A 56902-nucleotide genomic window follows, 5' to 3' on the forward strand; every position below is an offset into this window, starting at 1 on the left:
CTGAGCCTTGCGGGGCGGCGGCTGGCCGCCTCGATCCCGACCCTGTTCCTGATCCTGATCGGCGTGTTCCTGCTGTTGCAGCTCGCGCCGGGCGACACCGTCGATGCGCTGATGGCGCAGATGGGCGGCGGCGATGCCGCGACCGCGCAACAGCTGCGCAAGTTCTATGGGCTCGACCTCTCGGTTCCGGCGCAGCTCGGCAACTATCTGTGGCACCTGGTGCGGCTCGACCTCGGCTTCTCCTCGATCTACGGCAAGCCGGTGGCGACCGTGATCCTGGAACGGCTGCCGCCGACCATCCTGCTGATGACCGCGTCGTTGTCGTTCGCGTTCTTCTTTGGCCTCGTGTTCGGCGTGATCGCCGCGCGCGGCGTCAACCGCTGGCCGGACACGTTGATCTCGACGCTCGGCCTGATCTTCTACGCGACCCCTTCGTTCTGGTTCGGGCTGATGGCGATCGTGGTGTTCTCGGTCTATCTGCAATGGCTGCCATCCGGCGGTTTCCAGGACATCGGAACGGTGCAGACCGGCATCCGGGGCGTGCTCGACATCGCGGCCCACCTCGTGCTGCCGACGCTGACGCTCGGGCTGATCTTCCTTGCGATCTATCTGCGCATCATGCGCGCGTCGATGCTGGAGGTCCTGAACCTCGATTTCGTCCGCACCGCCCGCGCCAAGGGGCTGGACGAGACCCATGTCATCACCCGCCACGTGCTGCGCAACGCGCTGCTGCCGATGGTGACGCTGATCGGCTTGCAGGCCGGCACCATGCTCGGCGGCTCGGTCGTGGTCGAGAGCGTGTTCTCCCTGCCCGGCCTCGGCCGCCTCGCCTATGAATCGGTGGTGCAGCGCGACCTCAACACCCTGCTCGGCATCGTGTTCGTGTCCGCGCTGCTAGTCATTGTCGTGAACTTCGTGGTCGACCTGCTCTATGCGCGGCTCGATCCTCGCATCGCGGCGGAGGGCTGACCGATGGACGCGGTGAAACGCTATTTCCGCAGCCCGGCCGCGGTAATCGGCCTGATCCTGCTGCTGCTGGTGATCGCGATGGCGATCAGCGCGGGCTTCCTCTATCCGCGCGATCCGCTGGCGCTGGCGGGCCGGCCGCTGGTCTGGCCGTTCTCCAATCCGCGCTTCCTGCTCGGCACCGACAATTCCGGCCGCGACATCGCCGCCCAGATCTTCTACGGCGCGCGGATCTCGCTCCTGATCGGCGGCGTCGCGACCGTGATCGCGATCCTGATCGGCATCCTGGTCGGCGCCTTCGCCGGCTATTACGGCGGCTGGGTCGACAATGTGCTGATGCGGATCACCGAGGCATTTCAGACCCTGCCGAACTTCGTGCTGCTGCTGGTCTTGGTCGCAGTGTTCGGCTCGACGCTGACGACGGTGACCATTGCGGTCGGCGTGGTGTCGTGGCCGGCGCCGGCGCGGCTGACCCGCGCCGAATTCCTGTCGCTGCGCAACCGCGAATTCGTGCAGGCGGGCAAGACGCTCGGCATGAAGGACCTCCAGCTGATCCTCGGCGAGATCCTGCCGAACGCGCTGCCGCCCGTGATCGTCTATGCCAGCGTGGTGATGGCGGTCGCGATCCTCTTGGAAAGCGCGCTCGCGTTCCTCAGGCTGTCCGACCCCAACGTCGCCTCCTGGGGCAATCTGATCGGGCTCGGCCGCGATGTGCTCCGGGTGCAGTGGTACGTCTCGGCGATCCCCGGCATCGCGATCCTCGTCACCGTGCTGGCGGTGTCGCTGGTCGGCCAGGGCCTCAACGATGCCCTCAATCCGAGGCTGAAGAGCCGATGAGCGACACTGTCCTTTCGCTCGACGGGCTGACCGTGCGCCTGCCCAAAGGCGCCGACCGGCCGCATGCGCTGTCCGACGTTTCACTGTCGGTCGCCTCCAACGAGATCCTCTGCGTGGTCGGCGAGTCCGGCTCCGGCAAGTCGATGATGGCGAACGCCATCATGCGGCTGCTGCCGAACGAGGTGACGATCGAACAGGGCCGGATGATGTTCAACGGCCGCGACCTCTGCGCAGCCGATGCCGCCGAAATGCGCGAGGTGCGCGGCGCTGGGATTGCGATGATCTTCCAGGAGCCGATGACGGCGCTCAATCCGCTGCGCACCATCGGCGACCAGATCGGCGAGATGTTTGCGATCCACACCGGCCTGTCGAAGGCCGAGATCAATGCACGCGTCCTTGCGTTGCTCGAGGACGTCCGCATCCCCGATCCCAGGGCGGCGGCAAAGGCCTATCCGCACGAGCTCTCCGGCGGCCAGCGCCAGCGCGCCATGATCGCGATGGCGCTCGCGCTCGACCCGAAGCTCTTGATCGCCGACGAGCCGACCACCGCGCTCGACGTCACGACACAGGCGCAGATCCTGAAGCTGATCCGCGATCTGCAGCAGCGCAAGAAGACGGCGGTGCTGTTCATCACCCATGATTTCGGCGTGGTCGCCGAGATCGCCGACCGCGTCGTGGTGATGCAGCACGGCGCGATCGTCGAGCAAGGCACGGCCGACAAGGTGCTGAACGACCCGCAGCATGCCTACACCAAGCAACTGATCGCGGCGGTCCCGCCACTGAAGGCGCCGCCGCCGCGCATCCTCTCCGGCAAGGACATCCTGACCATCGACACCGTCTCCAAGACCTACCGCACCGGCGGCTTCCTCGGCCGCGGCGCGCGAGTGACGGAGGCGGTCAAGAACGTCTCGCTGCACCTGCCACGCGGTGCGACGCTCGGCATCGTCGGCGAGTCCGGCTCGGGCAAATCGACGCTCGCGCGCTGCATCGTCCGGCTGATCGACCCCGACGCCGGTTCGATCGTGCTCAACGGCAAGGACTGGGCGAAGCTTGGCCGCGAGGAGATCAGGCGCGAGACCCGCCACATCCAGATGGTGTTCCAGGATCCGTTCGCCTCGCTCAATCCGCGCCGCAAGGCGGCTGAGCTGGTGGCGCAGGGACCGATCGTGCACGGCACCGACCGCGCGACCGCGATCGCGGAAGCGCGAAAACTGTTCGAACTGGTCGGGCTCGATCCGTCCGCCGGCGATCGCTTCCCGCATGAATTCTCCGGCGGTCAGCGCCAGCGCATCGGCCTCGCGCGGGCGCTGGCGCTCAAGCCCGATGTGCTGGTCGCGGACGAACCGGTCTCGGCGCTCGACGTCTCGGTGCAGGCGCAGGTGCTGAAGTTGCTCGCCGGGCTGCGCCAGCAGCTCGGCCTCTCCATCATCTTCATCACCCACGATCTGCGGGTCGCCGCACAGATCTGCGATCTCGTCGCCGTGATGAAGGATGGCGCCGTGGTCGAGCAAGGACTGACCGCCGAGGTGTTCGGCAGGCCGCAGCATCCCTATACGCAGGCGCTGCTGTCGGCGATCCCCGGCGGCGCATTCGCGCGCGAGCACGACATCGCAACCGTGTAGCCGGGCACGCGCGGCCCTACTCCGCCGCTTGTGGCTTGGATTCCTCGCGCAGCTGGAAGCGCTTCAGCAATCCGGATACCGTGTCGCGGAAGCCGCCATATTCCAGCTCGGAATAGGGTAGCATCGCAGCGCCGGACCAACCCTGGCTGCGCATCTCGATTGCCTTGCGCTGGGCGCGCTGGCGGACCTCGTCCCACGCAAGGTTGTCAAAGAAATCGGTATAGGACTCCGAAAACTTCCCGTCCCGGTCGATCGAGAAGCCAACGCAGGAAACGATCGGCAGGCAATACATCCCCGTCACCGGGGTGTTGAGCGGCACCGGCATGAGCGGCATCACATGCGAGCCGCGCGCATCGCCGCCCACGAAGTGCGCCTTGGCGAAGGGCGAGATGATTTCTTCGGGCGCTGCGAAAATGCCCTGGTTCCTGACGATCGCAACCGGATCATCCTTGCCGGTGTACTTGCCTGCGATGGAGTGAAGGCGCTGCGCCGAAACGGCGACGGCGACCTCGCCATAGGTTTTCGAGACGATGCGATCAATGCCGAAGCGCTCGTTGTCGCGAAGCAGCGCCGCAATGTGGTAGCCGTCCGCGGGCGCATCGAGTTCGATCACGCTGTCGCCGGCCGTGTTGTCCATATCGATGATATGGAAACGGAAGCCCTTGATCATCGGGGGCAGCATCAGCCCGGCGCAATACATGGGATCGGCAAAGGCCAGATAGAGCGGCAGATTGTAGGCGCCGGGACCGCATTTGTCGGCGGCGAACACCATGAAGGACTCCGCGGGTCTCGCGCCCGAGAGGCTGTGGTCGAAGCTGAGTTCGGCGACGGCCGGACCCGCGCCGCGAACGTTTCCGGAAGGGGCGTCGACGAGAAGATCCTGGCCGGCGCCGTAGAGCCCGGAGGTCTTCGCAACCGCGGTGGCCGCCAGAAACGTCTTCCAGGCGAATTGGTGGACCTCGGAGCTCCCTTCGCCCCGCGTGTGCGTCATGATGATCGCAATATCGTCGCCCGTATGGCGGACGAAACCGTCGATCAGGAGACCGTTGTCGATCGCTTTCGCGACCTCCCCTTCGACAGCCGCCATCATGCGCGCAGATGGTTTCGTATGGCCCCCAACGGAACCAATGTCAGCCTTGATGACCGAAATGGTGAGTTTCATGAGCATCCTCCGACCGCAGCTCAACGCCGTCGCCTCGGCGCTCGCTGCACCGGGGCCACGGCGCTGCTCAAAAGGAACGTTGTGGTTGCGGCAGGTTCCCTGCGCAAGTTCCTCACGGAATTATGGCCCCTCCGTCACCGCGTGTCGATACGGGCTATCGACACATCCGGCATAGCCCGTCATGCTCGATGGGGTTACCACCTGCCCTATGAAGCGCGGTTGAGAAAGATCGGCAAGCCCCGCTTGTTGGAATAGAGAGGACGGTAGCGCTCGGTGTTGTACGCGCTTGCGACGTCCAATTTGCGCGGCCCGAGCTTGGCGTCGGGGATCGGCACGAGGTCGTAGCGGCCCTCGACCAGCGCCGACATCAGACCGGTTTTGCCTTCCAGGATTGCATCGTAGGCCAAGTTGCCGAACGTCAACGCCACAAGCTTGTCGATGAAGTCCGGATCGCCTGACCGCAGGTCGTAGGTGAGGTCAGAGACGATGGTCTCCTCGCTGGTGCGCCGCTTGATCTCGTCCGCGAACGCTTCGGCCACGCTCGCCTTCCTGCGGTGACCGTAGGCATCAGGCTCGCCGAATTCCTGCACCGTGTAGCCCTCCCACTCGGCGCCCTCGCTGAGCACAATCAGCGCGTAGTTGCTTGGGTTGCCGTGCTTATCATCAAGGAGAAGCTGGATCAGTTTGTCGAGATTGACCTTGTACTCCGGTATAGCGCATCGGATCGAGGTTGCGTATGCGGTATAGAGTGCCGTAAAGCCGGCATCGCGACCAAAGACGCGGAAAATGCCAATTCGCTCATGCGAGCCGACGGTGGTGCGCTGGCGCTGGATGGCATCGCTGGCGCGGGTGATCGCGGTCGAGAAACCGATGCAGTATTCGGTGTTGCGAACGTCGTTGTCCATCGTCTTCGGGATGGCAATGATCTTGACGCCTCGCCGGTTGAGCTCGTCCGCGTAGCTGAGAGTATCGTCGCCGCCGATGGCGATCAGATGTTCGATACCGAGCCCCGCGAGGTTCGCCAGCACCTCGCTGGTGAGGTCCCACGTCGTGGTTGCGATGCCACCCTTGGTGCTCTGGGAAACCGGAAAGTCGTGGCCCGCGAGATGATCGGGCAACTTCTTCATTTTGGAGGGATTGGTGCGGCTCGAGTGCAGCACGGTGCCGCCGCGCCGGTCGATGACGCGCGTGTTTTCGCGGTTCAGCGGGATGATGTAGTGGGACTTGCTGGCCGGGTCGTCGAGGTTCAGGTGAGTGAGGGCCTCCCAGCCGCGGCGGAGACCGACAACCTCGATGTCGTCCTCGCTGCCGCGATAAGTCACGCTCTTGATCACCGCATTAAGGCCGGGGACGTCACCGCCGCCCGTGAGAACACCAATGCGCTTCCTCGCCATGCCTATCTCCCAGGAATCGGTATGTGGCAATAACGCCTGCGTCGCGTCAGGGTTTCCACAACGCTATCCGCCAACGGCGGAATCCGCGTGATCGCGGCGTTCCACCGGTCCAGTTTGGGCTCCCATTCTTCGGAGCACAATGTTGCCTGACCAGTCCTCACCTCGGGCGGCTGGCACCTCCGTGCTCTATATCTCGCGCGCGTGGCGCGGCGCCGCTCCACGTTCACCGCGACCGGCGCGAGGCGAGGAAATACTCTGCCCAGCGCAGCAACTCGAAGCGATCGCCCCTGACCAGCTCCTGTGCATCGCGGCGCCGGTAGAGCACCAGCATCCAGGGCGCGAGCTTGCGCAGCAAGCCGTGCGCCATGTACTGCACCGGCTCGGTGAACGGCAGCGCCAGCTCGCTCTCCGGCACGCCCTGCACTGCCTTTGCCAATTCGCGGCCGAGCGGGATCGTCAGTGCGACGGCGCGGCCGTTGCAGCCGGTCCAGCCATAGGCGTTCGGTCCGAGGCGATGCATGCGCGGCAGGAAATCCGCGGTCATCCCGACATAGCCGTTCCAGACATAGTCGAAGGAGACGTCGCCGATCTGCGGCCACAAGCGCTGCAGTCGCTCGGTGACCCGCGCCTTCAGCCGCCCGGTCTTGTCACCCGGGCCGAGCACGGCGCCGCCGGTGACCAGGCGATTGCGGGCGTCGTAACGCGCGAAATACAGCTCGCCATGGGTGTCCGACATCGCCTGCCTGCCCGGGATGATGGTCTTGCGGACATTGTCCGACAGCGGCTGCGTCGCCATCTGCCAGGACAGCACTGGCATCACCTCAGTCGCGATCTCAGGCACCAGCGCTTTCGCGAATTCGCCGCTATAGGCATTGGTCGCGACCACCAGCGCACGGCCGGAGATTTCGCCCCTCTCGGTCTTCACCACCCAGCGATCGCCGCGGCGCTCGAAGCTCAGCGCAGGCGAGCGGGCGTAGATCCGCGCGCCGAGGCCGAGCACGGTGCGCGCCAGGCCCCGCGCCAGCGCCAGCGGATTGACGTAGCCGCCGGTCCTGTTCCAGAAGCCGCCATACCAGGCATCCGAGCCGAGCATGTCCCTCGTCTGGTCGCGCGACAGCAATTCGACCGGCGCGCCGAATTTCGACCATTGCTGCACCCGCCGCTCCGCGATCTTGATCCGGCCCGGCGAATGCACCGGCTGCACCCAGCCGGCCTGCTCCTGCTCGGCCTCGATATTGTAGCGCTTGACGACGTCGAACAGCATTGCAGCGCTGTCGCGCAGCATCGCGACGAAGCGCTCGCCGGCCGCGCCATGCCTCTTGATGATGTCCTCGGGATCGGGGCGCGACAGCGTCGGGATCACCTGGCCGTTGTTGCGGCCCGAGGCGCCCCAGCCCGGCTCGGCGGCCTCGACGATCGCGACGTCGACATTGGCCTCGCGCAGATGCAGTGCGGTCGACAGACCGGTGAAGCCGCCGCCGATGATGACGACATCGGCCTGCTGCGCGCCGGTCAATTCGGGACAATCGGGACCGGTTGGCGTCACTGCTGCCCAGAGCGAATTGGGCCAACGCACGGCATTGCTGCTCATCATGATCCTTTCTTGCGGGGGCCTGCGCGTTCTGGTTAGCTTTACTCTACTCTCTCATTCCAGCCGGGAAGACAAGAAGTGGCACTCAAGAACGTCATCGGAATCGATCACGCCGTGGTCATGGTGAAGGACCTCGACAAGGCCGCCGAGAATTACAAGCGGCTCGGCTTCACCGTGTCGCCGCGCGGCACCCACAGCGCGCATATGGGATCGGGCAATTACACCATCATGTTCGACCCCGACTACATGGAATTGCTCGGCGTGCTGACGCCGACCGAACACAATGCTCCGGCTCGCGCCTTCCTCGAGAAGCGCGGCGAAGGTATCGAACGCATCGCATTCACCGCGGTGGATTCGGCCGCCGGCGCCGAGGAGATCCGCGCCCGCGGCTATGCGCCGATCGGGCCGACCGATTTCGAACGCCCCGTGACCTTGCCTGATGGCATGGTCTCGGCCGCGAAATTCCGCACCTTTCAGTGGCCGACCGCTGAAGCGCCCGGCGGCGTCCGGATCTTCGCCTGCCAGCACAAGACCCGCGAGACGGTGTGGATCCCCGAATTGATGACGCACGCCAATGGGGCAAAACGCCTCAAGCAGGTGCTGATCGTCTCGCCCGACCCCGCAACCGATGCCGCGCATCTCTCCAGGATGATCGATATCGCGGTCAGAAACGATCCCGACGGTGCGGTTGCGGTGCCGTCCGGCGGCGACCGTGCCGACTTCGTGTTCCTGACCAGGGATCAGCTCGGCAAGCGCTATCCCGGCGTTTCGCTGGATGGCCTGTCCGATCGCGGCGGCGCCGGCCTCGTGATTGCAGCCGACCTCGCCGCAACCGAGAAGGCGCTGGGCGCGACCGGCGTGAACAGCGGTGGCGGCATCACCGTGCCGCCGGCCGCTGCGAACGGCACCCTGCTCGCCTTCGTCAAGGCATAACTGCCATACCATGCGCGGCGCAGCGTTATGCAGCGGCGCCGCACATGTGGGGGCTAGGCACGGAAAGTTGAGACGCTAGTATCTCTCCCAAACAAGAACCCTCCAGGGAGAGAAACATGTCGCATCACCTGATCTCACGCCGCCAGATGCTGGCCGGCACCGCCGCCGCAGGCGCCGTTGGATTGACCGGATTTCCGGCCCGCGCCGAGGTCAACTGGAAGAAATATTCCGGCACCACGCTCGAAGTCAGCCTCGCCAAGGGGCCGCGCGGCGACAACCTGCAAAAATACATCAAGGAATTCACCGAGCTCACCGGCATCAAGGTCGAATCGGAGCAGGTCCCCGAGCAGCAGCAGCGCCAGAAATGCGTGATCGAGCTGTCCTCGGGCAAGCCGAGCTTCGACGTCGTTCACCTGAGCTATCACGTGCAGAAGCGGCAATTCGAGAAGGCCGGCTGGCTCGCCGACATGTCGGGCTATCTCAAGGATCCGAGCATGACGCTGCCGGACCTCGTCGAGAGCGATTTCTCGGCCGCCGGCCTGCAATATGCGCGCAACGACAAGGGCCAGATGCTGTCGCTGCCGTGGTCGGTCGACTATTTCATCCTCTACTACAACAAGGAGCTGTTCCAGAAGAAGGGCGTCGAGGTCCCGAAGACGCTGGACGAGATGGCGGTCGCCGCCGAGAAGCTCACCGATCCCAAGGAGGGCGTCTACGGCTTCGTCGGCCGCGGCCTGCGCAATGCCAACATGGCGATGTGGAGCAACTTCTATCTGAATTATGGCGGCGAATTCCTCGACGCGAAGGGCAACATCCTGACCGACGGCCCGGAGGCGATCGAGGCCACCAAGCTCTATCAGCGGCTGCTGACGAAATGCGCGCCTCCCGGCGTCGCCGGCTTCAACTGGATGGAGTCGATGGCCTCGTTCACGCAAGGCCGCTCGGCGATGTGGATCGACGCCGACGGCTGGGCACCGCCGCTGGAGGACCCCAACGCCTCGCGCGTGGTCGGCAAGGTCGGCTACACGCTGGTGCCCGCCGGACCCAAGGGCAAATTCTCGTCGACCTATGGCGACGGCATCGGCATCGCCGCAGCGAGCAAGAACAAGGAAGCCGCCTACCTGCTCTGCCAATGGGTGGTCTCGCGCGGACAAGGCGCCCGGCTGCTGCAGGCCGGCGGCGGCGTGCCGTTCCGCAACTCCATCGTCGACGATGCCGAGGTCGCCAAGGGCGTGAAGACCAAGGAATGGCTGCAGTCGGTGGTCGATTCCGCCAAGATCTCGAAGCTCGGCCTGCCCGTCATCATCCCGGTCGCCGAATTCCGCGACATCGTCGGTGCGGCGCTGACCGCGACGCTGTCGGGCGCCGATCCCGCCACCGAGCTGAAGAAGGCGCACGAGCAATTCCGCCCCATCCTGGAGCGCAGTGAAAAAGCGTGAGCGTGGTGACCCAGGCTGAGCCGGCGGCGACTGGCAAAGCGCTTTCAAGCGAAGTGGGTACCGGTTCGCGTGAAGAAAACGCGTCAAAACAAGACTCCAGAGCCGGAGGCTCTGGGGACGTTGCGCCGACGCGTGAATGGCGTCCGCCGTCCTACTGGCCGTTCGTGATCCCGGCGCTCGTCGTCGTGCTGGCGGTGATCATCTTTCCATGGGTGTTCACGATCTGGATGAGCCTGCAGGAATGGAAGGTCGGCTCGCCGACCGTCTTCGTCGGGCTCGCCAACTATCTGCGGCTGCCGACCGATCCGCGCTTCGTCGAGGCGGTCGGGCACACGCTGTCCTACACCGCGCTGTCGGTGGTGCTGCCGCTGGTGTTCGGCACGCTGGCGGCGGTGGTGTTTCACCAGAAATTCGCCGCGCGCGGCTTCCTGCGCGGCATCTTCATCATGCCGATGATGGCAACGCCCGTGGCGATCGCGCTGGTGTGGACCATGATGTTCCACCCGCAGCTTGGCGTCTTGAACTATCTGCTGTCGCTGGTCGGCCTGCCGCCGCAGCTCTGGGTATTCAACCCGACGACGGTGATCCCGTCGCTGGTGCTGGTCGAGACCTGGCAATGGACGCCGCTGGTGATGCTGATCGTGCTCGGCGGCCTCGCCGCGATCCCGACCGAACCCTATGAGAGCGCGCAGATCGACGGCGCCAATTTCTGGCAGGTGTTCCGCTTCATCACGCTGCCTTTGATCATGCCGTTCCTGTTCATCGCTGGGATGATCCGCATGATCGACGCGGTGAAGAGTTTTGACATCATCTTCGCGATCACGCAGGGCGGGCCGGGCTCGGCGTCGGAAACCATCAACGTCTATCTCTACAGCGTCGCCTTCGTCTATTACGACCTCGGCTACGGCTCGGCGATCGCGGTGGTGTTCTTCCTCCTGATCGTGGCGCTGGCCGCGCTGCTGCTTTACTTGCGCAAGCGCCTGCTGTGGACGTCTCAGCTTGGGAGCGAGGCATGAGCCCGCGTCAGATTCTGGGCCGGATCGGGTTGTGGCTGTCGGTGTTCGTCATCGTCTCGCCGGCGATCCTGTTCTTCCTCTGGATGGCCTCGCTGTCGCTGAAATTCGAGATCGACAACGCCTCCTATCCGCCGGTGTTCATCCCGGAGCATTTCGCCTGGAAGAACTATGCCGACGTGTTCGCCTCCAACCGCTTCCTGACCTATTTCAGCAACAGCCTCGTTGTCACCGGCTGTGCCACGGGGCTTGCGATGCTGGTCGGCGTGCCCGCCGGCTATGGCATTGCGCGGATGGCCGCGCATAAATCGGCGATCGTGATCCTGATCGCGCGCATCACGCCGGGCCTGTCGTACCTGATCCCGCTGTTCCTGCTGTTTCAATGGCTCGGCCTGCAAGGCACGCTGGTGCCGCAGATCATCATCCATCTCGTGGTCACGGTGCCGATCGTGATCTGGATCATGATCGGCTATTTCGAGACCACCCCGCTGGAGCTGGAGGAAGCCGCGCTGATCGACGGCGCCACGCGCTGGCAGGTGTTCCGCCATGTCGCGCTGCCGATCGCCAGGCCCGGGCTCGCGGTCGCCTTCATCCTCGCGGTGATCTTCTCCTGGAACAACTTCGTGTTCGGCATCGTGCTGGCCGGGCGCGAGACCCGCACATTGCCGGTCGCGGTCTACAACATGATCTCGTTCGACCAGTTGAGCTGGGGCCCGCTCGCCGCCGCCGCATTGATCGTGACGGCGCCGGTGCTGCTGCTCACCGTGCTGGCGCAGCGGCAGATCGTCGCCGGGCTCACTGCGGGCGCGGTGAAAGGAGGCTAGAGAAAGATGAAGTCATGGGGCCGTCGCAGGGGGAGCTGCCAAAATATCGAAATTAACCCCTGCAAAGTAGCGGGCGGCGGCCGAAGGTCCGGGTCAGGCCAATAGGCGACATTGCCCCTTTACCAAGTTTCAACTAGATCAGCGAATGCAAGGCCCTGACCGCAGCCTCACGGCTCTCCGTCGGAACAAAGAAACTTACCGAATGCGATGACAAGACATACTTGTCGGCGATGATCCCGTGACGTTGCAGAATCTGAACCGCCTTGTATGGCAGGTCCGAAGAAATACCGCCGAAGCAAGTGAGGCTCACCGAACTGAGAGTCTCGCGCTGTTTGCGCAGGTCTTTGCTCCTCTCCAGCGTGCACAGCAACGCGTCGAGCGTCTCCGAATCGGAAGTCATCATGATGCGGGTTTTTTCGGCGGCGAAAGCCGAGGCGAGGAGTTGCGGCCAAGGCAAGGCGTTTTGCGTGAGATGCTGCGCGAACTTCTCAAAGCCTTGATTGAGGTCCGCGGAATCGATCTCCACATGCTCAATGCGAGCCATCGAGTTGACCGCCAGAACTCTTCCGTTCTCCATGTCCGCGACCTCCTTCATCACTTGCGTGCTGTGTCGAGCGCCGCCCCACTTTCTCAAGACCAAGGGCACGTTTCGGCTGCGGGCCAACTCCACGCTGCGAAAATGCAGCACCTTGGCGCCCCAGAAGCACATTTCGGATAGGCATGCGAAATCCAGCTGGCGCAAGGTTTTTGCATTTGCGACGATGCGCGGATCAGCCGAGCAAACTCCGTCGACCTCCTTGATAATCTCGCAGCACTCCGCCTGGAGTGCCGCAGCCATGGCGACCGCGGTGGTATCGCTGCCACCCCGGCCAAGCGTCGTGATTTCCTTGGTCAGCGGGTTCACGCCCTGAAAGCCCGCCAGAACCACGATGCGTCCGCGATCGAGTTCTTCGCGCACGCGAATCGGCCGCACATCCAGAATGCGCGCGGAGGAATGGGATCCATCGGTCATCACGCCGGCCTGGCTGCCGGTAAAGCTGATCGCCGGCACGCCGAGATCAGACAGCGCCATGCTCATCAAGGACATGCTGATGCGCTCGCCGGTGGTCAATAACATATCGAGTTCGCGGCGATTGGGATGCGGGCTGACCTGATAGGCCATCTTGACGAGTTCATCGGTGGTCTTGCCCATCGCTGAAACGATCGCCACGACACGATGGCCACGGCCGTGCAAGTCGGCGACGCTGCTCGCGACTGCGCGGATTTTTGCCGGTGTTTCGAGACAGACGCCACCGTATTTTTGCACGATGGTGGTATTGCTAGGCATTCTTGCCCGCGTCGTCTTGAAAGGCGCAGCTGAACCGGATCAGATCGTCCTCCCCTTCGACGCTTTTGCGGTTTTTGATCGTTTCGCCACGACCTGCAGAGCGCCCCGGTTGCGCTTCTTGATATCCGCTTCCGCGCGCTGAGCTTTCGTCCCGCCGCGGTGAGAGGCGTATTCCTTACCGTCTATCGGCGCGACATGCGGCGGATCTCGATCGAGATACGGTCGCCCGATTCCAAAATCCGGTCCGCGCGCATCGATCCATTTCCAAAGGGCCTCGGTGGAAACCCAACGCTCCGCCCGCGTCGCGCCTTTGACGCTCACGACATCAGCGGCAAGCCCGTGGCCATAGCCGCCGCGGAAGCTCCCTCCGTGGTATGACTTGTCGGACGCCGCCTTCAGGCCGCTCGCGATCGATTGACGGTAGTCATCGCGGAACGCGCTGGTTATCCCGGGCGACAACCCGGCCTGCTCTGCCGCGTAAAGCGCGTGAAAGAGCTTGAGCTTGAAGCTCCGATCAACCCCTCCAATCACGTAGTCGATCAACGGCATGGACATTCTTTCTGCCGCCTTCGGATCCTTCCACGTGAAATCGTTATCGACGCGCCTGGTGAACGTCCTGGTGACGGTCACCGTCTTGCGCTTCCTTTTGACCGTCACTTTCCGCTGCTCTTGGACGCTGATGGTGTCTTCCTTGGGCGTCCGCTCGTAGAGGGCCCACAGGTACCGGTCGATGCACACATCAACGACGAGGCACTCTTCGAAAATATCCAGGGGTCTCGCGGCCTCCTTGGTGTCGCTCGACACCGGAGGCGTGCTCGCTATCGCCGTTTGCTCCGGCGATGTTTCGACCGGCAGCATCTGCGACGAATCCGGCAACGCAGCCACGACGATTGATTTCGGTTCGCTCAAGGTCGCTGTCGCATCAGGGGCCGGCGGCGCCGGCATCGATTCAACCGCCATCGCCGCATCGGCGTTAGCGACGGCGCTGCCTATGACGCCTGCCTGCGGCGTGGCCGTCGCGTCGGAGGCCGGCCACGTCACGGGTTCTGCGGCCATCGCCACGTCAGCGCTCACGTCGGCGACTGCAGTTGCCTGTCGCGTATCAGCCAGTTCGGCATTGGCGGCGAGAGATGGTGCGAGTCCCTCGACGGGCACTGCTTCGGTGTTCCCGATGCCGGCAGAGCCGGCAAGCCAGGCAAAGAGCCAACCTGCGAGAACGATCGTCCCGCACAACTCCGGCGTCACCGTCGCAATTCGCCGCGGGTTCATCATCCCGAAGCCTCCAAAGGCTCGATCCGAGCCCTGTTGCACAGCCAAGCACCTCACGGCGTCGATCATTCGGATCAAATGGGAATGCGCAATGGGCGAAAGCCGTTGGGCCGACGCTTTTCCAGGAAGTGTTGCCCGACCGCAACGCGCGGTCGCAGGCAATCTGGCGCGGCTGCGTGCTGCCGCGTTCGCTGATTTCACCCGCGATAGAGCTCTGATTTCCGCTCCGGGTCACGAACGACAAAACTCACTCTGAGCATAATAGGTCTGCTTTCGGGCGCATAGCGACCTCGCCTTCGTGCAGCTTGCTTCGATCCGGCCAGGCTACGCGTTAATGAGTCCGCAGCCTGATCTCATCATGCTTTACGCAGCGAGCGCCTCCAGCACCGCGGCTGAATCGGTGACCCAACCGAAGATGCCGCCCTGGGCCTTGATCATCTTCAGGCCCATCTCATGGAATTCCGGGAAGTAGGACGCGCAGCCATCAGAGATCACGACGCAGCGGTAGCCGCGGTCGTTGGCTTCGCGCACCGTGGTGTTGACGCAGACCTCGGTGGTGACGCCGCAGACCAGCAGATTCTCGATGGCGTATTTCTGCAGGATGTCGCCGAATTCGGTGGCGTAGAACGCGCCCTTGCCTGGCTTGTCGATCACGATCTCGCTGCCCTGCGGATAGAGCTCGGGGATGATGTCGTGCCCCGCCTCGCCGCGGATCAGGATCCGCCCCATCGGTCCGGGATCGCCGATCCGCAAGGACGGCGCGCCGCGCTCGACTTTCGCAGGCGGCGCGTCCGAGAGATCGGGCAGATGGCCCTCGCGGGTATGGACCACGAGCAGTCCGGCATCACGCACTGCCGCGAGCACCGCGGCGATCGGCTGCACCGCGCGGGCGAGCTGGCTGACGTCGTTGCCGAGCGTCTCGCCGAAGCCCCCTCGCTCCATGAAATCGCGCTGCATGTCGATGATGACGAGCGCGGTTTTGCTCCAGTCGAGCGTGATCGGCGCCGGCTCCGCCGCGATTGTCCCGCTTGAATTCGCCATGACGCACGCCTCGAATGCGAGAAGACCCGCATTTGATTAAGCAAACCGCATGCCATCGTGCAACAATCATGCTGGCATGATCGTTGCTAGCCGAGAGCCGGATCGAACGACGTTGGTCGTTCGCCCAAGCGTCTCAAACAGGCGGGAGGACAGGCATGAGTGGACTTGGCGGTCTCAACAAGTCACCCAACGGCGTGGTGATCGGACTGGTGCAGCTGCAGCTGCCCGTGGTGGCGACCAAGGCCGATCTGGCACGGCAGACCGAGCGCATCGTCTGGATGGTCGGCAAGGCGCGGCGCAATCTCGCCACCATGGATCTTGTCGTCTTCCCCGAATATTCGCTGCACGGTCTGTCGATGGATACCAATCCGGAGATCATGTGCTGGCTCGACGGGCCTGAAGTCGCGGCCTTCAGGCAGGCCTGCACCGACAACAAGATCTGGGGCTGCTTCTCCATCATGGAGTTCAACCCGCACGGCAATCCCTACAATTCCGGGCTGATCATCGACGATCACGGCGAGATCAAGCTCTATTACCGCAAATTCCATCCCTGGATTCCGGTCGAGCCGTGGGAGCCGGGCGATGTCGGCATTCCCGTGATCGACGGACCGAAAGGCGCGAAGATCGCGCTGATCATCTGCCATGACGGCATGTTCCCGGAAATGGCGCGCGAATGTGCGTACAAGGGCGCGGAGATCATGATCCGCACCGCGGGCTACACCGCGCCGATCCGCGACAGCTGGCGCTTCACCAACCAGGCCAACGCGTTCCAGAACCTGATGGTGACGGCCAATGTCTGCATGTGCGGCTCGGATGGGTCGTTCGACTCGATGGGCGAAGGCATGATCGTCAATTTCGACGGCAGCATCATCGCGCACGGGACCACGGGGCGGGCCGACGAGATCATCACCGCCGAGGTGCGGCCCGACCTCGTGCGCGAGGCGCGGATCAACTGGGGCGTCGAGAACAACATCTATCAGCTTTGGCACCGCGGCTATGTCGCGGTGAAGGGCGGTGCGATGGATTGCCCCTACACCTTCATGCAGGACATGGTATCCGGCCGCTTCCGCCTGCCCTGGGAAGATCAGGTCAAGATCACCGACGGCACGTCCTGCGGCTTTCCCGCACCGACACGGTTGTTCGGCAAGACCGCAAAGGCCGCCGAGTAGCCACGCCCCCCTCGCGGCTACTTGAAGAAGTGCACGAGGCCGATGCTCAAGGCCAAGAGCAGCATCAGCGACAGCGTGACCGCTGCCGTCACCCGGCCGCCGACAGTCGAGAGCACGCGCACATCGACGCCGAGCCCAAGCGCGGCCATCGACACCACGGTAAGGATCGCTGCCGTCCTGGTCACCGGCGCGATCGCGATGTCGGGCACGAGCTGGAACGAGCGCAGCGCGGCCAGCACCAGGAAGCCGATGATGAACCAGGGCACCAGCTTGAACGGGCTGATCGAGGCGGCCTTTGCAGCACCTTCCTTGGCCGTACCGGCGGCCTTGCGCCGCCGCGCGACGAACAGCGAGAGGCCGACCACGATCGGGCCCAGCATCAGGACGCGCACCAGCTTCACCAGCGTGCCGATCTGGGTCGAGACGATGCCGGCCGGCACGGTCGCCGCCAGCACCTGCGGCACGGCGTACACCGTAAGCCCGGCGAGGATGCCGTATTGCGTCGCCGTCAACTTCAGCAGCGGAATCAGCAGCGGCAGGCCGAGCACCATCAGCACGCCGAGAATGGCGGTGAACGAGATCGACGAGGCGATGTCGTCGCCATCGGCCTCGATCACGGGTGCCACCGCGGCAATCGCGGAGTTGCCGCAGATCGAATTGCCGCAGGCGATCAGGACCGCGAGTTTGGCCTGGAGTCCGAGCAGGCGGGCGAGGCCATAGCTCACCGCCAGCATGATCACGACGGTCACGGCGATGGCGCCGATCAGGAGATAGCCCGAGGCCACGATCGCGGCGAAGCTGATGGACGCGCCGAGCAGCATCACGGCGACCTCGAGCAGCTGCTTGGCGCTGAAAGCAATGCCCGAGCGCCAGCGCTCCGCGGGTTCCCAGGCGGTGCGGACCGCCATGCCGAGCAGAATCGCGACGACCAGGGCCTCGATATAGGGGTGGTCGAAAACCCGCTCCTCGGCGGCCTGGACGCCGAGCGAGATGACGGTGACCACCCCGCAGAGCAAAATGCCCGGAATCAGCAGGAAAATGCGCTTCAGCGCCCCCTGCTTCTGCCCCTGATCCAGCGATGATTGCGGCACGAGACCCTCTCTTTGGAGAAGATTTTATGCGCGAAGGGCGGCCGCTTGGCTAATATATTTTCGGACTGCCCCGATAGAGAGAAGTTATGTCCCTCAACCTGCATCTGCTCCGCCTGTTTGCGGCCGTGGCGAGAACCGGAAGTTTCTCCCGCGCCGCCGACCTCCTGCACATCAGCCAGCCCGCGATCTCCAAGGGCGTGCGGGATTTCGAGCTGCAGGTCGGGTGCCGGCTGCTCGACCGTACGCCGAAGGGGGTGCGGCCGACCCGGGAGGGCGCGGCGCTCGCGCGGCATGCCGAGACGCTGTTCGCGGCCGAACGCGCCGCCGAGGACGAGTTGCAGGCGCTGCGCAACCTCGACAGCGGCTCGCTGCGCATCGGCGCCAGCACGACGATCGCGACCTACATGATCCCGGAATATCTCGGTGTGTTCCACCGCGCTTTTCCCGGCATCGAACTGCATGTGGTGAGCGCCAACACCAGCGACGTCGCGGCGCTGATGCTGGGGCATGAGATCGAAATCGCCCTGGTCGAGGGGCCGGTCGAGGACGAGAACCTGATCAGTGAAGCCTGGCGCACCGACGTGATGGCCCTGATCGCAGGTCCGGATCACCGCTTCGCAGCCGCCGCAAGCGCGATCGACGTTCGCCTGCTCAACGACGAGATCCTGATCGTGCGCGAGCCTGGATCCGGCACGCGCGAAGTGGTCGCACAGGCGCTGGCCACCCACCGGGTCGAGCCGCAGCGCACGCTCGAGATCGGCAGCACCGAGGCGATCAAGCAGGCGGTCGCCGCCGGCGTCGGGGTCGCCATCGTATCGGTCGCGACGATCGACGATCAGGTGAAGCTCAGGAAACTCAAGGTGATCCCGATCAAGGGCGTCCATATCGAGCGCACGCTCTGGCAACTGAAATCGCCCGGCCGGCTCGAGGTGCCGGCAGCGGTCGCGTTCGAGGGGATCATTCGGGAGACGCGGTCCGCGAAGACGGCGCCGCGCACGCCGGCAGCTAAAGCGCGGCGAACAGACCCTGCGCCCACGCAACGGCATGCTCGAAGCTGAACACGCCGGGCTCGAAATAGACGGCGCGCGCCAGCACGATGCCGACAACCAGCACCCAGAACACGCTGGTGCCTGCGGTCTTCAGCCATTTCGACACGCCTTCATTTGCGATCGAAGGATCGACCGCGGGAACCGGCTCGCCGAAGGGATCGAATGCGGATTGGCTCATCATCGTAACCATCAGGAATACCGGTACAATGTCGCGACGGCGGGGGCGGAAGCAAGGGTAGTGGAATGCCTTTTGCGGCTCCAAGCTGGAAGGACCTTTCGTTCGAGTGGGGGCGAGTAGAGTTTTCTTCTCCGGCGGCTAGAAATAGCCTCGCGGCCACCTTGCCGAGATCGCACGCCACAAACTCCGTGTCGTCCCTGCGAAAGCAGGGACCCATACTCCGCGGCGGATGTTGTGAGCGGAATTCGTCGTTCCGGCGTCAGCTACAACCGGCATTCGTGGTTGGGTCCCTGCTTTCGCAGGGACGACAATCTTTGCAATCAACCATCGGTTCCGCGCTGCGGCGCCACCCGCGGCAGTTCGATCCGCACGGTCGTCCCCATGCCCGGGGCACTGTCCAGATGGAGCTCTCCGCCGAGCCGGTTCGTGACGATGTTGTGAACGATGTGGAGGCCGAGCCCGATACGGCCGATGTCGCGCCGCGTGGTGAAGAATGGATCGAAGGCCTGCCGCAGCACATCGCGGCTCATCCCGCAGCCATCGTCGGCGAACAGGATTTCCACCCGATCCGCGCCCAACGCGCGCAGCCGGATCGTGATGGCGCCGCCCTTGCCGTCCGGAAAGGCATGCGCGACCGAATTGACGAACAGATTGGTCAACGCCTGGCCGTAGGGACCGGGATAGCTGTTCATCGCAAGACCGGACGGACAATCGACCTCGAGCGTCAGATTGTTCTTCGGCAACGCCGGACGCAGGTTCGAGAGAACCTGCTCGGTCACCTCGCCGAGATCGAACTGGCTGCGGTCGAAATAGCTGCGATCGACGGCGACCTGCTTGAACGATTGCACCAGATCCGCGGCGCGCTTGAGGTTGCCGACCAGCAGCGACGACGCGCTCTCGACGACCTCGATGAAATCGCTCAGGCTGGAGCGCTTCAGCTTGCCGCGCGCGGCCTCGGCGGCGAAGTCGGCGCATTTCTGCTCCAGCACCGAGGCGACGGTGAGGCTGGTGCCGACCGGACTGTTGATCTCATGTGCGACGCCGGCCACCAGCCGGCCCAGCGCCGCAAGCTTTTCCGCCTCGATCAGCGACGCCTGGGTCTCCTGCAAATGGTGCAAGGCCTTCTCGGCCGCGTCGCGCGCGGCACGGATCTCGCGTTCGCTGCGCTTGCGATCGGTGATCTCTTCGGCCGCAACGTTGACGCCGACGATGCTGCCGTTCGGCTCGCGCTGCGGGTGCCAATGCGTGATCCAGCATCGCTCGTCATTGTGGCCCGGACGCTGGCCGTAAACCTCCACGTCGGTCACGGGTTGCCCGGTCTCCATGATCGAGCGGACGATGCCTTCGACCGCCGTGGCGAGTCCGGGCACGCAATCATGCACCGTGCGTCCGAGATGACCTTCGACCGAGATGCCGCAGATTTCGGTGAGCCGCTGGTTGATCTGAAGGTAACGGCAATCGGGAGAGAGGTAGGCAAGACCGATCGGTGCAGTGTCATAGATCAGCTGCAGCGCCGGTTGTTTTGGGAACTGAACGTCCTGGACGACGGACGACCTCATGTCCTTCCCCCCGATGGGTAAGTCTAACGCTTCACGGGTGGCGTGCAATAGCCTCAACTGGGAGCGGTCTGGTGGCAATTCTGTCCAAATTCGGCACGGCGGAAAACGGACCGTCGGCCGCCCCGAAGCGCGGCAGCTTCAGATATGCACTGCAACGTGCGGACGAAAATTCTCGACGAAGCGCAGCAGCACCCGCGCGCCGGCGTCGGCGTCGGCGAGCTCGACATGCTCGGCCGGATTGTGGCTGATCCCGCCGCGGCAGCGCACGAAGATCATGCCGATATCGGCGACGTCGACCATCGCCATCCCGTCATGCCCTGCCCCGCTCGGCAGCTCGAACACGGCATAGCCCTCGCCGGCGACCGCCTCGGCGATCTGCGCTTTCAGCCATGGCGCACAGGGCACGCTGCGGTTCTCGTGGGTGACGTCGATCTGCAACGCGAGCTCGCGGCGCTTTGCGATCGCCTCGATCTGCCGCACGATGTCGGCGACGGCGCGCTTGCGATGCATGTCGCTCTGCGAGCGGATGTCCATCGTGAACGACACCTTGCCTGGGATTACGTTGGTGGCGCCGGGCATAGCGCTGATGTAGCCGACGGTGCCGACCAGGCCGGCTTCATCGCTCCTGCAGAATTGCTCGATCGCAACGATGCATTCGGCAGCGCCCGTCAGCGCATCGCGCCGCAGCTTCATCGGCACGGTGCCGGCATGGCCGGCGACGCCGGTGAGACTGGCTGCCAACCGGGTCGCGCCTGAGATCGCGGTAACGACGCCGACCGGCAGCGCCTTCTCTTCCAGCACGGGCCCCTGCTCGATGTGCAGCTCGACATAGCCGAGCAGTTCGCGGCGGGCGCGCGCCGCCTTGCCGATATGATCGGGATCGAGCCCGAAGGCGACCAGCGCATCGCGCATCGAGGTGCCGGCGCGATCGCGCGTGTTGAGCACGCTCTCGTCGAACGTGCCGGCAACCGCGCGACTGCCGAGCAGGGTCGACGCAAAGCGCACGCCCTCCTCGTCGGCGAAGCCCACGATCTCGATCGCGAACGGCATCCGCCTGCCGCGCCGGTTCAGATCGGCAACGCAGGCGATCGCGGTGATGACGCCGAGCGGGCCGTCCCATCTGCCGGCGTCGCGCACGGTGTCGTAATGCGACCCGAGCATCAGGGCCGGCAGGCCCGGCCGATCGCCCTCGTAGCGGCCGCAGACATTGCCGATCGCGTCGAGATGCGCGTTCATGCCGGCCTCGCGCATCCAGGACAGGATGAGATCGGCCGCCTTGCGATGCTCATCGGTGAGGAAGACGCGCGCCAGATGCTCCGGCGTCTCCGAGATCGCCGCGAGCTGATCGATCCGCGCCACGATCTCGTCGCCAAGGGAAGGCGGATTCGCGGACGGTTTCTTCTCGCTCATGCTGTTTCCCATCGGTCCAAACCGGCACCCGAGCCCGCTTCACTCGTAGCAGGCCAGATCCGATTGACCAGCCGGCAAATCACGCCTTGGTCGCCGCCCCCGACCGGCTCGCGGCGACCATCCGGCGGTTAGCGACTGCTTAACGGCATTGCATACAACAGAGATTGATAGCTCATAAAATAGGCAATCAAGCCAAAGGCGGCTTCCGATCCATGCTACTCCGACAATTGTTCGCATTCATATTCAAATACTTATGGAGCGATGATCGTTGAATGTGCTCTGGCACGAAGCTTGCGACGGTCCCTCAAGCGCCGCCGTTACGGCGGCCGGGACAAGGACAGGCGGGCCGGACCCGCCGGAGGGAGCAGGCGATGGATTTTGGCAGGATTTCAAGAAGGCATTTATTGCAGGGAAGCGCGGCATTGGCGCTCGGCAGCACGCTTGGCGTTCGCGGCGCGGCGGCAGCGGAAACCACGGTCGGCTTCATCTATGTCGGGTCGCGCGACGACTACGGCTACAATCAGGCCCACGCCCAGGGCGCGGCGGCGGTGAAGAAGCTTCCCGGCATCAAGGTGGTCGAGGAAGAGAAGGTGCCGGAGACCGACGCGGTCGAGAAGACCATCGAGTCCATGATCAATCTCGACGGCGCCACGCTGCTGTTTCCGACCTCGTTCGGCTACTACAACCCGCACGTCGTCAAGATGGCGGGCAAGTTTCCAAAGCTGCACTTCGAGCATTGCGGCGGCCTGTGGACCGACAAGGACCCGAAGAACGCCGGCAGCTATTTCGGCTACATCGACGAGGCGCAATACATCTCCGGCATCGTCGCCGGCTATTCGACCAAGAGCGGCAAGCTCGGCTTCGTCGCGGCCAAGCCGATCCCGCAGGTGCTGCGCAACATTAATGCCTTCACGCTCGGCGCCCGGCTCGCCAATCCCAAGGCGACCACGCAGGTGATCTTCACCGGCGACTGGTCGATGCCGGTCAAGGAAGCCGAGGCGACCAACAGCCTGATCGACCAGGGCGTCGACGTGCTGACCTGCCATGTCGACGGACCGAAGACGATGGTCGAGAACGCCGCGCGCCGCGGCGCGATGGTGTGCGGCTATCACGTCAACCAGTCGCCGCTGGCGCCGAAGGCCTATCTCACCGGCGCCGAGTGGAACTGGGAAGCGCTCTATCCGAAATTCGTCAAGATGATCACCGCGGGTGAAGCGATCCCGAACTTCTATCGCGGCGGCCTCAGGGAACAGATCGTCAAGGTCTCGCCCTATGGCGAGATGGTCTCGGCGGAAGCGCGCAAGCATGCCGACGACGTCAAGGCCAAGTTCATGTCCGGCGAGTACGCCATCTTCAAGGGCCCGCTGGTCGACAACAAGGGCAAGACCGTGATCGCTTCCGGCACCGACCGCGGCCAGCAGGATCCCGAACTCGAGAAGATGGACTATCTCGTCGAGGGCGTGATCGGAGCCACCGCGTGACGACCGAGGCGGCGGAATCGGTGGAGGCGGCCGGCGGCGTTGCTCCGGCCGCCGATCCCGGATTCCTCCAGCGCTACGGCGCGAGCATCGAATACATCCTGATCCCGGGCGCGGCGCTGGCGGGCGCGCTCGCGGTGTTCGGCGGCTTCATCGCACTTTACGGCAAGAACCCGCTCGACCTCTATTTCTATATGTATTACGGCGCGTTCGGCACCTGGTTCTCCTGGCAGAACACGCTGACCCGCGCCGCGCCGCTGATCCTGACCGCGCTGTGCACGGCGCTGCCGGCGCAGCTCGGCATGGTGATCATCGGCGGCGAAGGCGCGCTGTTGATCGGCGCGCTGTCGGCGACGTCAGCGGCGCTGGCGCTGCAGGGCGCGGCCCCGATCGTCGTGCAGATCGCGATGGTGATCGCGGGCATGATCGGCGGCGGCCTCTGGATCATGCTGTCCGGCGGCCTGCGGCAGTATCGCGGGGTCAACGAGACGATCTCGAGCCTGCTGCTGGTCTATATCGCGCTTGCGATCCTCAACCATCTGGTCGAGGGACCGATGCGCGATCCGGCCAGCCTCAACAAGCCGTCGACGCGCGAGATCGGCGCCGCCAACATGATCGGCAGCATTCCCGGCACCGACGTGCATTGGGGCCTGGTGTTCGGCCTCGTCGCGGCTGTTGCCGCCTACATCCTGATCTATCATACCACCTTCGGCTTCGCCGCGCGCGTCGCCGGCGGCAACATCCGCGCCGCCAAGATCGTGGGGCTCAGTGTCGGCAAGCTGATCCTGACCGTCTGCTTCCTTGCCGGCGGCAGCGCGGGCCTGGCCGGCATGATCGAGGTCGCGGCCGTGCAAGGCCGCACCAATGCCAACCTCGCCGCGGGCTACGGCTTCACCGGCATCCTCGTTGCGTTCCTGGCGCGGCAGAATCCGCTGGCGATCATTCCGGTCGCGATCCTGCTCGGCGGCATCTCCGCCTCCGGCGGCCTGTTGCAGCGGCGGCTCGGCCTGCCCGATGCGTCGGTGCTGGTCTTGCAAGGCATCATCTTCGTGTTCGTGCTGGCGAGCGACGCGCTCTACGGGCGGATCGGCTTCCTGAAGGGAAAGTCCTGACATGGCAGATAGCTCGCTCGGGCTCTGGACTGTCCCGCTCGCCGTGTTCGGCGGCGCCATTCGCGTCTCGACGCCGTTCCTGTTCGTCAGCCTCGGCGAATGCATCACCGAGCGATCTGGCCGCATCAATCTCGGCCTCGAGGGCACGCTGGTGATGGGCGCGATGAGCGCCTACGGCATCTCCTATCTCTCCGGCTCGCCGTGGCTTGGTGTGCTCGCGGCCGGGGTCACCGGCGCCGTGTTCGGCGCGCTGCATGCCGGCATCTGCTCGCTGCCGCGGGTCAACGACATCGCGGTCGGCATCGCGCTGATGCTGCTCGGCACCGGGCTCGCCTTTTTCCTCGGCAAGCCGCTGATCGAGCCGACGGCGGCACGGCTGCCGGCGATCGATTTCGGCTGGTGGAGCGACGTGCCGCAGGTGCGCGCGGCGCTGCGCATCAACGTGCTGTTCCTGATCGGCGTCGCCATCGCGCCGCTGCTCTACTGGGCGTTCAGGACCACGCGCTGGGGCTTGTTGATCCGCACCGCCGGCGAAAGCGCGGACGCGGCGCGCGCGATGGGCCACTCCGTGCTGCTGATCCGGCTCCGCGCCACCATGGTCGGCGGCTTCCTTGCCGGCATCGGCGGCTCGTTCCTGTCGCTGTTCTATCCCGGCAGCTGGAATGAAGGGCTCTCCTCGGGACAGGGCATCACCGCGGTGGCGCTGGTGATCTTCGCGCGCTGGGACCCGATGCTGTGCCTGTGGGCCTCGCTCGCCTTCGGCGGCGCCGCCGCGCTCGGGCCCGCACTGCAATCGGTCGGGATCACCTCCGGCTACCACCTGTTCAACGCCGCGCCCTACATCCTGACGCTCGCGATCATGATCATCACCTGCTCGCCGAAGCGCACACTGACCGGCGCGCCCGCCGAATTGTCCATCACCCGATAGACCGCGAGATCATTCCATGTCCGAGCGCTTCATCAAGTCCGAGCCCTACGCCTGGCCTTACAATGGCGACCTGCGGCCAGAGAATACCGCGCTCATCATCATCGACATGCAGACCGATTTCTGCGGTGTCGGCGGCTATGTCGACAAGATGGGCTACGACCTCTCGCTGACCCGGGCGCCGATCGAGCCGATCAGAAAGCTGCTCGCGGTGATGCGCGCGCAGGGCTTTCACATCATCCACACCCGTGAGGGCCACCGGCCTGATCTGGCCGACCTGCCCGCCAACAAGCGCTGGCGCTCGCGCCAGATCGGCGCCGGCATCGGCGATCCCGGTCCCTGCGGCCGCATCCTGGTGCGCGGCGAGCCGGGCTGGGAGATCATCCCCGACCTCGCGCCGCTGCCGGGCGAGCCCATCATCGACAAGCCCGGCAAAGGCTCGTTCTGCGCCACCGATCTCGAGCTGATGCTGCGGCTGCGCGGCATCGAGAACATTGTGCTGACCGGGATCACCACCGACGTCTGTGTCCACACCACGATGCGCGAGGCCAACGACCGCGGCTTCGAATGCGTGCTGGTCGAGGACTGCTGCGGCGCGACCGACAAAAGCAACCACGACCACGCGCTGAAGATGATCAAGATGCAGGGCGGCGTGTTCGGCGCAGTGACCAAATCCGCCGACCTGATCGGAGCGCTGTCGTGATCATCGGCGAGCCGCCCGCACCCTCAGGCGCGTTCGGCGTCGACGCCATCGCCATGACGATGCGGTTCGGCGATTTCCTTGCGCTCGACAATGTCGAGCTCAAGGTGCGTCCCGGCTCGTTTCATGCGCTGCTCGGCGAGAATGGCGCGGGCAAGAGCACGCTCGTGAAATGCATCATGGGCTATTACCACGCCACCGAGGGCGACATCCTCGTCGGCGGTCGCCAGCAGACCATCGCCAATCCCAAGGACGCGCATGCGCTCGGGCTCGGCATGGTCTACCAGCACTTTACCCTCGTGCCGGCGATGACGGTCGCCGAGAACCTGGTATTGGCGCGCGACGATGTGCCTTCCGTGGTCGACTGGCGCAAGGAGAAGAAGGAGCTCGAGGCTTTCCTCGCGCGGATGCCGTTCAAGGTGCCGCTCGACGCAAAGGTCTCCGACATCTCCGCCGGCGAGCGGCAGAAATGCGAGATCCTCAAGCAGCTCTATCTGAAGCGCCGCTTCCTGATCCTGGACGAGCCGACCTCGGTGCTGACGCCGGGCGAGGCTGACGAGGTGCTCGGCATGCTGCGCGCCATGGTGGTTGCGGGCGAGCTCACCATCCTGATGATCACCCACAAGTTCCGCGAGGTGATGGCGTTTGCCGATGACGTCACGATCCTGCGCCGCGGCAAGCTCGCCGGCACCGGCCGGGTCGCCGATCTCACGCCCGACGAGATGGCCCGCACCATGATCGGCGCCGAGCAGCTGACCGTGCAGCCGCCACGGACCGGCGAGACCGGCGCGCCCCGGCTCGAGCTCGACAAGCTCACCGCACTCGACGATGCCGGCGCCATCGCCGTGCAAGGCGTGTCGCTGACGGTGAAGAGCGGCGAGATCGTCGGCATCGCCGGCGTCTCCGGCAACGGCCAGCGCCAGCTGGTCGAGGTGCTGGCCGGCCAGCGCGACGCCGAGGGCGGCATGATCCGCGTCCAGGGTGAGACCTATGCGGCCAGCCGCGAGGAGATGCGGCGCCACAAGATGTCGCTGTTGCCGGAGGAGCCGCTGAAGAACGCCTGCGTCGGCGGCATGAGCGTCGCCGACAACATCGCGTTCCGCGAGTTCGACCGCGCGCCGTTCGCGCGCGGCGGCTGGTGGCTAAATCGGTCGGCCTTCCGCGCGGACGCCGAGCGCAAGATCAACCGCTACAAGATAAAAACCCGCACGCCGGAGACGCCGATCGCGGCGCTGTCGGGCGGCAACGTGCAGCGCGCGGTGCTGGCGCGCGAGCTCTCGGGCGACGTCGAGGTGCTGATCGCCGCCAACCCATGCTTCGGACTAGACTTCGCCGCGGTGGCGCAGATCCACGCCGAGATCATGGCCGCGCGCAACCGCGGCGCGGCGGTGCTGCTGGTCAGCGAAGACCTCGATGAGCTGTTGGAGCTGTCGGACCGGCTGGTCGTGATGTTCCACGGCGCGTTCGTTCACGAGGCCCGTGCCAGCGAGGCCGACCTCACCGAGATCGGCCGCCATATGGCCGGGCATTGACCATCCGCGTCATTGCCAACGGGGCGCTGCAATCAGCTCTGGCCACGCAAAGATGTCGTCCCTGCGAAAGCAGGGACCCATACCCCGCGGCGGATGTTGTGAACGGGATTCGTGGTTCCAGCGTTGCGCAACAATCAGCGTTCGTGGTTATGGGTCCCTGCTTTCGCAGGGACGACACGGAGTTTATGGCCGCGCAATCCCGGCAAGATCCCGACATTTGCAATGACGGAGCGGCTTATCAGCACTCCGTGTCATATCAACGCACGCTAGGTGGTGTGGACTCTAAGGATTCCCTTTTAGGAGCAAATCAGATTCAAGGCTGCTTTTGGGAGGCCGCCTTGGGAGTGATGGACCGTTTGGTATTGAGCGACGCGGCGTGGGAGCGGATGGCGCCGCTGATCATAGGGCGCCCCGATCAGAAGGGCTCCACCGGGCGCGACAACCGGATGTTCGTGGAAGGTGTGCTGTGGATCGTGCGTACGGGGTCTCCCTGGCGCGATCTCCCGGAGGTCTTTGGCGATTGGAACAGCGTGTTCCGGCGCTTCAGCCGATGGAGCATCAAGGGTGTTTGGTGGCGGATCTTCGAGGCGATGTCCGATGATCCGGACTTCGAATATCTGATCGTCGATTCCACCATTGTTCGGGCGCATCAGCACGCCGCCGGCGCCAAAAAGGGGGGTCTGAAGATCAAGCGATCGGTCGCTCGCGCGGGGGCCTGAGCACCAAGATACATATGGCCGTTCGAGGCTTGGGATGTCCGGTGCGGTTCACGCTTACCGCAGGTCAGAAGGGCGATGCACCGCAAGCCGCCGCATTGATCGAAGGCTTATCCGCCGAGGTCGTCATGGCCGACACCGCCTATGACGCCGATCATCTGCGCCAAGCCATTGTTGCCAAAGGCGCGATCGCCGTCATTCCCAACAACCCGTCACGCGCGCTCAAATATCCGCTCGACAAGCACCTCTACGCCCAGCGTCATCTCGTCGAATGCTGCTTCTCAAAGCTCAAGCAGTTCCGACGCGTCGCAACCCGCTTCGAAAAGACCGCCCGAAATTATCGCGCCGTCATCACCCTCGCAGCCATTGTTCTATGGATGCGCTAGTGTCCACACCACCTAGCCGATCTCGAACGCGTCCGCGGCGAGATGCTTCAGATTGGCGTGCCAATGCTCGGCGATCGCGAGCCGGGTCGGCACCCAGACGCGTTCGTGCTTCTGGATGTAATCGAGGAAGCGCATCAGCGCGGCGGCACGACCGGGACGGCCGACGACACGGCAATGCAGGCCGACCGACATCATCTTGGGTGACGTCGCGCCCTCGGCATAGAGCACGTCAAAGCTGTCCTTCAGGTAGGTGTAGAACTCGTCGCCGCCGCCAAAGCCCTGCGCGTTGATGAAGCGCATGTCGTTGGCATCGAGCGTGTAGGGGATCACGAGATTCGGCTCGGTACCCGCTGCCCTGATCCAGTACGGCAGATCGTCGGCATAGGAATCGCAGAGATAGCGCAGGCCGCCCGCCTCCATCAGAAGCCGCAGCGTGTTGATCGAGGAGCGGCCCGTGTACCAGCCGAGCGGCCGCGCGCCGGTCGCCTCGGTATGCACGGCGATGGCGCGGGCGATCTCCGCGCGCTCCTCGTCCTCCGACATGTCCTTGTGCTCGACCCAGCGCAGGCTGTGGCTCGCGATGTCCCAGCCTGCCTCCTGCATCGCAGCGACGACATCCGGATTGCGCTTCAGCGCCATCGCGACGCCGAAAACCGTGGCCGGCAGCTTCCGCTCGGTGAACATCCGCCACAGCCGCCAGAAGCCGCCACGCGAGCCGTATTCAAACATGGTCTCGATATTGGCGTGACGCTGGCCGACCCAGGGCTGCGCGCCCAGCACGTCGGACAGGAACGCCTCCGAGGCGCGATCGCCGTGCAGGATGTTGTTCTCGCCGCCCTCCTCGAAATTGACCACGAACTGCACGGCGACACGCGCAGCGTCGGGCCATTTCGGATCCGGCGGATTGCGGCCGTAGCCACGGAGATCGCGCGGATAGCGGGCCTCGGTCACATCAGATTTCCTCGAAGCGGATCTGCTGCGCGCCCTTCCACAACACGGTCTTGCCGAAGGCGGTGAGGTTTTCCAGCCCCGAGGTCAGCGTGATGAAATGATTGCCGGCGAGCTGGCCCATCTTGCTGGCGAAATGCACGCCGCCATACGCAAGCAGGATCTCGGTCTCGCTGATGCCGCCCGGGTAGAGGATGATCTGGCCCGGCGCCGGATAGCTGGTGTGGTTCTCGTAGGAGACGCCGAAATCGAGATCGCCGAGCGGCATCCAGACGCCCTCGCCGCTCCAGCGCACATGGATCGCCTGGCTCTCGAACGGCATCGCCTTGCGGAAGGCGGCGACCGTCTTCGGTGCGAGCTGCTCCTCGAAGCGGGCGTCAAACGTGAACTCGCCGGCGCGGACAATCAGTTTGCTCATCGAACTCTCGTGGGTGGGCTGGACGGAACGATGCCCCAACCATTGCCGCCGGCCCGCGCCGGACGCAAGGCCGATTCCTGCCTTAGATGCCGGTTTTTTTGCCGCAATGGCGGCGGCGGCAACGCAGATTTGAGCAGGGTTGCGTTGCGCCCCGGCTCCCGCTTTGCGAACCTCTCCGCACGCACAAGGAGGACGGCCGATGACAACAAGCAGTCTGCACGGACATGTAGCGCTGGTGACCGGCGGCTCGCGCGGCATTGGTGCCGCTATCGTCAAGATGCTGGCGGACGCCGGCGCTGCCGTCGCCATCAATTACCGCGAGCGGTCGGCTGAAGCGGAAGCGCTGGCGAAGAGCATCACTGCCGCCGGCGGCCGGGCCGTTGCTGTCGCAGCCGACGTCTCGGAAGCGGCCGCCGTCGCCGGATTGGTCGAGCGCGCCAAGTCCGAGCTCGGCCCGATCGACATCCTCGTCAACAATGCGGGGATCGCGATCGTCAGGGGCATCGACGACCTCACCGAAGAGGATTTCGACCGCACCATCACCGTCAATCTCAAATCGGCGTTTCTCTGCACGCAAGCGGTGCTGCCGATGATGCGCACCCGGAAATGGGGCCGCATCGTCAACATCTCCTCCGGCGCTGCACGCGGCGCCGGCGCGATCGGACCGCACTACAACGCGTCAAAGGCGGCGATGGAGGGCTTGACCCGTGGCTATGCCGCGCGCCTCGTCAAGGAGGGCATCACCGTCAACGCCGTCGCGCCGTCGCTGATCGAAACCGACATGATGAAGGGACAGAGCGGCCTCGTCAGCCGGATCCCGATCGGCCGCTTCGGCACCGCCGAGGAGGTCGCGCAGGCCGTGATGCTGCTGGTCAACAATCCCTACATGACCGGACAGACCATCGCGATGAGCGGCGGCATGGCGTTCAACTAGGCATGCTGGCTTGACTGCATCGCAGGTTTGCCCTACCGCTTGCGGCATGAACCGATCGAACCTCATCGCTAATTTCTGGTGGCTCGCCGACTGACAGGCGGGCCGAACGCGTTCATGCATCTTCGGGGCCGCCGCATTGGGCGGCCTTTTTTGTTCGGCTTCATCCAGCCCGCATGCGGTGTCCCCATTCAGCCGAATGGAGATACCAGTGACCAAACCGATCATCCTCACCGGAGACCGCACCACCGGACCGCTGCATCTCGGCCATTACGCCGGCTCGCTCCGAAGCCGCCTGAAATTTCAGGACAGCCATGAGCAGTTCCTGCTGCTCGCCGACATGCAGGCGCTGACCGACAATGCGCACGATATCGGCAAGGTGCGCAGCAACGTGATCGAGGTCGCGCTGGACTATCTTGCCGTCGGGATCGATCCCGAGCGCACCTCGATCTGCTTGCAATCGCAGCTCCCGGCGTTGGCGGAACTGTCGATGCTCTATCTCAACCTCGTCACCGTCGCGCGGCTGGAACGCAATCCCACCATCAAGGACGAGATCCGCGCACGCGGTTTCGGACGCGACATCCCGGCCGGCTTCCTGTGCTACCCGGTGGCGCAGGCCGCCGATATCACCGCGTTTCGCGCCACAATCGTGCCGGTCGGCGAGGATCAGGCGCCCCTGATCGAGCAGACCAACGAGATTATCCGGCGGGTCAACACGCTCGCGGGCCGCACGGTGCTGCAGGAAGCCGAAGCTGTCATCTCGCGCGCGGGGCGGCTGCCCGGCGTCGATGGACGCGCGAAGATGAGCAAGTCCGCGGGCAATGCCATTCCGCTTTCGGCTTCACCAGATGACATTTCGGCGGCCGTGCGCGCGATGTTCACCGATCCAGATCATCTGCGTGTCGCCGACCCCGGCAAGGTCGAGGGCAATGTCGTCTTCACCTATCTCGACGCGTTCGACGACGATCACGACGTCGTCGAGGAACTGAGGGTGCGCTATCGGCGCGGCGGGCTCGGCGATACGACCGTCAAGCGGCGGCTGGAGGATATCCTGCAAGCCCTGATCGCACCGATCCGGACACGGCGCGCCGAGCTCGCCAACAATCGCGACCACATCGCTGACGCGATCAGGCGCGGAACCCTGAAAGCGCGGGAGATCACCGAGCGCACTAGGCGCGACGTCATGGAGGGGCTTGGCTTGTTCCAGCTGTGAACGCGCCGTCATCAAAGCGTGGCAGGAACTGTGCTGGGCTATGACCGTTGTCCGCTTGGCGAAACCGGATTTGGAGCCTGTCGTGATCGATCCGAAAACGCTTCTCGAACGTGCCGCACAGCTGGCTGATCAAGCGAAGGGCGAGGAAGATGCCGGCATCCGCGCGCGGCTGCTGCGCATGGCCGAGCATTATCGCGACCTCGCCGCGCACGAGGCCTGGGCGCATGAAAATCCGCCATCGGTGGGCGCGATCACCAGCGCGCTCAGCTCCCGCGCGCAGTGATCTTCGATCAGCCCACGCGAATGCGATAGCCCAGCGACTGACGTGCGCCCGGCGCGATGTGCATCAAGCCAGGCTTGTCGGCGAACTCGCCGTCGAACTCCGCGGGGCTGGCAAACCCGTGCCATGGCTCGATGCAGAGGAACGGCGCACCACCGACCTTCGACCAGATGCCGAGTTCGCGGAAGCCGCGCCAGGACATTTCGATCGCCGGGCCTTGCGTGGCTGCTGCCGGGCCTAGTGTCGCCGTGAAGAGGACCGATGCACTCGCGACCTGATCGAAGACCATCGCGTCGTCATCGAACAGCTCCTCCGACAGCGCAAGCGTTCTGCCCTTGACCGGATTGGGTTCAGGCTGCGGCCGCATCAATCCATCCTTCAGCCGCCGGATCGGCGCAGGTTCAGTCTTGCCGAAGGTCAGCGTGTAAGCCTCCTTCGGCAGCCCCGGCACCAGCGGCCAGTTGAAGGCGGGATGACCACCGAGCGAGGCCGGCAGCATCTCGTCGCCGGTGTTGATGACATCGAAGGCGACATCGAGACCGGCGCCATCAACGGTGTACGTGACCTCGAGCCTGAACGCGAAGGGATAGCGCGCACGGGTTTCCGCATCGTCGGTGAGCGCGAGCTTGCATGATCGCGGTCCCTGCTCGACCCAGGCAAAGCGGCGATCCCGCGCAAAGCCGTGCTGCGTCATCGGATAGGTCTTGCCGTTGTGGCGCAGCGTGTCGTTCTTCAACCGGCCGACGATCGGGAACAGGATCGGCGCGTGGCGCGGCCATTGCGGGCCGGCCTGCCACAGCAATTCTGTCCCTTCGGCATTCCTGAGCGACGACAATTCGGCACCCTGGGCCTGAATTGTCGCGGCGATTCCATCGCCGCGCAGCGTGTGACTGTCGCTCATGCCTCGCCTCACCGGTTGCGCCATGCCCTGACACGAGATGTTCGATGCCGGCGACGCCGTCAACCCCAAAGCGATGAGGACGCCCGCGTATGGCGGCCCCCAAACCCCAAGCCTAACCCGTGATCTTGGAGAAATCGGGCTGGCGGCGTTCGGCAAAGGCGGCAAAGGCCTCGCGCGCTTCCGCGCTCATCAGCCGCTGCTGGAAGATTTCGCCCTCGCGCGCCATTTGCGCACTGATCCTGGCGGGATCGCGCATCAACGCCTTGGTGTGCTGGAGCGAGCCGAACGGCCGCTTCGCCAGTTCATCCGCCGCCGCGCGCGCCTTGGCGCGGAGATCCGCAAGCGGCACCACGGCATTGGCGAGGCCGATGGAGACCGCGGTCTCCGCCTCGACCGGCTCGCCGAGCGCGAACATCGCATAGGCCCGCGCATAGCCGATGCGCTGCGGCAGCAGGTAGGTCGACGCCGCCTCGGGCACCAGCGCAAGATTGACGAACGGCGTGATCAGCCGCGCGGTCGGCGCCAAGTACACGAGATCGCAATGCAGCAGCATGGTGGTGCCGATCCCGACCGCATTGCCCTGCACGGCGGCAACCAGCGGCCGCGTCGCCTTGGCGAGACCGGCGAGGAAGCGCGACACGTGGCGCTCGCCCTGCACGCCGCGCGACACCGCCGCGAAGTCAGCGAGATCGTTGCCCGCGGTAAAGCTGTCGCCGTCGCCCTGGAGCAGTACGGCGCGGATCGACGAATCGCTTTCCGCGCGTTCGAGCGCGTCGGCCATCGCGCCATACATCGCATTGGTGATCGCGTTCTTCTTGTCCGGACGCGCCATCGTCACGGTGAGAACGCCACCGTCCAGCGCTACGACCACTTCACTCATGTCTCACTCCAGTTGCTTGCTTCCTGTTTGACGCGTTTTCTTCACGCGAACCGGCACCCGCTTCGCTTGAAAGCGCGCTAACCGTCTTTGTCTTTCGGAAATTTCTCTTGCAGGCTGGTCAGCCAGCGCGACACCACGTCGATCTCCGCTTCCGAAAATCCGTCCATCAGGCGGTTGTTGATCACCCTGGTCCGCGTCGCGGCGCGCTTGCCGAGCTCCTGCCCGGCTACGGTCAGATGGAGCCGCTGGCTGCGCCCGTCATCACCGTCGCGACGGCGCTTGACGAGGCCCGCACGCTCCATCCGGTCGGCTAGTCCTGTCATCGCCGAGGGCACGATGTCGAGCGCCTGCGAGACGTCGCCGATCAGCGCGCCGTCATTGCGGCCGAGGAAGAACAGCACGCCTGCCTGCGCCGACGTCAGATCGTGCGCGGCCGTCTCCTGTTCGATGGCGCGCTGCAGCCGCCGATAGGCCACGGTCAGAAGAAAGATCAGCCGGTGTTCCGCTCTCATGCCGCAATTATATATTTCGCGTGCGAAATATCAAGATATTTCATACGCGAAATATCTGGATGCCCGTTTGCCTTTTTGCGGCGCCTCAATGCATCGGCATCCAAGCCCCGTAAAATGCGAGGGATGAGCCCTCTCAACCGTTTTGATTGCGACATTTTGATCGCGACGCCGGATCGCTGCACTGCGCCCCGGCAGAAAACCCTTGATCAACAACGATCAAACGGGAAATCTTCCATCCGGGAGCCGCGGTTCGCATTGCGGCTCGGGCGGGGTCACGAGAGTGTCATGACGTCAGCGGCCAGTTCGGACAGGGAGCGCGTTGTCCGCCCGAAGCGGCTACGCCATCTCAGCGAAGCCATGCGTTGTGAGACCGCGTTTCGCCTGATCCTGTCCGAATGCCTCGAGGAAGTCGCAACCAACCACGAGGCGCTGAACTCCGGAGATCCGGCCGCGCTCCACCAGACCCGCATCGCATTGACGCGGCTGAAGGCCGCGGTCGCCTTCTACGGCCCGATGGTGGCGGACACCGAATGGACGCGACTGAAATCCGAGTTGAAATGGCTGAGCGCCCATCTCGGCGCAACGCGCGACCTCGACGTCGCGATCGAGAACAGCAAGGGACTGCCGGAAGAGCACATGCTGCAGACAGCGCGAACCGACGCGTTCGAGGCGCTCAAGGACGCCTTGCAAAGCGACCGTTACTGGCAATGGTTCGACGGCATGTGGGACTGGGTCGGCAGCGGCCCCTGGACGGCGCGGCAGAACCGCCGTGCCGCGCAACGGCGCGCCGTGCCGGTGGCAGTCTTTCACGCGCGCCGGCTGGCGCGGTGGCATGGAAAACTCTGCCAGAAAAGCCGCGGGCTGCAGGGCATGGGCAAGAACAAGCGCCACCGCGTCCGTCTCGCCAGCAAGCGGCTGCGCTACGCGATCGAGTTCTCGGAAGGCGGATTGCCCCCCGACGAATACGCGTCATGGCGGACCGTCCTGAAGCATCTGCGCAAGGGACAACAACTGCTCGGCGAATTGAACGATGACGAGGTGCGCCGCACGCTGCTCGAAAGCGCCGATGCCCTCGCGCGACGCGCCGATGAGCGCAAGGCCAAGCACCAGCGCGTGCACGAGCGGAAGCGCAAGAGCCGCCTGCTGCGCCGCGCCGCAGCGGTCTACCGGAAAATCTCCAGCTAAAGCGCGCATCAGCGCATCGTCGTCGGCGCGGATGCGGGCCGAATTGATGGTCACGCTATAATTGATGTATAAAACATCATTTATTGGACTTGTCGCATCACTACTTGATGTGCATAAATGACATCCAAATAGACCCGACTCTCAATCGACGGCTTCGATCGATGATCACCGCGGCGCAGCTACGGGCTGCCAGAGCCTTGCTTGGCATCGACCAACGGCAGCTCGCCGAGCTGTCCGGACTTTCGGTGCCGACCATCCAGCGCATGGAGGCGAGCGAGGGCACCATTCGCGGCAATGTCGACTCGCTTGTGAAACTGATCGACGCGCTCGGCACGGCCGGGGTCGAAGTCATCAACGAGGGTACCGTCAGCAACGGCGGCGGCCGCGGCGTGCGATTGAAGGCCGGATCCGGCTCGCCGAAGGTGCAGACATGATCCCGGCGGTCACTCAGCAGGTCTGGTGTGTTGCCGCACTGCTGGGAACGACCGCTCTCGCGATCGCAACGAGCCGATCGCGCCGATCGACAGTCCTTGTCTACGGCGCGACCTTTGTGATTTCGTTGGTCGCATTGGCCGGAGCCTTGTTCGCGCTCATCTCCCACACCAGCGCGACCACACTGACGTTACCGGTCGGCTTGCCGTGGCTGGGATCGCATTTCCGCCTCGACGCGCTCGCCGCATTCTTCCTCGCGGTGGTCAATCTCGGCGGTGCGGCCGCAAGTCTTTATGGCCTCGGCTACGGCAGTCACGAATCCGCACCACAGCGCATCCTGCCCTTCTTTCCGGCGTTCCTGGCCGGGATGAATCTCGTCGTGCTGGCCGACGATGCGTTCACCTACCTCTTGTGCTGGGAATTCATGTCGCTTGCGTCCTGGGCGCTCGTGATGGCGCACCACCGCGAGGCAGACAACGCGCGCGCGGGCTACGTCTATCTCGTGATGGCGAGCTTCGGGACGCTGGCTCTGTTGCTCGCTTTCGGGCTGCTGGCGGGAGCTGGCGGCAGCTACAGTTTTGCGGCCATCCGCAGCGCCCAGCACACTCCGTCCGAAGCCGCCCTGGTGCTCGCGCTGATGCTGCTCGGCGCCGGATCGAAAGCCGGCCTGGTTCCGTTGCACGTGTGGCTGCCGCTGGCCCATCCCGCAGCGCCGAGCCATGTCTCGGCGCTGATGAGCGGGGTCATGACGAAGGTCGCAATCTACGGCTTCATCCGGGTCGTGTTCGATCTGCTCGGGCCGCCAAGCTGGTCGGCGGGTGTCGTCGTGCTCATCCTCGGCGGCACGACCGCCGTGATGGGGATCCTCTATGCGCTGATGGAAAAGGATCTCAAGCGCCTGCTCGCCTACAGCACGATCGAGAACATCGGCGTCATCTTCGCAAGCCTCGGCCTGGCGCTGGCATTTCAGGCGAACGGCCTCGGCCTGGCAGCGGCCCTCGCCTTCACGGCCGCGCTGTTCCACGTGCTCAACCATTCGTTCTTCAAGAGCCTGCTGTTCTTCGGCGCGGGCGCCGTGCTGACGTCGACCGGCGAACGCGACATGGAGAAGCTGGGCGGCCTGATCCACCGCATGCCGCTCACCAGCTTCGTCTTTCTCGTCGGCTGCGTTGCGATCTCGGCGCTTCCGCCATTCAACGGGTTCGTCTCCGAATGGCTGATGTTTCAGGCCGTCCTGCAGAGCCCCGATCTGCCGCAATGGCTACTGAAGATCATGGTGCCCGCAGTCGGCGCCTTGTTGGCGCTGGCGGCGGCGCTCGCCGCCGCATGCTTCGTCAAGGCCTTCGGAATCACGTTCCTCGGCCGCGCGCGGAGCCCGGCCGCACAAGCCGCAGGCGAAGTCGATCGCTATTCGCTTGCCGCGATGTTCAGCCTCGCCGCGCTCTGCTTCCTCGCCGGCATTCTACCAGGCCTGGTGATCGACGCGCTCTCGCCGGTCGCGATGGCCATGATCGGCCACCAGATGCCGCTCCAGGCGAACGACCCCTGGTTCTCGATCGTGCCGATCGAGGAGAGCCGCAGTTCCTACAACGGATTGCTCGTCTTTGTTTTCATTACGGCCGCGGCGTCGCTTGCGGTGTATTTCATCCATCGCTTTGCCTCGCGCGCGATCCGGCGCGAACCGGCCTGGGGGTGTGGCTTCACCGATCCGACACCGGCGGCGCAGTATTCCGGAGCGAGCTTCGTCCAGCCGATCCGCCGGGTCTTCGGCACGTTGGTTTTCCAGGCCCGCGAGCATGTCGACATGCCTTCGCCGGGCGAACTGCGGCCGGCCCGCTTCAGGGTCGATATGCACGATCTGGTCTGGGAGCGGCTGTATACGCCGGTGACTGAAGTCGTCTGGTTTTTCGCCGATCGGCTGAACCAGCTCCAGTTCCTGACCATCCGCCGCTACCTCAGTCTGGTCTTCATAACCCTCATCACATTGCTGCTGGTCGTCGCGATATGGTCGTGATCTCGGACATCCTCGTTCAGTTGGGCCAGATGACGCTCGTGCTGCTGCTCGCGCCGCTCCTGACCGGCGTCGTACGCAAGGTCAAGGCCCGCCTGTTGCGCCGGAGGGGACCGTCGGTCTTCCAACCCTATCGCGACCTGCTGCGGCTGCTACGCAAGGAGGTCGTGCTCGCCGAAAACGCGTCCTGGCTGTTCCGCGTCACCCCCTATGTGACGTTCGCGGCGATCTGGGTCGCCGCGGCGCTGGTCCCGACATTTGCAACCGGCCTGGAGTTCAACTGGAGCGCCGACCTGATCGCGATCGTCGCCCTGCTCGGCAGCGCGCGCTTCTTCCTCGCACTTGCCGGCATGGATGTCGGCACCAGCTTTGGCGGCATCGGCTCCAGCCGCGAGGTGATGATCGCTGCGTTGGCCGAGCCAGCCATGTTGTTGATGGTATTCTGCGTCGCGCTGATCGCCGGCTCCACCCAGCTGTCGACGGTCGCGACCTTCATGGCGTCGTCCGAAGTGGGACTCCGCGTCTCGCTCGGCATGGCGATGATTGCGCTCATCATGGTGGCGCTTGCCGAAAACGCGCGCATTCCGGTCGACAACCCGGCGACGCATCTGGAACTGACCATGGTGCACGAGGCGATGATCCTCGAGTATTCCGGGCGTCACCTTGCCATGATCGAGTTTGGCGCCTTTCTCAAGCTGCTGCTGTACATCTCCCTGATCATCTGCGTGTTCTTCCCGTGGCAGATCACCACCGAGGGTGCGGGTCCGCTGTCCTATCTGGTGAGCGTCGCCGCCTACATCCTCAAGCTTGCGGTCGCAAGCTTCCTGCTTGCCGTGTTCGAGACCGCGACGGCGAAGGTGCGGGTTTTCCGTGTCCCCGAGTTCCTCGGCGCCGCGCTCATGCTCGGCCTGCTCGGCACGCTGCTTCGGTTCGTGTCACGGAGCTTCTGATGCACAACCTCGCCTTCGACATCGCCCATCTGCTCGCCGGCGGGCTCGTGCTGATCAGCTTCATGATGCTGTACCAGGACCGCCTGTATGCGCTGCTGAACATCTTTGCACTTCATGCAGTGGTGCTCGCGCTTTCCGTCGCCTGGCAGGCGTTCGTCCAGAACGCACCGCATCTCTACGTGACGGCCGTGATCGCGCTGGTCTTCAAGGCGACCATCATCCCGGTGGCGCTGCACCGGATCGTCAAGCAGCTCGGCATTCATCGCGATATCGAGACCTCGGTAGGTATCGGCCTGACCATGCTGGCGGGCATGGGGCTCGTCGCCCTCTCCATGATGGTGATGCTCCGCGTGACCGGCGCCGCCGATCCGCTGGCGCGGGAAGACCTCGCCTTCGCACTGTCGGTGGTGCTGCTGGGATTGCTCGTCATGGTGACCCGGCGCAACGCCGTGAGCCAGGTCGTCGGCTTCATGTCGCTGGAGAACGGATTGGTGCTGGCCGCGACCGGCGCCAAGGGCATGCCGCTCGTCGTGGAAATCAGCGTCGCGTTTTCGATCCTGATCGCATTCATCGTCATCGGCGTGTTCCTGTTCCGGATTCGGGAGCGGTTCGACACCGTCGACGTCGGCGCGCTCGACGAATTCAGGGGAGAGCGGCGATGACTGCGGCGTCGGATGCCGTTGCCTGGGTCCTCGTGATACCGATCTGTGCCGCGGCCGTGCTTGCGGCGCTGCCTGGCTACCGGCTGACCGCGGGGCTCAATATCCTGGCAAGTCTCGGCACCTTGCTGGCCGCACTTTCGCTGCTCGTCATCGAGCGCCCGCAGCCTGGCCATTACCTGCTGATCGACGATCTCAATATCGTCTTCATCGTGCTCAACACCTTCGTGGGATTCACCACGAGCGTGTTCAGCGCGAGCTATATCGCCCACGAACTCGAGACCGGGCGGCTGACGCCGGGCTATCTGCGATTCTACCATGCCATGTATCAGGTCATGATGTTCGGCATGAACCTCGCATTCGTGTCGAACAATATCGGCCTGATGTGGGTCGCAGTCGAGGTCGCCACGCTGACCACCGTCCTGATGGTCGGCATCTACCGGACTCATGCGGCGCTGGAGGCCGCCTGGAAGTATTTTATCCTCGGCAGCGTCGGTATCGCGCTCGCGCTGTTCGGCACGATCCTGGTGTACATGGCGGCGCGGCCGGTCATCGGCGAGGGCCAGGACGCCATGGTGTGGACGGTGTTGATCAGCCGCGCGGCGACGTTCGACCCGGCATTGCTCAACGTCGCCTTCATCTTCCTGCTGCTCGGATACGGCACCAAGGTTGGCCTGGCGCCGCTGCACGCCTGGCTTCCGGATGCCCACGCCGAGGGCCCGACCCCGATCTCGGCCGTGCTCTCGGGCCTCTTGCTCAACGTTGCGCTCTACGCTGTGCTCCGCTTCAAGATCCTGCTCGCCGCCAATCCGGATGCGATATCGCCGGGCCCGCTGATGGTCACGATGGGGCTGACCTCGCTGCTGTTCGCAGCCTTCATGCTTTACCGCCGCCGCGACATCAAACGGCTGTTCGCCTATTCCTCAATCGAGCACATGGGCATCATCGTATTTGCGTTCGGGATGGGTGGCCCGCTCGCCAACTTTGCCGGCCTGCTGCACATGGTGATGCACAGCCTCACCAAGTCGGGGATCTTCTACGCCGTCGGCCACATCGCACAGGTGAAGGGCACGCAGCGGATCGCCAACATTCGCGGCCTGACCGAAACCCATCCGGCCCTCGGCTGGAGTCTCGTGATCGGCGTCGTCGCGATCGCCGGCCTGCCGCCGCTCGGCATCTTCATGAGCGAATTTCTGATCGTCAGTTCCACCTTTGCACGCCAGCCGCTGCTCGCCATTCCGCTGGTCTTCGGCCTGCTGCTTGCCTTCGGCGCGCTGATCCTGCGCCTGACCAGCCTTGCTTTTGGCGAGCCGCGCGGCAATGTCGCGCCGGCGGATGCATCCTATTTGCCGATGTTCGCGCATTTCGCGCTGGTGCTGACTGCGGGCATCTACCTTCCGGGACCTCTGGTTGTTTGGTTCCAGCACGTCGCCAACCTCCTGGGCTAGGGCGAGGGAGAACGGGATGCCGAAATTGATCGATCTGATCCAGGCGGGCCGCAAGGTCGAACGGCACCATCCATGGCCACGCGCAGTGGTGGACGACGATGCCTGGCGCTCCGCCGCCAGCGCCCTCGCCGATGGCGGCTTGAGCCTGCTCGGGCTATGGGGCGAAGCATCGTGCGTGCATATGGCCATCCTCGACGACCGCACCTCCGATATCGGCGTGATCAGTCTGGATTGTCCCGATCGCCAATTCCCGTCGGTCGCGGCCTATCATTCTCCGGCGCTTCGATTGGAGCGCGCCGTCCACGACCTGTTCGGGCTTCAGGCCGCGGGCACGCCGGATCCCCGTCCCTGGCTCGATCATGGCCGATGGCAAATGCGCTTCCCGCTGGGCGAACGTCTCGATGCATCACCGGATGCGGCGCCTTATCAATTCCTTCCGGCCGAAGGGGACAGCCTGCATCAGATTCCGGTCGGCCCCGTGCATGCCGGCATCATCGAGCCCGGACATTTCCGCTTTACGGCGAGCGGCGAGACCGTGGTCCGCCTGGAGCAGCGGCTCGGCTATACCCACAAGGGCATCGAAGGACTGATGGCGGGAAGCACCGTCGAGCAGGCCGCGCGGCTCGCCGGCCGGGTCTCCGGCGACAGTACGGTCGCCTATGGACTGGCATTCGCGCAAGCCGTCGAGGCCGCGCAGCGGATTGCCGTGCCGCCGCGCGCGCTCTTGCTGCGTGCGCTGATGGCCGAGCTCGAGCGATTGGCCAATCACCTCGGTGACATCGGAGCGATCTGCAACGATGCGTCATTTGCGCTGATGCAGGCACATTGCGCCGTGCTGCGCGAGTGCGTGCTGCGCGCTGCCGACGCTGCATTCGGGCACCGCCTGATGCGCGACCTTGTCGTTCCCGGCGGCGTCGCGCGCGACATCGCCAGCGACGGATCCAACGCAATCCGGGCCGCGCTCGACCAGATCCGCCGGCATTTTCCTGCGCTGGTCGAACTCTACGACAACACCGCCTCGTTACAGGATCGCACCGTTACCACGGGCATCGTTACGCCGGCGCTCGCCCGGCAATTCGCCGCCGGTGGCTATGTCGGGCGTGCAAGCGGCCGCAACCATGACGCCCGACGCAGGCCCGGCTATCTCCCCTATGATGGTCTGCGTTTCGACGTCCCCGTTCTCAGCGATGGCGACGTCAACGCCCGCGTCTGGATCCGGATCCGGGAAGTCGAGCAGAGCCTTGCGCTGACGGACCAGATCCTCATCTGCCTCGAGGCCGGCCCCGTCAGAGTGTCGCTGCAAGGTGCGGCCGAGCCTTGCGAAGGCATCGCGCTGGTTGAAGGCTTCCGGGGCGACATTCTGGCCTGGCTACGCCTCAAGGGAGATCGGATCGAGCGATGTCATCTGCGCGATCCGTCGTGGTTTCAGTGGCCCCTGCTCGAGGCAGCGATCGAAGGCAACATCGTGGCGGACTTCCCACTCTGCAATAAGTCATTCAACTGCTCCTATTCGGGGCAGGACCTCTGAGGACCGGGAGGCGATGCGCAAACTTTTGTTCCAGAGCCTGTTTCGCCAGCCATTGACCGAGCAAGCGCCGCGTCCGGACGACGCTGCGCTCGCGGAGCTCGCGGCCATGGTCGGCAGCACCGCCCGACGACGCCTCGGCCGCAGCCTCTCGATCCGCGAGGTCGATGCGGGCTCGTGCAACGGATGCGAGCTGGAAATTCACGCACTGAACAATGCGTATTACGATGTCGAGCGGTTTGGAATCCGCTTCGTCGCCTCGCCCCGCCACGCCGATGTCCTGCTCGTCACAGGTCCGGTCACGAACAACATGCGCGAGGCGCTGGAGCGCACATACCGCGCGACCCCCGATCCCAAATGGGTCGTCGCTGTGGGCGATTGCGCCAGGGATGGCGGATGTTTTGCCGGCAGCTATGCGGTGGTTGGCGGGGTCTCGGCGGTTATCCCTGTCGATCTCCATATTCCAGGTTGCCCTCCTTCGCCGACGGCCATTCTGCGTGGCCTCATCGGCTTGCTCGAGGCTGTGGACTCCGACGTCGCGGCAAAATGAGAGCATGCGGAGAGACGCGTTAGCCACCTGCGTGGCGGTGTCGGTTGCTAAGGCATGATGAGACTAGGTTGAGCTGGATCGGCATCGGCATCGGAGGTTCACCTCTCCCTTGGGAGAGGTCGATTTGCGCAGCAAATCGGGTGAGGGGTTACGGTCTATCGAGAGAGCGAGAGCCCTCACCCGGATTGCACTGGACGATGCTTCGCATCGCCAGGCGCAATCCGACCTCTCCCCGTCGGGGAGAGGTGAACCGAAACCGCCGCGAGCCGATTCAACCAAATCTCATCCCGCGCTAGCCGCTATTGCGTAGCACCAGCTCGAAGCCGAGATCGATGCGGCGCTCGCCGCCGCGCTCCAGCGTCAGCGTCGCCGCGGTGCGGCCGATCGCATCACCATGCACGCTGATCGTGCTCAATGTCGGCGAGATCAGCTGGCCCATTTCGAGATCGCCGAGCCCGATCACGGCGACCGGCTGCGCCGATGCAGGCCCGTCGCGCAGCAGGCCGGCCTTGCGCAGCCCCGACATGAAGCCGATCGCATGCGCATCGTTGGCGGCGAACACCGCGTCGACATCAGGCAGACGCGCATGCGCCGCCACGCTGCCGGAGTCCTTGCGGTCGAGGATCAGCCGGCGCGGCTCGGATAGACCGCTTGCCAGCGCCTCGTCCCTGAAGCCGAACCAGCGCCGCGTGCCGCGCGGATCGTCGCCGCCGATGAAGGCGAGCTGCTTGCGCCCTTGCGCAACCAGATGCTTCGCGACAGCGACACCGGCCTTGTAATTGTCGAAGCCCGCAACCGCATCGATCGGGTTGGCCGGCAGATCCCAGGTCTCGACGATCGGAATCCGCGCATTGCGCAGCAGGCGGCTGCCCTCCTCGGTCGCCGGCGAGCCGACCATGATGATCGCCTCGGGCCGCCGCGACAGCAGCGCCGCCAGCACGCGGCCCTCGCGCACGGCGTCGTAGCGCGACTGCGCCAGGATCACGGAGAAGCCGAGCGGCTCGAGCTTGTCGGACAGGCCCTGCACCGTGTCGGCGAAGATCGAGTTGGCGATGGTCGGCACCAGCACGCCGACCGAATTGGTCCGCGCACTCGCCAGCGCGCCAGCCACCAGGTTCGGGACATAGCCGAGGTCGCGCATCGCCCGCTCGACCCGCGCCCGGGTCTCCGGGGCAACCAGATCAGGCATTCGCACCACCCGGCTTACCGTGATCGAGGAGACGCCGGCGCGCTTGGCCACCTCTGAAAGGGTGGGCGCGGCACCGGACGGGCCGGTCCCGGGTTCGGTCAGGTCGGAGTTCATGAGCCGGAGCCTGCACGATTCCGGGTTGCCAAGCCATGATGTTAGCGCTAGCATCGATCGATGTTAGCGCTAACATGGAATAGAAAGGGAGAAACGGCATGATTTCGGACGAGCAGGCCCAGGCCTACAAGCGCGACGGGGTGATCGTGGTCCCCGAGGTCCTGAACCAGGAGACCCTCGGCAAGGTCCGCACGGTGCTCGCCGAGCTGGTGGCCGGCGCCGCCGCGGTGAGCGAGCACACCGACGTCTACGACCTCGAGCCGGGCCATACGCCGGAGACGCCGCGCGTCCGCCGCATCAAGGCGCCGCACAAGGTACACCCGATCTTCGATGAGATCATCCGCAGCCCCGCCGTGATCTCGATCCTGACCAGGTTGATCGGCCCCGGGCTCCGGCTGCATGGCTCAAAACTCAACATGAAGTCGGCGCAATACGGCTCGCCGGTCGAGTGGCATCAGGACTGGGCGTTCTATCCGCACACCAATGACGACATCCTCGCGATCGGCGTGCTGCTCGACGATTGCGACATCGAGAACGGCCCGATGCTGGTGACGCCGGGATCGCACACCGGGGCTACGATGTGGGATCATCACGGCGAGGACGGCTGCTTCGCAGGCCTCATCGATCCGGACCAGATCCAGGACGACATCAAGCGCGCGGTGCCTTGCATGGGCAAGGCCGGCAGCATGTCCTTCCACCACGTGCGCGCGCTGCACGGCTCGGCGACCAACACATCGGACCGGCCGCGCAATTTGCTGCTCTATGAAGTGGCCGCCAGCGATGCGTGGCCGCTGATGGGCGTGAAGGACTTTGACGAATTCAACAGCCGCCTGCTGGCGGGTCCGCCGGTGGTCGCACCACGGTTGACCGACGTGCCGGTACGGATGCCGTTGCCCCCGGCCAAACGGCAGGGATCGATCTACGAGACCCAGTCGGCGTCGAAGAAGTCCTACTTCACGCGCGCCGCCTGAGACTGACGACAATGCCCGCGGCAAGCCGCGGGCATTGCTGCTTGCAATACATAAAAATCAAAACAACGGGGAAACGAATGACCGAGATGGCAAGAGAGGGTGCCAGCACATCGCGCCTGCGTGTGATCCTGGCCGCAAGCATCGGCTCCGCGCTCGAATGGTACGATTTCTTCCTCTACGGCACCGCCGCCGCGCTGGTGTTCGGCGAGCTGTTCTTTCCGAAGAGCGATCCGGTGGTCGGCACGCTGCTGTCGTTCCTGACCTTCGGCGTCGGCTTCGTCGTGCGGCCGTTCGGCGGCCTGCTGTTCGGCATCCTCGGCGATCGCTACGGCCGCAAGCCGGTGCTGGTCGCAACGCTGTTGATGATCGGCATCGGCACCACCGCGATCGGCTTCCTGCCGACCTATTCGCAGATCGGCATCTGGGCGCCGATCCTTCTGGTCGCGATGCGCGTCATCCAGGGCCTCGGCGCCGGTGCCGAGTATGGCGGCGCGGTGATCTACCTCGTCGAGAACGCGCCGCCGAAGCATCGCGGCTTCTGGGGCGGCTTCGCGCCGCTCGGTGTCTCCGTCGGCAATCTGCTCGCCGCGGCCGCCTTCGCGCTGGTGACGATGCTGCCGCGCGAGGATTTGATGAGCTGGGGCTGGCGGCTGCCCTTCCTTGCAAGCTTCCTGCTGATCGTCGTCGGCATCTTCGTCCGGATGCGGATCACCGAGACGCCGGTGTACACGCAGGCAGTGGTCGCGCGCGGCAAGGTCGAGAGCAATCCGGCGATGGAGGCGTTGCGCCGGCACCCGCGCAACTTCTTCGTCGTGCTCGGCGCCCGGATGGCCGAGAACGGGCTCGGCTATTTCTTCCCGGTGTTTGGCCTGAGCTACATCATCACCACGCTCGGTGTGCCAAAAGCGGAGGCGCTCAGTGCCTTGATGCTGGCCTTCACGGTCGAGCTGTTTGCGATCCTCGGCTTTGCCGCGTTGTCGGACCGGATCGGACGGCGGCCGGTCTACATGTTCGGCGCGCTGGCCGGCGTGGCGCTTTCCTTCCCGTTCTTCTGGATGGTTGGCACCAAGGAATGGGTCATGATCGCGCTTGCGTTCATCCTGGCGCGCGCCGTGGTGACGGCGGCGATGTTCGGGCCACAGGCGGCGTATTTTGCCGAACTGTTCCCGCCGCAACGCCGCTTCGCCGGCTTTGCCTTTGCGCGCGAGCTCGGCTCGCTGCTGTCGGGCGGTCCGGCGCCGTTCGTCGCCACCGCGCTGGTGGCGGCCTACGGCACCTGGTGGCCGGTCGCCTGCTACGCGATGTTCCTGTCCGCATGCACGGTGGTTGCGATCTGGATCGGGCCGGAGACCTATCAGGAGAACATCGCCGAAGACGCGAGCGAACAGGCCGAGCTGCCCGCGGCGATCCCGGCGCGGGCCTGATCGGTGGCGCAGCAGCTGCGCATCCTGCAGTCGCTCTGGGCGATGGAGCGGCGGCTGGCCGACGAGGGCGAATGGCCGCTGCAAACCCAGCTCGCGATGATCCGCGACGCCGGGTTTGACGGCGCCGGCGTGCGCTTTATCGATCCCGCCTTCGCGCGCGAGGTGACAAGCTTCCTGCGCGCGCATGGCATGATCTGGCAGGCGCAATGCTACCCGAAGAATGTCGACGACCTGAAGCCGGTGCTGGAGCTGGTGGCGCAGCTCGGCGCCGATCACGTCAATCTGCAGCCCGACGTTCGGCCGCGCCGGCTCGCCGATTGCATTCCCCTGCTCGAGGGCTGGCGGCGGCTGGCCGCTGAGGCCAAGGTCGCCGTGCATGTCGAGACCCATCGCGATCGCATGACGACCGACCTGTTCTTCATGCTCGATGTGCTCGACCGCTTTCCCGATCTGCGGCTGACCGCCGATCTCTCGCATTATCTGGTCGGGCGTGAATTCGCCTGGCCGGTCGACGACGTCAATCATGCGATGATCCATCGCGTCCTCGACAATGCCTGGGGCATCCACGGCCGCATCGCGAGCCGCGAGCAGGTGCAGATCTCGCTCGGCTTTCCGCAGCACCAGGGCTGGGTGTCGCTGTTCACGGGCTGGTGGGACTACGGCATCCGCTCCTGGCGCAAGCGCGCCGGGCCCGATGCGACCCTGACCTTCCTGTGCGAGCTCGGCCCGCCGCCCTATGCCATCACCGGGCCCGATGGGAAGGAATTGTCCGACCGCTGGCAGGACGCGCTGGTCATGAAGGACATGATCCGTGCGCTGTGGGATCGTATCGCGAACGAGCCGCACGGCGCGCCATAGAGTTGATCCAGAGAAGCTGCAGCGGCATTCTGCTGCAAAGCAATTCAGAACGCCACGAAGCCCCATGCGCGACCATCGGGTCCTTGCTCGTCGACGCCTCGCAGGCGTCGTTGTCTTGGCCATTGCGGCCTTTGCCCAAGCGAAGGTCGCCGCGGCAGAGCTGACGCTTGATGTCGCCACCATGCCGCGTATCGCCACCATCGACCCGCGCTTCCAGTCCTACAACATCGAGATGGTCGAGGTGACCGGCGGGCAATTCTGGAAGCCCTATGCCGCCGCCGCACGGCCGGGTGCGAAGCCGGAACGGTTCGCAGCGCGCACGCCGATCGATCTGCAGGACGGCAGGCTGCGCAAGCTCGCAGCGGCACTCGCGCCGGCCTACCTTCGCGTGAGCGGAACCTGGGCCAACAGCACGTTCTTTGCGGATTCCGACGCGCCGCCTGCCGCGCCGCCGGCCGGCTTCAAGGGCATGCTGACACGGCAACAATGGCGGGACGTGATCGACTTCTCGCACGCCGTCGACGCTCCCATTGTCACGTCCTTTGCGATCAGCGCCGGCACGCGCAACGCTGAAGACCGATGGATCTCCCAACAGGCCCGGCAGCTTCTCGCTTTCACGAAGTCGACCGGCGGCCAGATCGCCGCAGCCGAGCTCATGAACGAGCCCGATCTGCCGGCCATCGGCGGCGCCCCGGAGCACTACGATGCCGCAGCTTACGGCCGCGATCTTGCAACGTTCCGCGCATTCATGAAGGACGCCGCACCCGACGTGGCGATCCTCGGCCCAAGCACAATCGGCACCGGCGCGAATACGCAAGCGCTCTTCGCGGTTTCGGCAGCAAGCATCGACGCGGCCTCCTACCATCACTACGGCGCGCTCTCGGCGCGATGCTCCGGCGATCGCACGGCACAGCAGGCATTGTCAGAGCAATGGCTGGTACGAACCGGCAAGACACTCGCCTTCTACCAGGCGCTGCGCGACCGGCTTGCACCGGGCAAACCGATCTGGCTGACCGAGACGGCCGAGACCGCATGCGGTGGCAATCGCTGGGCCGCGACCTTCACCGATACGTTCCGCTATCTCGATCAGCTCGGGCGGCTCGCCAAGGCGGGCGTTCAGGTGGTGATGCACAACACGCTTGCCGCGAGCGACTACGGGCTGCTCGACGAACAAACCCATCTGCCGCGGCCGAACTACTGGGCCGCGCTGCTCTGGCGACGGCTCATGGGAACCACCGCGCTCGACGCCGGCGTCGGCGAACACTCCGGTCTCCACATCTATGCCCATTGCGCGCGCGATATGCCTGATGGAATAGCCCTGCTCGTCATCAACCATGATCGACGGGTGCGGCACAAGCTGACGCTGCCGGCGGCATCGCAACGCTACACATTGGCGAGCAAAAAACCTGCCGACGGCAATGTTCGGCTCAATGGCAGCACGCTCGCGCTTGGAGCTTTCGACCAGATGCCCGCCCTGAATGGCGAACCGGCCCCCGCGGGAGCGATCGTCTTCGCTCCCGCAACGATCACGTTCCTGACCGTAGCCAATGCGGGCAACACCAACTGCCGGTAGCGACCTGGCCTCGCCTACGCCGCGTCGCGGCTGACGTCGGCGGATTCCGCCGTGCGCGCCACCAGGTGACCCAGCATGATGGCGGTCATCAGCCGCTCCATCTCAAGCCATGCCGTGACATGCGACATGGTCGGCCGGCCACCGAGCGCGAGCTGATTGACATCGTCGACCGCCGTCAATCCGCGCGGATAGAACTCGCGGAAGATCACGCGCTCGGCCAGGCCGTCGACCAGGCGGAAATTCAGCGTCTTCGCTAGTTCGCTGAGGGCTTCGCCGACCAGGCGCTTGTTGCGTGAACCAATCGTCGAGAGGCGGTTGCGCAGCACCACCCACTCGAATGCCGGCTGATCCTGCGCGCGGCGCTCGCGCCGCGCTTCCTCCACCATCTTCGAATAATGGCTGATGCCGGTCACCTTGAAGTCGTTCGGATCGACGGTGCCGAGCACGTCGAAGTCGAGGAAACTGTCATTCAGCGGCGTAATCAGCGTGTTCGCCAGCGAATGCGTGAACGTCGTCAGATAGGTGTCGTGACCGGGGCAGTCGATGACGACGAAATCGTGCGAGCGGCTGAGCCGCTCGACGATCTCGGCAAGCGCGCTGCGGCCGAGTGTCTCGACCTCGCTGCTTCTGCCGCTTACCGTCTCGAAGCACATGTGCGCCGGGATACCGAGATCCAGCGAGGCGTCGCGCGCCCAGTCCCGCCGGTTATCGACGTAGTGCGTCAGCGACTTCTGCTTGTTGTCGAGATCGATGGTGGCGACACGCTGACCCGCCTTGATCAGCGCGATGGCGACGTGCATGGCAATTGTCGACTTGCCCGAGCCGCCCTTGTTATTTCCGATTACAATTACTCGTGCGTTTGTCATGGGAATCCATACCGGACGCGTGAGTGAAAGCAGGACGAAATAGAATTTAATGAATGGATTCGAATCTCCCTGATTCGACGAATCTCGACAAGAGTCGTTGCACGGTCGTTGTGACCGAAATTGATGCGGCTGCGACAACATTGTCACAACCGCAATCCGAGCACGTATCGTGAACGCAACGCGCCGCTGAGACTGGCGCCCCTGCGACTAGCGCCCCTGGAACACCGCGGCGCGGCGCTCGACGAACGACTTGATGCCCTCGGCCGCATCTGATGTGTTGAGCACGCGTTCGCGGATCTGCGGGATGATCGCAATTGCCGCCTGCTCGCCGGCTTCGATGAACTTGCGGCCCGCCTCTTTCGTCACCTGGATTCCAAGCGGCGCGTTGCGCGCGATGATCTCCGCAAGCGCCATCGCGCGTTCGATCTGCTGACCGGCCGGCACGACTTCCTGCACGAGCCCGATCCGATGCGCTTCTGCGGCAGTGAACTCGTCGCACAGCAAGAGGTGATACATCGCATCGCCCCACCCGGCGCGGCTGATGTAGCGGAAATGCGCACCGGCCAGCGGCGCAATACCACGCTTGGCTTCCATCTGGCAGAAGCGGCTGTCGTCCGCGGCAATGACGATATCGCCGGCCAGCATCATCTCGATGCCGACGGTGAACACGATGCCCTGCACCGCCGTGATGATCGGCTTCCGGCACCGCTTCGACAATCCAAAGGGATCGACGTTGCCCTCCGGCAGCGGCTTGCGCGACGCCGTCGGACCGAAGAATTTCGGCATGTCGAGACCCGCGGTGAAGCTGCCGCCGGCGGCGCACAGCACGCCGACCCAGAGGCCGTCGTCGTTGTCGAGCAGCGTCAGCGCGTCGGACAGCTCAGCCATCATCTCCGGGCTGAAGGCATTCTTCTTCGCCGGATTGTCGATGACGATCTTCAGGATGTGATCATGCCGCTCGTGGCGGACCCGCCCTTCGCTCGCGCTGCCGGACATCTGTTCCTCCCTGCTTTGTGACTGACAAATTTTCTGGATGATGCTTGTCATCCAGATGTATGATGGTCATAATCCAGAACGAGAGTCAAACAGGGGCACTGCGAAATGGGCCATTCCCAGGCCGACAAGGCCAGGAGCCGTGAGCGCATCCTGAACGAGGCTGCGACGCAGATCCGTGACAAGGGGCTCGACTCGCTCAGCATCGGAAACCTGATGCAGCAGGTGAAGCTCACCCATGGCGGCTTCTATGGACACTTCGCCTCGCGTTCCGACCTGATCGCCGCGGCGCTGGAGCAGGCGCTGACCCTGGGTGAAGCGTCGGCGCGGGCGTCACGCGATCCCGACAAGCCGGTCAGCGTCAACTCCCTGGTGCGAAGCTATCTCAGCCGCAGCCATCGCGACTCGCCGAAGTCGGGCTGCGCGATCGGCGCGCTGATCTCGGACGTCGGCCGCGCCGACGAGCAGTGCCGCGCGGTGATGGAACCGCACATCGAATCCTTCATCGCCAAGGTCACCGAGACGCTTGGCGACGACGACGATGCCCGCGCGATCGTCGCTGTCAGTGCGATGGTCGGTGCGCTCGCGATCTCGCGCGTCATCACCGATTCGAAGCGGTCCGACGCCATTCTGCGCACGGTGCGCGACAGCATCGTGGCGATGGCGTCCGACCGATGATTTCGCCCGCGCCGCGGGCAGCTTGATGGAGTGAGCCATGAACGACCGATCCGCCCTCGGGCCGACCGCTGTGCAGGGAAGCGTGCTGATTGCCGGCGTCGGCGCATCCAACGGCCTCGGCGCCGCGATCGCGCGGCGCTTTGCAGCCGGCGGCTATCCCGTCGCGATCGCCGGGCGCAACGCCGAGAAGCTCGCCGCGACGGCGGCCGAACTCACAGCAACCGGCGCCACGGTCACCCATGTCGTCGGCGATGCCTCGACTGCCGCGGATGTCGCCCGCTTCGTCGAGGCGGCCGGGAAGCTCGCGCCGCTGGCGATGGCCGTGCACAATGCGGGCTCCAACCGGCCTGCACCATTTCTCAAGGTCAGCGAGCAGCGCTTCGAGGAGCACTGGCGCGAACACGCGCTCGGCGGATTCCAGCTCGCACAGGCCGCGATCCCTGCCCTGCTTGCGCGCGGCGGCGGCACGCTGGTGTTCACCGGCGCCAGCGGCTCGTTGCGCGGCAAGGCCAACTACGCGCCATTCGCCTCCGCCAAGGCCGCGCTGCGCGCGATGGCGCAGAGCGTGGCGCGGGAGTTCGGACCGCAGGGCATTCATGTCGGCCATGTCGTGGTCGATGGCGGCATCGAGGGCGATCGCCTGCTCAGCGCACGCCCACAATTGAAGGACGACCGCGGGCCGGATGGGCTGCTCAATATCGCAGCCATCGCCGACGCCTATTGGGTGCTGCATCACCAGCATCGCAGTGCATGGACGCTGGAGCTCGACCTGCGGCCATGGGCGGAGTCGTTCTGACGGCACGGCGCCATCGTCGTTCTCCGGAGGAAATGGGTTGCGATCCGCCGGAATCTTGTCAGGCTGAGCGACAAGGTCCGAGGAGATCGCACCCCTATCCCGGGAGAAGGCCATGTCGCAGCTCACGCCGATCCTGCACCATTTCGATCAATCGCCGTTCTCCGAGAAAATCCGCATCATCTTCGGATTCAAGAAGCTCGCCTGGAACTCGGTACGGATTTCCCGGATCATGCCGAGGCCCGATTTGATGCCGATGACCGGTGGCTATCGCCGTACGCCGACGATGCAGATCGGCGCGGACATCTATTGCGACACCCAGATCATCATCCGCGAGCTGGAGCGGCGCCATCCGACGCCGACGCTGTTTCCCGCAGGCAATGCCGGGATGCCCTGGGCGCTCGGCATGTGGACCGACCGGCCGTTCTTCCAGAGCACAGTGAACCTCGTGTTCGGCTTCATCGGCGACAAGGTCCCGCAGGATTTCATCGCGGATCGCGAGAAGCTGCGCGGCGCCAAGTTCGACGTCGCGGCCATGACCGCGGCGCTGCCGCAGATGCGCGACCAGTTCCGCGCCAATGTCGACTGGATCGAGGCGCATCTTGGCGATGGCCGGCCGTGGCTGTTCGGCGAGTTCAGTCTCGCCGACGTCAGCGCCTACATGAACGTGTGGTACGCCCGGCAAAGTGTCGCGACGATGGACGAGATCATGAAGCCCTTCCCGCGCGCTGCGGCCTGGGAGGAGCGCATGCGCGCCATCGGCCACGGCACGCGCACGGAGGTGTCGTCAGCCGACGCGCTCGGGATCGCGGCGAAGGCGCGGCCGGAGTCGCCGGTTTTCGGCGACCCTTTGGATCCGAACGGTCGCAAGCCCGGCGACATCGTCAGCGTGATGCCTGATGACTACGGCAAGATCCCGGTCCGCGGCGAGATCGTCTCGCTGTCGGCGCAGCACATCGCGATCCGCCGGTCCGACGAACGCGTCGGCGAGGTCGTGGTGCATTTCCCGCGGGCCGGCTTCCTGGTCATCCCGGGCTGATCGCCGCAGCCTCGGCTGCAGGCCGGATACAAGCGACCTGGAAACGCTGCGTTTCGCGGCGTGACCTTGCCGGCCGGCGAACAGGCAATACTTCCACTGCATCTCCAACCGAAGGCTCCACAGCGCAGGCTTGCGGACATCTCCGCAGCAACACGACCTCTCGGCCTGCGTGCGATGGGTGGCCCGTGGCGGATGCTCCGCCACGCCGACAACTGGACTGATTGATGACGACCTCTCTCGAATTCGGGCTCGACACGTTCGGCGACGTCACCAAGGACGCTGCCGGTGCGCCGCTGCCCCACGCTCAGGTGATCCGCAACGTCGTCGACGAGGCGGTGCTGGCCGATCAGCTCGGGATCGATTTCATCGGGCTCGGCGAGCACCACCGGGCTGACTTTGCGATCTCCTCCCCCGAGACCGTGCTGGCGGCCATCGCCGCGCGCACCCAAAATATCCGCCTCGGCTCGGCGGTGACCGTGCTGAGCTCGGACGATCCGATCCGCGTCTTCCAGCGTTTCGCCACCGTCGACGCGGTCTCCAACGGCCGCGCCGAGGTGATCCTCGGCCGCGGCTCCTTCACCGAGTCGTTCCCGCTGTTCGGCTTCGACCTCAGGCAATACAACGAGTTGTTCGAGGAGAAGCTCGACCTGTTCACCGAGCTCTTGAAGCAGGAGCCGGTGAGCTGGGAAGGCAAGCTGCGGCCGCCGCTCAAGGGCCAGTCGGTCTATCCGCCGGTCGAGCACGGCCGGCTGAAGACCTGGATCGGCGTCGGCGGCAGCCCCGAATCGGTGGTCCGCGCGGCGCATTATGACCTGCCGCTGATGCTCGCCATCATCGGCGGCGATCCCAAGCGCTTTGCGCCCTATGTCGACCTGCACCAGCGCGCCTACCAGCAGTTCGGCCGGACGCCGCAGCCGATCGGCGTGCATTCGCCGGGCTACGTCGCCGAGACCGACGCGCAAGCTCGGGAAGAGCTGTGGCCCGACTACAAGGTCATGCGCGACCGTATCGGCAAGGAGCGCGGCTGGCCGCCGATCGGCCGCGACGAGTTCGCACAGGAAGCCGAGCATGGCTCGCTCTATGTCGGCGCGCCGGAAACCGTCGCCCGCAAGATCGCGGCGACCGTGAAGACGCTCGGCGCTGCGCGCTTCCAGCTGAAATATTCGGCAGGCCCGATGCCGCATGAGAAGCTGATGAAGAGCATCGAGCTCTATGGCCGCAAGGTGGTGCCGATGGTGCGCGACATGCTCGCCGCCTGATACGCGAGCGAGCCCACCAAAGCAAAACCCCCGGCGTTTTGGCGCCGGGGGCTCTGTTAGCTTGCAGTCAGATCAACCGGTATTACCAGTTGCGCTGAGCGCGGAGCATCAGTAGAACCGTATTCTGGTCCTTCAGCTCGTACAAAGCTGCGGGCTTGCCAATCGGAGTGCTGGGCGCCACGACTGTACCTGCGGCCTTCTGATCCAGATGGGTGTAGGTGAAGTCCGCCGAGAAGGTCAGGTTCTTGACGGGGGTCCACTGGGTCTGCGTGCCGATCTGCGCAATGTTGTAGTCGGGGTTGCAGGTCGTTATCACAGCTCCGCTGCCCGCGGGAGCAAGTGCGCTCCGGAGCGAACCACCCACGCCGCCAACACCGCAGATCAGAACCTTGGCCGTGTCGTTGTACATAATGCCAGCATAGGCACCGTAGATCGACGTGTTCCAGTACGGGTTCCAGTTGTGCACGTATGCACCGCGGAAGCCCCAGGTCTTGACCAGCTGCTGCTGTGTTCCGGTCGCGAACACCGAGTCAGGCGCAACGCCGAACCCTACGCTCTGGTAGGCGCCAGGAAGATTGGTGCCACCATAAATGGTATTCGCACCAGCCGAACCGGCGAGGTCCTGGATGTTGTAGCGGGTCGCACCGTCCGTATACACGCCCTGCATGTTGATGGTGTCGCCCGGTCCGGTCGGGATGTTCTTGATCGACAAGGCCAATTGACCAGCCCAGCCCCATCTGTCGTCCGGATGACCGGTCACCTCAGTGCCGCCGTAGTAGGCCGCATGATTGTCATGCGCCGCGAACGACGCCTGGAACAGTCCCCAAGCCTGGTCGACGCGCAGCATCGCGACGAAGTCCGGAGCAACCGTGCCAGCGTAGTCGCTCGCGCCGAAAGGACCGGTAGCGCCGATGGCGGCACCAATAGCACCGACGGCGCCAAGATTGGCCACACCAGCCTGATAGTACTGGGTCTGATCCTGAGCCGACAGAGACAGCGACACGCCGTTGCCGAACTGAGCGGTGTAGGTGAACTGGTTCACACCAGTGATCGTACCGCCGCCGCCGACGAGACCGTCGAAGTTGTTGCCCGGATAGTTGGCCCACGGGGCCGAGAACTGCGAGACCGCCTTACCCATGGTGAAGCCGGCGAACTGGATGAAGGCGTAGTAGACGCCGACCGTACCAGCTGCAACGCCACCAGAGCTAGCATTGTTCGGCGCCGCAGCGCTGCCGATCGCCGAGTAGACCGACGTGCCGTTGCCCTGACCGGCGTAGGTGTCCGAGGTCCACGAGAACGTCGCATCGAAGAAGGTACGGACGACGCCGTACTCGGTCGCGGTGCGCGTATCGATGTTCAGGTCTTCACGAGAACGCCAGGTGTAGCCGTTGGTGAAACGGTTGGCCGCACCGCCAGCGCCCGAGGTGTTGCCGGTGTTGTCCGAGTTGGTGTTCGCGAGAACATCCATACGCAGGTAGCCGCCCAGCTTGATACAGGTATCGGTGCCCGGGATGTAGTAGAAACCGGGACCATACAGGGAGCAAACCTTCACGTACTCGACCGCTTTGGCCTTGACGGG

At 64.8% G+C, this 56902-nt stretch carries 53 protein-coding genes (2 of these 53 cut by a window edge); 34 read left to right on the forward strand and 19 right to left on the reverse strand.

From position 1 onward, the window contains the following. The 3 genes in view from ACE10Z_RS32255 to ACE10Z_RS32265 are tightly spaced (at most 3 nt apart) and all read left to right on the forward strand, a layout consistent with a single transcriptional unit that may run on beyond the window. Positions 1-969, forward strand: the 3' portion of a protein-coding gene (locus tag ACE10Z_RS32255; protein ID WP_375784384.1) for an ABC transporter permease. Its footprint begins 9 nt before the window's first position; only the last 969 of its 978 coding nucleotides appear in the window; its start codon lies off the left edge, out of view; it ends in the stop codon at positions 967-969. A gap of 3 nt (positions 970-972) precedes the next feature. After that, a complete protein-coding gene (locus ACE10Z_RS32260; RefSeq protein WP_298364771.1) occupies positions 973-1803 on the forward strand; it encodes an ABC transporter permease in 831 nt (276 codons plus the stop codon). Continuing rightward, entirely contained in the window at positions 1800-3425 is a 1626-nt protein-coding gene (locus tag ACE10Z_RS32265) for an ABC transporter ATP-binding protein (RefSeq protein ID WP_375784385.1), read from the forward strand. Before ACE10Z_RS32260 ends, ACE10Z_RS32265 begins: the two co-directional genes overlap by 4 nt. A gap of 16 nt (positions 3426-3441) precedes the next feature. Here the strand turns inward: ACE10Z_RS32265 and ACE10Z_RS32270 are convergent, their stop codons facing one another. The 3 genes from ACE10Z_RS32270 to ACE10Z_RS32280 form a co-directional block, all read right to left on the reverse strand. Beyond that, the gene (locus tag ACE10Z_RS32270; protein WP_298364776.1) at positions 3442-4587 is read right to left on the reverse strand and encodes a fructose-1,6-bisphosphatase; all 1146 of its coding nucleotides are present in this window, start codon (positions 4585-4587) and stop codon (positions 3442-3444) included. A 206-nt stretch (positions 4588-4793) separates the two neighbouring features. Further along, positions 4794-5981, reverse strand: coding sequence for a 6-phosphofructokinase (locus ACE10Z_RS32275; protein ID WP_375784386.1), 1188 nt, complete (start codon positions 5979-5981; stop codon positions 4794-4796). A gap of 223 nt (positions 5982-6204) precedes the next feature. After that, a complete protein-coding gene (locus ACE10Z_RS32280; RefSeq protein ID WP_375789971.1) occupies positions 6205-7572 on the reverse strand; it encodes an NAD(P)/FAD-dependent oxidoreductase in 1368 nt (455 codons plus the stop codon). A 78-nt stretch (positions 7573-7650) separates the two neighbouring features. On the opposite strand from ACE10Z_RS32280, the gene ACE10Z_RS32285 reads away from it, so the two are divergent. From ACE10Z_RS32285 to ACE10Z_RS32300, 4 genes are all read left to right on the forward strand, one after another. Beyond that, positions 7651-8505, forward strand: coding sequence for a VOC family protein (locus ACE10Z_RS32285; protein ID WP_375784387.1), 855 nt, complete (start codon positions 7651-7653; stop codon positions 8503-8505). Positions 8506-8621: 116 nt separating this feature from the next. Next, positions 8622-9944: an ABC transporter substrate-binding protein gene (locus ACE10Z_RS32290; RefSeq protein ID WP_375784388.1), complete on the forward strand. Its 1323-nt coding sequence runs from the start codon at positions 8622-8624 to the stop codon at positions 9942-9944. Positions 9945-9997: 53 nt separating this feature from the next. Beyond that, positions 9998-10960, forward strand: a complete 963-nt coding sequence (locus ACE10Z_RS32295; protein WP_375789972.1) for a carbohydrate ABC transporter permease — start codon at positions 9998-10000, stop codon at positions 10958-10960. Then, positions 10957-11781: a carbohydrate ABC transporter permease gene (locus ACE10Z_RS32300; RefSeq protein ID WP_375784389.1), complete on the forward strand. Its 825-nt coding sequence runs from the start codon at positions 10957-10959 to the stop codon at positions 11779-11781. The genes ACE10Z_RS32295 and ACE10Z_RS32300 overlap by 4 nt, the downstream gene beginning before the upstream one ends. A 133-nt stretch (positions 11782-11914) precedes the next feature. On the opposite strand, the gene ACE10Z_RS32305 is transcribed toward ACE10Z_RS32300, so the two are convergent. From ACE10Z_RS32305 to ACE10Z_RS32315, 3 genes are all read right to left on the reverse strand, one after another. Continuing rightward, positions 11915-13108 carry an aspartate kinase gene (locus tag ACE10Z_RS32305; RefSeq protein WP_375784390.1) on the reverse strand — a complete coding sequence of 398 codons (1194 nt, stop codon included), beginning with the start codon at positions 13106-13108 and terminating at the stop codon, positions 11915-11917. A 39-nt stretch (positions 13109-13147) separates the two neighbouring features. Further along, a complete protein-coding gene (locus tag ACE10Z_RS32310; protein ID WP_375789973.1) occupies positions 13148-14377 on the reverse strand; it encodes a peptidase M15 in 1230 nt (409 codons plus the stop codon). Between the two features lie 363 nt (positions 14378-14740). After that, positions 14741-15418: a cysteine hydrolase family protein gene (locus ACE10Z_RS32315; protein ID WP_375784391.1), complete on the reverse strand. Its 678-nt coding sequence runs from the start codon at positions 15416-15418 to the stop codon at positions 14741-14743. A gap of 155 nt (positions 15419-15573) precedes the next feature. Here ACE10Z_RS32315 and ACE10Z_RS32320 point away from each other — a divergent pair, with 155 nt between their 5' ends. Then, the gene (locus ACE10Z_RS32320) at positions 15574-16587 is read left to right on the forward strand and encodes a formamidase (RefSeq protein WP_375784392.1); all 1014 of its coding nucleotides are present in this window, start codon (positions 15574-15576) and stop codon (positions 16585-16587) included. A gap of 17 nt (positions 16588-16604) precedes the next feature. Here the strand turns inward: ACE10Z_RS32320 and ACE10Z_RS32325 are convergent, their stop codons facing one another. Continuing rightward, entirely contained in the window at positions 16605-17678 is a 1074-nt protein-coding gene (locus ACE10Z_RS32325) for a YeiH family protein (protein ID WP_375784393.1), read from the reverse strand. An 86-nt stretch (positions 17679-17764) separates the two neighbouring features. Here ACE10Z_RS32325 and ACE10Z_RS32330 point away from each other — a divergent pair, with 86 nt between their 5' ends. After that, complete coding sequence (locus ACE10Z_RS32330; protein ID WP_375784394.1) at positions 17765-18736, forward strand: LysR substrate-binding domain-containing protein; 972 nt, start codon at positions 17765-17767, stop codon at positions 18734-18736. Here the strand turns inward: ACE10Z_RS32330 and ACE10Z_RS32335 are convergent. The 3 genes from ACE10Z_RS32335 to ACE10Z_RS32345 all read right to left on the reverse strand — a co-directional run bounded on the left by ACE10Z_RS32335 (position 18684) and on the right by ACE10Z_RS32345 (position 21874). Further along, positions 18684-18905, reverse strand: coding sequence for a hypothetical protein (locus ACE10Z_RS32335; protein WP_375784395.1), 222 nt, complete (start codon positions 18903-18905; stop codon positions 18684-18686). The genes ACE10Z_RS32330 and ACE10Z_RS32335 overlap by 53 nt on opposite strands. 320 nt (positions 18906-19225) lie before the next feature. Then, positions 19226-20464, reverse strand: coding sequence for an ATP-binding protein (locus ACE10Z_RS32340; RefSeq protein ID WP_375784396.1), 1239 nt, complete (start codon positions 20462-20464; stop codon positions 19226-19228). Between the two features lie 138 nt (positions 20465-20602). Beyond that, entirely contained in the window at positions 20603-21874 is a 1272-nt protein-coding gene (locus ACE10Z_RS32345) for an allantoate amidohydrolase (protein WP_375784397.1), read from the reverse strand. 371 nt (positions 21875-22245) lie between these two features. On the opposite strand from ACE10Z_RS32345, the gene ACE10Z_RS32350 reads away from it, so the two are divergent. The 6 genes from ACE10Z_RS32350 to ACE10Z_RS32375 all read left to right on the forward strand — a co-directional run bounded on the left by ACE10Z_RS32350 (position 22246) and on the right by ACE10Z_RS32375 (position 28723). Further along, positions 22246-23355, forward strand: coding sequence for a BMP family ABC transporter substrate-binding protein (locus tag ACE10Z_RS32350; RefSeq protein ID WP_375784398.1), 1110 nt, complete (start codon positions 22246-22248; stop codon positions 23353-23355). After that, entirely contained in the window at positions 23352-24464 is a 1113-nt protein-coding gene (locus ACE10Z_RS32355; protein ID WP_375784399.1) for an ABC transporter permease, read from the forward strand. Before ACE10Z_RS32350 ends, ACE10Z_RS32355 begins: the two co-directional genes overlap by 4 nt. Position 24465: 1 nt before the next feature. Beyond that, on the forward strand, positions 24466-25392 hold the full coding sequence (locus tag ACE10Z_RS32360; RefSeq protein WP_375784400.1) for an ABC transporter permease: 927 nt from the start codon (positions 24466-24468) through the stop codon (positions 25390-25392). 16 nt (positions 25393-25408) lie between these two features. After that, entirely contained in the window at positions 25409-26092 is a 684-nt protein-coding gene (locus ACE10Z_RS32365; protein WP_375784401.1) for a cysteine hydrolase family protein, read from the forward strand. Next, the gene (locus ACE10Z_RS32370; protein ID WP_375784402.1) at positions 26089-27621 is read left to right on the forward strand and encodes an ABC transporter ATP-binding protein; all 1533 of its coding nucleotides are present in this window, start codon (positions 26089-26091) and stop codon (positions 27619-27621) included. Before ACE10Z_RS32365 ends, ACE10Z_RS32370 begins: the two co-directional genes overlap by 4 nt. Before the next feature lie 338 nt (positions 27622-27959). Next, positions 27960-28723 (forward strand): IS5 family transposase gene (locus tag ACE10Z_RS32375; protein ID WP_375789853.1). Its coding sequence is split into 2 segments (ribosomal slippage): positions 27960-28295 and positions 28298-28723, totalling 762 coding nucleotides; the frame shifts between segments, so codons are not numbered across the junction. Between the two features lie 12 nt (positions 28724-28735). Here the strand turns inward: ACE10Z_RS32375 and puuE are convergent. Next, a complete protein-coding gene (puuE, locus tag ACE10Z_RS32380; RefSeq protein WP_375784403.1) occupies positions 28736-29674 on the reverse strand; it encodes an allantoinase PuuE in 939 nt (312 codons plus the stop codon). 1 nt (position 29675) lies between these two features. Then, a complete protein-coding gene (locus tag ACE10Z_RS32385; RefSeq protein ID WP_092124838.1) occupies positions 29676-30089 on the reverse strand; it encodes a DUF3830 family protein in 414 nt (137 codons plus the stop codon). Positions 30090-30288: 199 nt separating this feature from the next. Between ACE10Z_RS32385 and ACE10Z_RS32390 the strand changes: the two genes are divergently transcribed. The 3 genes from ACE10Z_RS32390 to ACE10Z_RS32400 all read left to right on the forward strand — a co-directional run bounded on the left by ACE10Z_RS32390 (position 30289) and on the right by ACE10Z_RS32400 (position 32516). Then, complete coding sequence (locus ACE10Z_RS32390) at positions 30289-31023, forward strand: SDR family NAD(P)-dependent oxidoreductase (RefSeq protein ID WP_375784404.1); 735 nt, start codon at positions 30289-30291, stop codon at positions 31021-31023. 208 nt (positions 31024-31231) lie between these two features. Further along, the gene (trpS, locus tag ACE10Z_RS32395) at positions 31232-32233 is read left to right on the forward strand and encodes a tryptophan--tRNA ligase (protein WP_375784405.1); all 1002 of its coding nucleotides are present in this window, start codon (positions 31232-31234) and stop codon (positions 32231-32233) included. An 82-nt stretch (positions 32234-32315) separates the two neighbouring features. Beyond that, positions 32316-32516 (forward strand): hypothetical protein, encoded by a 201-nt coding sequence (locus ACE10Z_RS32400; protein ID WP_375784406.1) that lies wholly within the window; start codon positions 32316-32318, stop codon positions 32514-32516. 7 nt (positions 32517-32523) lie between these two features. Here the strand turns inward: ACE10Z_RS32400 and ACE10Z_RS32405 are convergent, their stop codons facing one another. The 3 genes from ACE10Z_RS32405 to ACE10Z_RS32415 all read right to left on the reverse strand — a co-directional run bounded on the left by ACE10Z_RS32405 (position 32524) and on the right by ACE10Z_RS32415 (position 34806). Beyond that, positions 32524-33414: an aldose 1-epimerase family protein gene (locus ACE10Z_RS32405; protein ID WP_375784407.1), complete on the reverse strand. Its 891-nt coding sequence runs from the start codon at positions 33412-33414 to the stop codon at positions 32524-32526. A 112-nt stretch (positions 33415-33526) separates the two neighbouring features. Further along, on the reverse strand, positions 33527-34294 hold the full coding sequence (locus tag ACE10Z_RS32410) for an enoyl-CoA hydratase-related protein (RefSeq protein WP_375784408.1): 768 nt from the start codon (positions 34292-34294) through the stop codon (positions 33527-33529). 77 nt (positions 34295-34371) lie between these two features. After that, a complete protein-coding gene (locus tag ACE10Z_RS32415) occupies positions 34372-34806 on the reverse strand; it encodes a MarR family winged helix-turn-helix transcriptional regulator (RefSeq protein WP_375784409.1) in 435 nt (144 codons plus the stop codon). 285 nt (positions 34807-35091) lie between these two features. On the opposite strand from ACE10Z_RS32415, the gene ACE10Z_RS32420 reads away from it, so the two are divergent. The 8 genes from ACE10Z_RS32420 (at position 35092) to ACE10Z_RS32455 (ending at position 43566) form a co-directional block, all read left to right on the forward strand. Continuing rightward, positions 35092-35991, forward strand: a complete 900-nt coding sequence (locus tag ACE10Z_RS32420) for a CHAD domain-containing protein (protein WP_375784410.1) — start codon at positions 35092-35094, stop codon at positions 35989-35991. A 161-nt stretch (positions 35992-36152) separates the two neighbouring features. Further along, positions 36153-36425, forward strand: a complete 273-nt coding sequence (locus ACE10Z_RS32425; RefSeq protein ID WP_375784411.1) for a helix-turn-helix domain-containing protein — start codon at positions 36153-36155, stop codon at positions 36423-36425. Beyond that, positions 36422-38437, forward strand: a complete 2016-nt coding sequence (hyfB, locus tag ACE10Z_RS32430; protein ID WP_375784412.1) for a hydrogenase 4 subunit B — start codon at positions 36422-36424, stop codon at positions 38435-38437. Before ACE10Z_RS32425 ends, hyfB begins: the two co-directional genes overlap by 4 nt. Then, a complete protein-coding gene (locus ACE10Z_RS32435; RefSeq protein ID WP_375784413.1) occupies positions 38428-39384 on the forward strand; it encodes a respiratory chain complex I subunit 1 family protein in 957 nt (318 codons plus the stop codon). Before hyfB ends, ACE10Z_RS32435 begins: the two co-directional genes overlap by 10 nt. Next, positions 39384-40046: a hydrogenase-4 component E gene (locus ACE10Z_RS32440; RefSeq protein ID WP_050404214.1), complete on the forward strand. Its 663-nt coding sequence runs from the start codon at positions 39384-39386 to the stop codon at positions 40044-40046. The genes ACE10Z_RS32435 and ACE10Z_RS32440 overlap by 1 nt, the downstream gene beginning before the upstream one ends. Continuing rightward, on the forward strand, positions 40043-41491 hold the full coding sequence (locus tag ACE10Z_RS32445; protein WP_375784414.1) for a hydrogenase 4 subunit F: 1449 nt from the start codon (positions 40043-40045) through the stop codon (positions 41489-41491). Before ACE10Z_RS32440 ends, ACE10Z_RS32445 begins: the two co-directional genes overlap by 4 nt. A 16-nt stretch (positions 41492-41507) precedes the next feature. Further along, the gene (locus tag ACE10Z_RS32450) at positions 41508-43019 is read left to right on the forward strand and encodes an NADH-quinone oxidoreductase subunit C (RefSeq protein WP_375784415.1); all 1512 of its coding nucleotides are present in this window, start codon (positions 41508-41510) and stop codon (positions 43017-43019) included. A 13-nt stretch (positions 43020-43032) separates the two neighbouring features. After that, complete coding sequence (locus ACE10Z_RS32455; protein WP_375784416.1) at positions 43033-43566, forward strand: NADH-quinone oxidoreductase subunit B family protein; 534 nt, start codon at positions 43033-43035, stop codon at positions 43564-43566. 292 nt (positions 43567-43858) lie between these two features. Here the strand turns inward: ACE10Z_RS32455 and ACE10Z_RS32460 are convergent, their stop codons facing one another. Next, positions 43859-44869: a LacI family DNA-binding transcriptional regulator gene (locus ACE10Z_RS32460; RefSeq protein ID WP_375784417.1), complete on the reverse strand. Its 1011-nt coding sequence runs from the start codon at positions 44867-44869 to the stop codon at positions 43859-43861. 98 nt (positions 44870-44967) lie between these two features. Between ACE10Z_RS32460 and ACE10Z_RS32465 the strand changes: the two genes are divergently transcribed. The 4 genes from ACE10Z_RS32465 to ACE10Z_RS32480 all read left to right on the forward strand — a co-directional run bounded on the left by ACE10Z_RS32465 (position 44968) and on the right by ACE10Z_RS32480 (position 49695). Continuing rightward, positions 44968-45840 carry a phytanoyl-CoA dioxygenase family protein gene (locus tag ACE10Z_RS32465; protein WP_375784418.1) on the forward strand — a complete coding sequence of 291 codons (873 nt, stop codon included), beginning with the start codon at positions 44968-44970 and terminating at the stop codon, positions 45838-45840. Positions 45841-45917: 77 nt separating this feature from the next. After that, positions 45918-47264, forward strand: coding sequence for an MFS transporter (locus ACE10Z_RS32470; protein ID WP_375784419.1), 1347 nt, complete (start codon positions 45918-45920; stop codon positions 47262-47264). 3 nt (positions 47265-47267) lie between these two features. Next, complete coding sequence (locus tag ACE10Z_RS32475; RefSeq protein WP_375784420.1) at positions 47268-48122, forward strand: sugar phosphate isomerase/epimerase family protein; 855 nt, start codon at positions 47268-47270, stop codon at positions 48120-48122. A gap of 115 nt (positions 48123-48237) precedes the next feature. After that, positions 48238-49695, forward strand: coding sequence for a hypothetical protein (locus tag ACE10Z_RS32480; protein WP_375784421.1), 1458 nt, complete (start codon positions 48238-48240; stop codon positions 49693-49695). 14 nt (positions 49696-49709) lie between these two features. On the opposite strand, the gene ACE10Z_RS32485 is transcribed toward ACE10Z_RS32480, so the two are convergent. Then, positions 49710-50495, reverse strand: a complete 786-nt coding sequence (locus ACE10Z_RS32485; RefSeq protein WP_375784422.1) for a division plane positioning ATPase MipZ — start codon at positions 50493-50495, stop codon at positions 49710-49712. Positions 50496-50768: 273 nt separating this feature from the next. Then, positions 50769-51557 (reverse strand): crotonase/enoyl-CoA hydratase family protein, encoded by a 789-nt coding sequence (locus ACE10Z_RS32490; RefSeq protein WP_375784423.1) that lies wholly within the window; start codon positions 51555-51557, stop codon positions 50769-50771. 105 nt (positions 51558-51662) lie between these two features. On the opposite strand from ACE10Z_RS32490, the gene ACE10Z_RS32495 reads away from it, so the two are divergent. The 4 genes from ACE10Z_RS32495 to ACE10Z_RS32510 all read left to right on the forward strand — a co-directional run bounded on the left by ACE10Z_RS32495 (position 51663) and on the right by ACE10Z_RS32510 (position 55323). Further along, positions 51663-52232, forward strand: a complete 570-nt coding sequence (locus tag ACE10Z_RS32495; protein ID WP_375784424.1) for a TetR/AcrR family transcriptional regulator — start codon at positions 51663-51665, stop codon at positions 52230-52232. Between the two features lie 37 nt (positions 52233-52269). Beyond that, the gene (locus ACE10Z_RS32500; protein WP_375784425.1) at positions 52270-53028 is read left to right on the forward strand and encodes an SDR family NAD(P)-dependent oxidoreductase; all 759 of its coding nucleotides are present in this window, start codon (positions 52270-52272) and stop codon (positions 53026-53028) included. Positions 53029-53140: 112 nt separating this feature from the next. Further along, on the forward strand, positions 53141-54064 hold the full coding sequence (locus tag ACE10Z_RS32505) for a glutathione S-transferase family protein (RefSeq protein ID WP_375784426.1): 924 nt from the start codon (positions 53141-53143) through the stop codon (positions 54062-54064). A gap of 224 nt (positions 54065-54288) precedes the next feature. Beyond that, positions 54289-55323 (forward strand): LLM class flavin-dependent oxidoreductase, encoded by a 1035-nt coding sequence (locus ACE10Z_RS32510; protein WP_375784427.1) that lies wholly within the window; start codon positions 54289-54291, stop codon positions 55321-55323. A gap of 82 nt (positions 55324-55405) precedes the next feature. Here ACE10Z_RS32510 and ACE10Z_RS32515 read toward each other — a convergent pair whose 3' ends face one another. Beyond that, positions 55406-56902, reverse strand: partial view of a porin gene (locus ACE10Z_RS32515; RefSeq protein WP_375784428.1) — the 3' portion only. Its footprint extends 78 nt past the window's final position; 1497 of the gene's 1575 nt are visible here — the last part of the coding sequence; its start codon lies beyond the right edge, outside the window; it ends in the stop codon at positions 55406-55408.

Source organism: Bradyrhizobium sp. Pha-3, assembly GCF_042258615.1.
Taxonomy (GTDB): Bacteria; Pseudomonadota; Alphaproteobacteria; order Rhizobiales; family Xanthobacteraceae; genus Bradyrhizobium.

Bases quoted from the DNA above. Each gene is read 5' to 3' on its own strand.
- ACE10Z_RS32510 (WP_375784427.1), top strand. From the start codon at position 54,289: ATGACGACCTCTCTCGAATTCGGGCTCGACACGTTCGGCGACGTCACC.
- ACE10Z_RS32290 (WP_375784388.1), top strand. From the start codon at position 8,622: ATGTCGCATCACCTGATCTCACGCCGCCAGATGCTGGCCGGCACCGCC.
- ACE10Z_RS32340 (WP_375784396.1), bottom strand. From the start codon at position 20,464: ATGAGGTCGTCCGTCGTCCAGGACGTTCAGTTCCCAAAACAACCGGCG.
- ACE10Z_RS32345 (WP_375784397.1), bottom strand. From the start codon at position 21,874: ATGAGCGAGAAGAAACCGTCCGCGAATCCGCCTTCCCTTGGCGACGAG.
- ACE10Z_RS32490 (WP_375784423.1), bottom strand. From the start codon at position 51,557: ATGTCCGGCAGCGCGAGCGAAGGGCGGGTCCGCCACGAGCGGCATGAT.
- ACE10Z_RS32350 (WP_375784398.1), top strand. From the start codon at position 22,246: ATGGATTTTGGCAGGATTTCAAGAAGGCATTTATTGCAGGGAAGCGCG.
- ACE10Z_RS32275 (WP_375784386.1), bottom strand. From the start codon at position 5,981: ATGGCGAGGAAGCGCATTGGTGTTCTCACGGGCGGCGGTGACGTCCCC.
- ACE10Z_RS32485 (WP_375784422.1), bottom strand. From the start codon at position 50,495: ATGCACGTCGCCATCGCGCTGATCAAGGCGGGTCAGCGTGTCGCCACC.
- ACE10Z_RS32440 (WP_050404214.1), top strand. From the start codon at position 39,384: ATGCACAACCTCGCCTTCGACATCGCCCATCTGCTCGCCGGCGGGCTC.
- ACE10Z_RS32410 (WP_375784408.1), bottom strand. From the start codon at position 34,294: ATGAGTGAAGTGGTCGTAGCGCTGGACGGTGGCGTTCTCACCGTGACG.
- ACE10Z_RS32360 (WP_375784400.1), top strand. From the start codon at position 24,466: ATGGCAGATAGCTCGCTCGGGCTCTGGACTGTCCCGCTCGCCGTGTTC.
- ACE10Z_RS32470 (WP_375784419.1), top strand. From the start codon at position 45,918: ATGACCGAGATGGCAAGAGAGGGTGCCAGCACATCGCGCCTGCGTGTG.
- ACE10Z_RS32270 (WP_298364776.1), bottom strand. From the start codon at position 4,587: ATGAAACTCACCATTTCGGTCATCAAGGCTGACATTGGTTCCGTTGGG.
- ACE10Z_RS32335 (WP_375784395.1), bottom strand. From the start codon at position 18,905: ATGAGCCAATCCGCATTCGATCCCTTCGGCGAGCCGGTTCCCGCGGTC.
- ACE10Z_RS32435 (WP_375784413.1), top strand. From the start codon at position 38,428: ATGGTCGTGATCTCGGACATCCTCGTTCAGTTGGGCCAGATGACGCTC.
- ACE10Z_RS32265 (WP_375784385.1), top strand. From the start codon at position 1,800: ATGAGCGACACTGTCCTTTCGCTCGACGGGCTGACCGTGCGCCTGCCC.
- ACE10Z_RS32405 (WP_375784407.1), bottom strand. From the start codon at position 33,414: ATGAGCGACAGTCACACGCTGCGCGGCGATGGAATCGCCGCGACAATT.
- ACE10Z_RS32300 (WP_375784389.1), top strand. From the start codon at position 10,957: ATGAGCCCGCGTCAGATTCTGGGCCGGATCGGGTTGTGGCTGTCGGTG.
- ACE10Z_RS32390 (WP_375784404.1), top strand. From the start codon at position 30,289: ATGACAACAAGCAGTCTGCACGGACATGTAGCGCTGGTGACCGGCGGC.
- hyfB (WP_375784412.1), top strand. From the start codon at position 36,422: ATGATCCCGGCGGTCACTCAGCAGGTCTGGTGTGTTGCCGCACTGCTG.
- ACE10Z_RS32305 (WP_375784390.1), bottom strand. From the start codon at position 13,108: ATGCCTAGCAATACCACCATCGTGCAAAAATACGGTGGCGTCTGTCTC.
- ACE10Z_RS32420 (WP_375784410.1), top strand. From the start codon at position 35,092: ATGACGTCAGCGGCCAGTTCGGACAGGGAGCGCGTTGTCCGCCCGAAG.
- ACE10Z_RS32385 (WP_092124838.1), bottom strand. From the start codon at position 30,089: ATGAGCAAACTGATTGTCCGCGCCGGCGAGTTCACGTTTGACGCCCGC.
- ACE10Z_RS32260 (WP_298364771.1), top strand. From the start codon at position 973: ATGGACGCGGTGAAACGCTATTTCCGCAGCCCGGCCGCGGTAATCGGC.
- ACE10Z_RS32415 (WP_375784409.1), bottom strand. From the start codon at position 34,806: ATGAGAGCGGAACACCGGCTGATCTTTCTTCTGACCGTGGCCTATCGG.
- ACE10Z_RS32425 (WP_375784411.1), top strand. From the start codon at position 36,153: ATGATCACCGCGGCGCAGCTACGGGCTGCCAGAGCCTTGCTTGGCATC.
- ACE10Z_RS32445 (WP_375784414.1), top strand. From the start codon at position 40,043: ATGACTGCGGCGTCGGATGCCGTTGCCTGGGTCCTCGTGATACCGATC.
- ACE10Z_RS32450 (WP_375784415.1), top strand. From the start codon at position 41,508: ATGCCGAAATTGATCGATCTGATCCAGGCGGGCCGCAAGGTCGAACGG.
- ACE10Z_RS32310 (WP_375789973.1), bottom strand. From the start codon at position 14,377: ATGAACCCGCGGCGAATTGCGACGGTGACGCCGGAGTTGTGCGGGACG.
- ACE10Z_RS32455 (WP_375784416.1), top strand. From the start codon at position 43,033: ATGCGCAAACTTTTGTTCCAGAGCCTGTTTCGCCAGCCATTGACCGAG.
- ACE10Z_RS32495 (WP_375784424.1), top strand. From the start codon at position 51,663: ATGGGCCATTCCCAGGCCGACAAGGCCAGGAGCCGTGAGCGCATCCTG.
- ACE10Z_RS32460 (WP_375784417.1), bottom strand. From the start codon at position 44,869: ATGAACTCCGACCTGACCGAACCCGGGACCGGCCCGTCCGGTGCCGCG.
- ACE10Z_RS32320 (WP_375784392.1), top strand. From the start codon at position 15,574: ATGAGTGGACTTGGCGGTCTCAACAAGTCACCCAACGGCGTGGTGATC.
- ACE10Z_RS32500 (WP_375784425.1), top strand. From the start codon at position 52,270: ATGAACGACCGATCCGCCCTCGGGCCGACCGCTGTGCAGGGAAGCGTG.
- ACE10Z_RS32315 (WP_375784391.1), bottom strand. From the start codon at position 15,418: ATGGCGAATTCAAGCGGGACAATCGCGGCGGAGCCGGCGCCGATCACG.
- ACE10Z_RS32365 (WP_375784401.1), top strand. From the start codon at position 25,409: ATGTCCGAGCGCTTCATCAAGTCCGAGCCCTACGCCTGGCCTTACAAT.
- ACE10Z_RS32330 (WP_375784394.1), top strand. From the start codon at position 17,765: ATGTCCCTCAACCTGCATCTGCTCCGCCTGTTTGCGGCCGTGGCGAGA.
- ACE10Z_RS32465 (WP_375784418.1), top strand. From the start codon at position 44,968: ATGATTTCGGACGAGCAGGCCCAGGCCTACAAGCGCGACGGGGTGATC.
- ACE10Z_RS32280 (WP_375789971.1), bottom strand. From the start codon at position 7,572: ATGAGCAGCAATGCCGTGCGTTGGCCCAATTCGCTCTGGGCAGCAGTG.
- ACE10Z_RS32505 (WP_375784426.1), top strand. From the start codon at position 53,141: ATGTCGCAGCTCACGCCGATCCTGCACCATTTCGATCAATCGCCGTTC.